The following is a 54,417-nucleotide window of genomic DNA, read 5'->3' as shown; positions in this document are numbered from 1 at the left end:
CTTGCCGATGACCGGGCTTGGCCAGCAACAGGTGCGCCACGCCGATCGAGCGTTCGCGAAAGCCACCCTCGCAGTACGCCAGGTAGAACTCCCACATGCGCACGAAACGCTCGTCGAAGCCCTGCGCGCGCACCTGCGGCAGCTGCGCCATGAAGCGCTCGCGCCAGGCCTTGAGGGTCAACGCATACGAGTGACCGAAGTCGTCCAGCTGGATCAGCGCCAGGTCGCTGCTGCGGGTCTTCGAAGCGAGCAGCGCACTGATCGAAGGGATGAAGCTGCCGGGGAACACGTGGCGCTTGATGAAGTCGACCGAATCCAGCGCCTGCTCGTAGCGATGATCCTCGATGGTGATGGCCTGCAGCAGGGCCAGCCCATCGGGTTCCAGCAGCGCGCCGAGCTGGCCGAAATAGACGTCCAGATAGGGTGCGCCGATCGCCTCGACCATCTCGATGGAGACCAGCTTGTCGTACCGCCCGCGCAGGTCGCGGTAATCCTCCAGCAACAGCTCGACGTGTTCGCTCATGCCGGCGGCGGCAACACGTTCGCTGGCCAGCGCATGCTGTTCTCGCGAGATCGTGGTGGTGGTGACATGGCAGCCGAAATGCTGCGCGGCGTACAGCGCGAAGCCGCCCCAGCCGGTGCCGATCTCGAGCACACGATCGGTCGGCTTCAGGTCGAGCGCACGGCAGATGCGCTCGAGCTTGCGCGTCGAGGCGGTTTCCAGCGTGTCTGCCGCGCCGGCCCAGATCGCCGAGGAATACATCAGGTCCGGCGACAGGAACAGGCCGAAGAAATCATTGCCGAGGTCGTAGTGCGCGGCGATGTTGCGGCGACTGCCATGGCGGGTATTGCGGCGCAGCGCATGCCAGCCGCGCATGGCGATGCCGCCGAGCCCGGCCAGCCCGCTTTCCATGCCGTCGAGCATGTCGCGGTTGCGCAGCAGCAACTGCACCAGACCGACCAGATCGTCGCAGCGCCACAGGCCGTCCATGTATGCCTCGCCGGCACCGACGCTGCCGTTCGTGGCGATCGCGCGATAAAACGCCGGGTCGAGGATATCCATGCGGATCTGCAGGTCGGGGCGGGCCGCGGATTCGCCGAAGGCGAGCTGCTCGCCGCCGTCGTCCACCAGCAGCAGCCGGCCATGCCGCAGCCGGGCCAGCTGGCTCAGCAATTGCCGACGCAGGAAGCGGTCGACGGCACCGGCGCGGGGACGATCGCTGTCGACGGCACCGGCGCGGGGACGATCGCTGTCGACGGCACCGGCGCGGGGACGATCGCTGTCGACGGTTTTGGCAAGATCATTCATGGCGAACCTCGGTGGCGCCGGTGTCGGCGCGGGGCGGGTGATCGTGGATGGGATTGCGCTTCAGCCACAGCAGCAGCGCCTGCCAGTGGATGGCGCCGACCACCTGCGCAGTCATCAGCGGGTAACGCCACAGCACGCGGGCGAGCAAAGCGCCGTTCAGCGGGCGACGTTGCAGGGTCAGGGTGGCGTCGAACTCGCGCTGGCCGTCGTGCAGCACATCCATGTGCACATGCAGGTGGTCGGCCGGCGCGGTGAAGCTCCAGTCGTACTCGCGCGCCATCGGCATGAACGGCGAGACATGGAAGGTCTTGGGGAAGCTCCAGTGCAGCGCACGTCCGCGTGCCTGGGCGGTTTCGATCGACAGCACGTAGGCGTGGCGTTCCTTCCACGGCGTGTTGGTGATCTCGGCCACGATGCATACCAGGCTCACGCCGTCCGCGGCGTAGCAATAGTAGAAGCTGACCGGGTTGAACACGAAGCCGCCGTAGCGCAGGTGGGTCAGCAGGCGGATCGGTCCGGGCGGGCGTTGTCCGGTGGCCATTTCGACGCGCTGGCGCACGGCCTCGGCCAGCGGCAGTTCGGCCGGACCGAGATAGTCGCTGCGTCGGAACTGCGCCACGTTGGCGCGTTCGGCGGACCACAGCCAGCGGTTCTCGAACACCTGCTCGACTTCGCCCAGATCGAGATAGAGCTGGGCCATCCGGTAGCTGAAGGCATGCGGATGCGGCGCGAGGCGGCGATGGCGAACCACGCCTTCGTACACCGCGCTGGCCAGCGGCGTCGTCGTGCTGGCACCGCCACCGCTCACGCCTGCATCTCCGCTGCGGCGGACGGCACGGCGTGGGCCGCAGCGCCGCCGATCGGCCAGGGCACGCCAAGCGCCGCGGCAACGTCCACCGCGCTGCGCATGCCGTCCTCGTGGAAGCCCCAACCCCAATAGGCACCGGCGAACCAGGTGCGGCGGCGGCCCTGGATTTCCGGCTTGCGCGCCTGCGCCGCCACCGAGGCGTGGCTGTAGACCGGATGGTGATACTGCATGCGCGCCAGCACCTTGTCCGGATCGATCGCGGCGCTGCGGTTGAGCGTGACCACGAAGGGCTCCGGCGCGTCGATGCCCTGCAGCAGGTTCATGCAATAGCTGACCGTGCACGCCTCGTTCGGGTCGCGCGGCAGCCACGCGTTCCATGCCGCCCACGCCTTGCGGCGCCGAGGCAGCACGCTGGCATCGGTGTGCAGTACGGTGTCGTTGGCCTGGTAAGGCATCGCGCCGAGGACCGCATGCTCGCGCTCGTCGGCATCGGTCAGCAGGGCCAGTGCCTGATCGCTATGGCAGGCCAGCACGATGTGTTCGAAATGCTCGAGCCCGTCGGCGCTGTCGATCACCACGCCGTTCGCATCGCGACGGATCGCACGCACCGGACTGTTGAGCCGTTCGTGCAGCGACCAGTGCGCGCGCAACGCCCTCACGTAGGTCGACGACCCGCCCTGCACGACACGCCACTGCGGCCGGCCGGCAACCTGCAGCATCTGGTGGTTGGCCATGAACTGCACCAGATAACGCGCGGGGAAGCCGAGTATCTGCGTAGCCGGCGACGACCACAGCGCCGACGCCATCGGCACCAGGTGCTCGTCGCGGAAGGCGCTGCCGTAGCCGTGTTCGGCGAGGTAGTCGCCCAGTGTCGGGCTGTTGCCCGGCGCGTCCAGCAGCGCCGGCGCCTCGCGATAGAAGCGCGTCAGGTCGCGCACCATGCCGATGAATCGTGGCGAGAGCAGGTTGCGACGCTGGCAGAACAGCGTATCGAGCGTCGCCGCGTTGTACTCCAGCCCGCTGGCTTGGCTGTGCACCGAGAAGCTCATCGTGGTGGGCTGCGAGGCTACGCCCAGTTCATCGAACATCCGCGTCAGCAGGGGATAGTGCGCCGGGTTGTGCACGATGAAACCGCTGTCGATGCGGTAGCGGCGGCCGTGCTGTTCCACGTCATGCGTTTGCGTGTGGCCACCGAAATAGCTGGCCGCCTCGAACAATGTCACCTCATGCTGGCGTGACAGCAGCCACGCCGACGCCAGCCCCGCGATGCCCGATCCGACCACGGCGATGCGCATGATTCAGCTCCGCGCCTTGGCCAGCACCCACGCCGGGACCGGTTTCAGCCCGCGGACCAGGCCCAGCGCCGACATCAGCTTGAGCCCGTACCAGGTCAGGTCGATCTCCCACCAGCGGAAGCCCTGCCGGCTCGATCCGGGAAAGAAATGATGGTTGTTGTGCCAGCCCTCGCCGAACGTGAGCAGGGCCAGCCACACGTTGTTGCGGCTGTCGTCCCTGGTGTCGAAGCGGCGCTTGCCGAAACGGTGCGCGAGCGAGTTGATCGTCACCGTGGCATGGAACAACACCACGGTCGAGACGAAGAAACCCCAGACCAGCATCTGCCCGCCGCTGGTGCCCCACTGCGGCGCGACATGCTGCAGCAGCACGCCGAGTCCGTACATGACCAGCGCCAGCACCACCGGGACCGCGATGTCGAACCGATCCAGCCAGCGCAGTTCCGGGTACTTCGCCAGATCCGGCACGCGCGACAGATCGGTGCGGAAATGGCGCGGCGTCAGAAACCAGCCGACATGGCTCCAGAGGAACCCGTGGATAGCTGGCGAATGCGGGTCGGCGGCCGTGTCGGTGACGCGATGATGGTGGCGGTGATGCGCCGCCCACCACAGCGGCCCGCGCTGCACGCAGGATGCGCCGATCAGTGCAAACACGAACTGCACTGCGCGCGAGGTCTGGAACGTGCGATGCGAAAAATAGCGGTGATAGAACCCGGTCAGCGCGAACATGCGCAGCGCATAAAGCGCGGCCGCCACCCCCAGCGCGACTGGCGACAGGCCGACCCAGAGCACGCCGAGACACGCCAGGTGCATGGCCACGAACGGCGCTGCGCGCAGCCAGTCGATGCGGTCCTCGCTCGACGCGTCCGATGCCACCCCTACGCCGGTATCGAACCAGCGCCTTACGGTGCGCACCAGCCAGCCGTGCCGGGGGCTGGCTGGGTCGGTCGCGTTGCCCGTGGAGGCTTCGGCCCGGGTGGGCGGCGCAATCGGGATGGGTTGGGGCGTGGCCATGCAAACGTACCTGTCAGCGGTTCAGCGACAGATACGGACGAACGCGGGCAGCGGATGCACACGCGGATGAAATGGCCGGGCTTCACGTCGCTTCCCCTTGTCGCATGCGAATAACCGCATCCGGAAGGCCACCGCATCCGTATCCTGCTGCATGACCGGGAGACACACATGTCGGGCTTGAAACAGACCATGGGACTGATCGGCTGGCTGCTGCTCAGTTTTGCCGCCGCCGCAATCGGTGCGGTCGCCTCGGCGCAGGCCGCCGCCTTCTACCAGCAGCTCGCGCAACCCTCGTGGGCGCCGCCCTCGTCGGTATTCGGCCCGGTGTGGTCGGCGCTGTACGCGCTGATGGGACTGGCCGCCTGGCTGGTCTGGCGCGACGGCGGCTGGCGCCGCCAGCGCAGCGTGCTCGCCCTGTTCGTGGTCCAGTTGGCGGTGAATGCGTTGTGGAGCTGGCTGTTCTTCGGCTGGCACCGCGGCGCACTGGCCTTCGCCGACATTGTGCTGCTGTGGCTGCTGATCGCCGCAACCCTGATCGGCTTCTGGCGCGTGCAACGGCTGGCCGGCGCGCTGTTGCTGCCGTATCTGTGCTGGGTCAGCTTTGCCTCGGCGCTGAATTTCGCCGTGTGGCATTTGAATCCCGCGACGCTGGGTTGAGCAGCATCGCTAAGTCGGGTGCCTTCTACCCACTCCGGGAGGTTTCCCGTGGCGGCGGACCATAGTGATGCGGCGACGATCTGCCGCCACCGCGCTGTCGATGTCTGCCTGGCCTCGCGCGGCCGCGCCGACAACCCGGCTCGACCGCCTGCCGGCCGCAGGCTCGAGCGGCCGGTAGTCAGGCCGGCCGATAGACCTGCGCTACCGCGCCGCCCGGAAAAGCCTTCGAGCTGACCAGCTTGAGCGGCCGCGGTGCGGGCAGGTCGGAGAAGATCGGCAGGCCCTTGCCCAATGCGATGGGATGGATCGTGAGGGCGTACTGATCGACCAGGTTCCGGGCGATGAGGCTTCGCGCGAAGCTGGCGCCTCCATGGGCGAGGATCGGCTTGCCGTCCATTGCCTTCAGCCGGGCTATTTCGTCGCCCAGGTCGCCGCTGGCTACGTAGGCCTCGGCCCAGCTTTCCCCACCGGGTTGAAGCTGCCCCGCCTGGGTAGGCCCGGCCTTGTCCAGTGCGTCCCTGACCCCCTGCAGGACCGCCAGTCCCTGCCGGGAGAAGACCGCCTTGGGGATCTGGTTCATCGGCGGCGCGAACGCCATGGTGGATGTTGGCCAGAAGGGCGCCATGGCCTGGAAGGAGCGGCTGCCCATGATGTGCAGGCTGGCGTTCCAGATGGTCTCCACGGCCCAGGCCTTGGCCTCCTGGTCGGCGCCGAAGACCCAATCGGCTTCGCCGTTGGGGCCGGCGACAAAGCCGTCGAGCGACATGGACATCTTCAGGATCAGTTCTCTCACCGCTTCTTCCTCACGCTGGTCCGACCCGCGACGGGCCAGATCTCCGGTTTCGACAACTCGCGTTGCCGGCCCGCCTTGTCACGTCGAACGACGGGAGCGGAATTCGACACACCATCCGGAGGAGCATTCTCGCATCGGTACGCATCGGGCCATTCGCGGGGATGGTCCCGCAAGCAGGCCATCTGTCCGAGGGCGTCGGCAAGGGTCTTCGACCTTGGGGGATTGAGCGAGCGGCGACCCCGGGGCAGGGGCCGGGGTCAGGCTTCCTCCCCGTCTTGTTGCGCACCCCCGCACGTCACGATGGGAGGGCGGCAGAACCAGCGCTTCACGGATTGCCCATAGGGGGACGCATACAGTCCGCGGAAAACCCGATGGATTCGACGCTCCGGCCTGGGGTGCTGCCGAACTGAAGGACGCCGTCCCATGCCTCGCAAGAGAACCCTGAAGCTCTCCACGTTCAACGTCAATGGAATCAACAGCCGGCTGCCCAACCTGCTTGAATGGCTGGAAAAGGAGAAGCCCGACATCGTGGCCCTTCAGGAACTGAAAGCTGCGGACCAGGCATTTCCCGCGGATGTCCTCGAGGCGGCGGGTTACGGATCGATCTGGCATGGTCAGCAGTCGTGGAACGGGGTGGCCTTGCTGGGCCGGCATACGGCACCCGTGGAGAGCGGCCGCGGACTGCCCGGCGACGCCACGGACAAGCAGAGCCGATACATCGAGGCGGCCATCCACGGCATCGTCGTCGCGGGAATCTATTCGCCCAATGGCAACCCGCAGCCAGGGCCCAAGTTCGATTACAAGCTCCGGTGGATGGAGCGGCTCGCGCACCGCGCCAGATCCTTGGTCGACTTGCCCCATCCCGTTGTCGTGATGGGGGACTTCAACGTCATCCCTGCCGACGAGGACGTCTACGATCCCCGGTCGTTTCGAAAGGACGCCCTGTTTCAGCCGGAATCAAGGCGCGCCTACGAGCGCCTGCTGAAGCAGGGATGGACGGATTCGTTGCGACACGTGTTTGGAGAGAAGCGGATCTACACGTTCTGGGACTACTTCCGCCAGCACGCCGAAAGAGATCGCGGCCTGCGGATTGATCACCTGCTGCTCAATCCCGTTTTGGCGAAAGGTCTCATCGAGGCGGGTGTCGACCGGTGGGTACGCCTGCAGGAAAAGCCCAGCGATCACGCCCCCGCCTGGGTCAGGGTGTCCATTCCCTAGTTGTCCGGTCGGGGGCATGGCCAAGGCTGCGCCGTGTCACTTCCGCAAAGGAAGGCTGCGTCGGTCATGAGGACGAGAAGAAACCCCGCGGCGCCGACGGTGATCGCACCAGGGAGCGACTTCCTTGCTTCATCCACGCGCGAGTGCACCATACGCATCCAATGCCAGTTGCCTCGACTCTCCCAGATCCACCATGGGCGCGGGATACCCACTGCGTCTGAGCAGATCGGCGTCCCTCCACGGCTCATGCAGCAACGCCAGCGGCGCAACCGCCAGCTCCGGTAACCAGCGCCGCAGATACTGGCCGTCCGGGTCGAAGCGCTTGGCTTGGGTAACCGGGTTGAATACGCGGAAATACGGTGCGGCGTCGGCGCCGCAGCCGGCGACCCATTGCCAGCCCAGCGTATTGTTGGCGAGATCGGCATCGACCAGGGTGTCCCAGAACCAGCGAGCACCGTGCTGCCAGTGCTGGCGCAGGTTCTTGGTCAGGAAGCTGCCCACGATCATGCGTACGCGGTTGTGCATCCAGCCGGTATGCCAAAGCTCGCGCATGCCGGCGTCGACCAGCGGGATGCCGGTGCGGCCGTGCTGCCAGCGCGCAAGCGAAGCCTGATCCGCAGGCGCCCACGAAAAATCATTGAAGCGCGGGTTGAAGTTGCCGGTCGGCGTATGCGGAAAGTGATACAGCAGGTGATGGGCGAACTCGCGCCAGCCCAGTTCGCGCAGGTAAGGCTCGACGTCGGGGCGTTGCCTGGTGTCGGTGGCGCGGGTGCGACGATCGAGTGCGAAATGGATCTGTCGCGGCGAGATTTCGCCGAAGTGCAGATGCGGCGACAGGCGCGAGGTGCCGTGGCGCGCGGGCAGGTCGCGCGCGTGCGCGTAGTTGCCGATGGCGTCGTCGCCGAAGATCTCCAGCAGCTCCTGCGCACCGGCCTCGCCCGGCTGCCAGCTGGCGGCCAGGCCATCGGCCCAGGCGATGCGCGGCAGCAGGTCGAGCGCCGCCAACGGCAGGCTGTCCGCCAGCTCGCGCCATCCCGGCACGCGTGGCGCCGGCAGCGGTTCCGTCGCCTGCAACTGCGGGCGCAGGTTGCGCCAGTACGGCGTGAACACCTTGTACGGCTGGCCTTGCTGCGTGGCGATCTGCCACGGCTCGCACCACAGCGCGGCATTGTGGCTGTGCACCGCGATGCCGTCTTGCTGCAGCGCGCTCTTGATCTGCGTGTCGCGGGCGACCGATGCCGGTTCGTACAGCCGGTTCCAGTACACCGCGCTGGCGCCGCTGCGCCGGATCAGTTCGCGCAACGTCGCCAGGGTGTCGCCCTGGAACAGCTGCAGTCCGGCATGCAGCGAGCCCAGGCGCGCGTGGAGCGCGGCGAGGGAGTGGTGCAGCCACCAGCGGCTGGCGGCGCCGGGCGCCCATTCGCCATCCTCGCCGGATGCATGGATGAACACCGGCAGCACCTGCGCGTGCGCCGCGCACGCGGCGCTCAACGCGGGGTTGTCGGCCACGCGCAGGTCGCGCCGGAACAGGACCAGGGCCGTGCTCATCGGCAACTCATGCCCGGCCTGCTCAGGCCCGGGTCCGGTCGGCCTGCAGGTTTCCGTTGACGGCCACCTTGCCGGCGACCTCCGGCGCGGCGCCGATGGCACCCTTGGCGATGACCGGGCCGGTCGGCTGGCCGGTCGGCGAACCGCCGATCGGCTCCACCGAAACGGCGAGCGCGGCGGTTGGCCCCAGTCGCGCCACCAGTGCCGGATCAAGCGTGAGGGTGGTCGGCTGATCGCGCGCGATCATGCCCACCGAGATCGGTTTTTCGCCGGCCGGAATCAGCCACAGCTCCGGCGCGCGGCCCGAGGCAAACGCCACCGGCGTCCCCGGCACCACCACCATGCGGGCGCGCTGCGGATCCATCGTGGCGGTCCAGCCGGTGCTGCCGTTGTCCTGCTGGATCGTGGCGGCCATGTAGCCGGCATAGGCGGCCGTCGGCGTGGGTGCCGGCCGCGGCAGCGACACCACCACCAGCAGCGCGACAGCCACCGCGCTGGCGCCGATGCCGAGCCAGTGCCACAACGCCAGGTTGTTCCACAGCCCCTTGCGCGGCCGATCCCGGGACGGCGCGTCCAGCTGCAGGGCGTCATGGATCCGCGCCCACACGTAAGGCGCCGGCGCGACCTCGCTGATGCCATCGGCCAGCGGCATCAGCCGGCGCTGCCACAGCGCGACCGCGGTGGCGGCCTCGTCCGAGGCCAGCACCTCGCGCGCCACTTCGGCGCGCGTGTCGGCGTCGAGCACGCCGAGCACGTACTCCGCGTAGCGCAAAGGGTTGTTGCCGTCTTCGATGGGTGTGTTCATTGATCGAGGCACGTGCGGAGTTGCATCAGGCTGCGGCGGATCCAGCTTTTCATCGTTCCGAGCGGCACCTTGCAGCGCATCGCCAATTCGTTATACGTGGCGCCGGTGAAAAAGGCTTCACGCACCGAGCTCTGCTGTTGCGGCTCCAGTTGATCGAGGCAATGCTGCAGGCGCTGATACTCCTGGCTGGTCTCAGCGTCCGCTGCGGGCGTGGGCTGCTCGTCGACGGTCTCGTCCAGCCTCGCCGGATCGTCCATCAACTCCTCGCGATGCTGGCGCAGCCGGTCGATCGCCTTGTTGCGCGACAACGTGACCAGCCAGGTGATCGCGCTGGCCTTGGCCGCGTCGAAGCTCGCCGCGCGACGCCACACCGTGGTGTAGGTTTCCTGCAGCACCTCCTCGGCCTCGCCGCGATCGCGCAGCATGCGAAGGCATATCCCGAACAGCTTGGATGAGGTGCGCCGGTACAGCTCGGCAAACGCCTGCTGATCGCCGCGACCGGCCCGCTGCAAAAGCTGGTTCAGCTCGTCACGCTCGGCGGGGCTGCTGACACTCATGGGCAAAGCATCCTGGGATCTGAAGACGTAGTCATCGATGCAGCGATTCGCCGGCTCCCGCATGGGCCCGCGTAAGGCGCTTCCCCAAGCATGAAGGCGGCGTTGCAAGATTGGCAAGCCAGCCGGTCCTTGCATCCCGTCGACGCGCCCTGCGTCCAAGTGGAAACAGGCGACGGGCGTGCCCTGCCGCTCATGCCATGGACGCTTCGGATATCCGCCGTGCCGCTTCTCGCGTTGGCCGCCAGCCCCAGTTCCGCACCGGCGACGAGATGGGCGCCGATGCGTTCATCACCCGGCAGAAATATGGAGAGGCTGCGCCGCCACCCCGGCATCGGTCGCGCCGCTTTCAACGCGTTGATGGAAGAGCTGCGGTTCGGCCACCCCGCCGTATGAGACAGCGCGCCCGGGCGCGCTCAGGAACCCGCCGGTATGAGCGTCAGCGTGTGCCCGGGGGCACCTGGCAGCAGGGGCGTGGGCCGACCTTCGGCCCAATCCGCGTGACCGGCGCCGAAGTACGGCGACAGCGGGTTGTCGCTTTGGCCGCCCGGCATGTCCAGGATGCCCTCGGCTTCGCGACCGGGTGACACGTCGAGGCGCTCGGAGGCGCCGAAGCCGGGGGCGGCGACGCGCGGCATGTTGTTGTCGCCGGCCTGCGGCTGATCGGGCATGTCGATGAAACGGCCGAGCCAGCCGGGCAGCGCGGCGGACAGCGGATGGCGGATCGCGCTGCGGTTGTAGCGGCCCCAGCGCTGGGCGCCGAGCCCGCCGGGTTGCCGGCCGAGTTCGCTCGCCACCTTTCGGGCAGCGTCCAGGAGCAGGGCGTTCCAGCTCGCATACTTCGGATTGAGCAGGTGCGCCGGCTTCGCGTGGATCAGCGTCCACACCGCCGATTCGGCACCGCTCTCGGCGGGCCAGCCGAAATCCCCATGGCGCTGCCTCACCGCGGCGGCGAAGGGCGCCAGCACCGCCTCGCTGACCCCGCTGCGGAATGCACGCACCAGCCGGTAGTCGACGCTGTCGACCGTGGCGCGCCCGCGCCATGCGAGGCTGAGTTCACGCAGCTGGTCCAGCGCCGGATCCTTGCTGTCGGCGAGCGTGTTCTGCAGCAACTGCTGCCAGCCGGTCAGCAGCAACGCGCGATCGTCCAGCTGGATGTCCAGCAGGCTGCCGGGCGTGAAGCTGGCGCGGGCGTGCAGGTCGTCGCGGATCTGCTGCGCGCGCGCGCCGAGGTCGTGGCCGCCGTTGCCGAGCAGGGCCAGCGCATCGCCGTCGACGGTACGGTTGTTCGCCGTCCACAGGCGTCCATCGGCGGGATTCTCGATGCGCGGGTAGCGCGCCGGCGCGGCCCAGCCCTGCCAGCCGCTGCCAGGTTTCGACCAGTCCGACGGCAGCAGCGGGTCGATGCCGGCGCGCAGCGGGATGCCGTTGCCGGCGATGGTCCAGCCGATGTGCCCGGCGCTGTCGGCGACCAGCAGGTTCTGCGGCGGCATGCCGAGCCGGGGCGCCAGGTCCAGCGCGCCGGCCACGTCGGTGGCGCGTTCCAGCTGCATCAGTTCGACGTTGTAGCCGCGCGCCCGGCCGCCGATCCACGCCAGCGCCAGCGGCGTGCCGTCGGCGTCCTCGCCCATGATCGGACCCCAGCGGGTGTCTTCGACCTTGAGGACGGTATCCGGCTGGCCCTTGACCCGGATGTGCTCGTCGTGGCTTTCGATGCGGGCCCAGCCATCGGGCACCTTGTAGCGCGTGGGGTCGGCGGGATCGCGCAGCACGCGCACCCAGTCCTGCCAGTCGCCGTAGCTGTTGGTGAAGCCCCAGGCGATCTGGCCGTTGGAGCCGACCACGATCGCCGGCGTGCCGGGCAGGCTGACGCCGTTGACGTCGCGCTGGCCGTGCGGGGCGCTGGCGTCGGGATAGCGCAGGCGGGTGCGGAACCAGATGTTCGGCACGCGCAGGCCCAGGTGCATGTCGTTCGCCAGCATCGCCGCACCGCTGCCGGTGAGTGTGCCGGCGACCGCGAAATTGTTGCTGCCGGGGCGTGGGGCGTCGAGCGCCGGGGCCAGCGCGGCGGCCAGCGTCGGCGAGTGCGGCGGCGACGCGAGCTGGCGCAGGTCGAACACGCTGGCGGGCGGAATCACCGACGGTCGCGACAGCCGGCCGCTCAGCGGGGCCTCCCAGTCGGGATCGGGCGCCAGCAGGAAATCCACCAGCGACCCGGGCAGCACCGTGCGCATCTGCGCGTAGCGCAATTCGCGCTCGTTGCGGCCGTCGCCGTTGAGGTCCAGGTACATCGCGGCGATCACCAGCGCGCTGTCTTCGGAGCGCCAGGGCTGCGGTCGGCTGCCCAGCAGCAGGTATTCCCACGGCCGCACGCGCAGGTCGGCGAGGCCGGCGTTGACGCCATCGCGGTAGCGGTCGAGTTCGCGCTTCTCCGCGGGCGGCAACTGCGCACAGGCGGCCTCGGCCACGGCGCGCAGGCGGTGGCGGCGATGGTCGAGGTCCACCTTCAGCGCGGCCGGCCCGACCAGCGCGGACAATTCGCCGGCGCTCACGCGGCGCATCAGGTCCATCTCGAAGTAGCGTTCCTGTGCGTGCACGTAGCCGAGTGCGTAACTGATGTCGGTGCGGTTTTTTCCCTCGATGGTGACCGTGCCCAGCGCATCGCGGTCGATGCTGACCGCGGCAGCGAGGCCCGCGGCCGGACGCTGGCCGTCCAGCCGCGCACGGCTGCCGGCGAGCAGCCACCAGCCCGCGGCCAACGCCAGCAACAGCAGCAACGGCAGGCCGATCAGCAGCGCACGCAGCACCCGCCTGCGCCGCGTCGCGACGGGAGCCGGCCTCACGGCTTGGCGAACACGGCGAAGATGCCGGCGTACGGTTTCACCATGAAGGCCGGGGCACCGGCGTAGCCTTCGCCATCGACGTACAGCTGCGAAATGCTGCCGTCCAGGTACAGCGCGTCGCGGCAGCCGAGCTTGTCGCGAAACAGCCGTCCAAACGTGTGGAAGTTCACCGGCGCCTCGCTCACTGCAAAGATCACTTCGGTGGGCGTTTTCACGCATACCCCGCTGCGCCATTTCAGGCTGGACGAATCGTCGATGAACTGGTCGTTGATCTTGCCGTCGATCAACAGCATCGGGCCGGACTGGGTAGCCCATTGCGCGCTCCGGCCTTCGGCCTTGAACGCGGCACTGGTGCGCACGGCGGCATGCCCATCCGGGTATACCGCGAAGACGCCGTTCGGCAGCAGCGAGAAGTTGCCCGAGGCCGGGTTGCCATGTGCCAGGTTCAGCGGCACCACCGTCTTGCCGTTCTCCACGTGCAGGCCCAACGGTGCGAATTGGCGATCGTAGATGCCCGCGTTGGCGGCAAACAGCAGCCGTTGCCCGCGCGCCTCGCCCCACTGCCGCAACGTCTCGATGCTGCCGAACGGCTGGCCGCTGCTCGGCTCGCGCCAGTGCAGGGTCAGGTGTTCGCGCTTGAGATCCAGATGTACCACGCGGTAGTGCTGGCCTTCGAATGCGAGCGTGCCGCTGTCCAGTGCGCGCGCGGTGGGCGCACAGCCGGGCATGCCCGTGAACAGCAACAGCGCCAGCAGCGCATGCCGTGGTATGCACAGGCGGCGGGCTCGGGATGCAAGTGATGCGAGTGGATGCATCCGTCGATGGTCGCCGCCCTGCCGCGCGCACGCAAGTCCGGCTGCGTCGGGCGTTCAGGCCGGCGCGGCGCGGAACGGCGGCTGCCGTTAAACTGGTCTTTTTCCGATGCGTGCGCCATGCCCTACACACCGATCGTCGCAACACTGGGTTACGTGCTGTCGCCCGACCGCAGCGAAGTGTTGATGATCCATCGCAACGCGCGTCCCGACGATCAGCACCTGGGCAAGTACAACGGCCTCGGCGGCAAGATGGAGGCGGGCGAAGACATTGCCGCGTGCATGCAGCGGGAAATCCTGGAGGAGGCCGGCATCAGCTGCGAATCGATGCAGCTGCGCGGCAGCTTGAACTGGCCGGGATTCGGCAAGCAGGGCGAGGATTGGCTGGGCTTCATCTTCGTGATCGATCGTTATGCCGGCACGCCATTTACGAGCAATCCCGAAGGCAGTCTCGAATGGGTCGCGCTGGAGCGCCTGCTGACCCTGCCGATGTGGGAAGGCGACCGCCACTTCCTGCCGCTGGTGTTCGATGCCGACCCGCGCCCGTTCCACGGCGTGATGCCATACAAGGACGGGCGCATGCAGTCGTGGTCGTACAGCCGGCTGTGACTGGCGGCGCCGGTATCGTCCGCATCGTCGCCGCGGTGATCCGCGAACCCATCCCGCCGCGGCTGTGAGCGTCGCCGGTGAAGGGCGGGCAGTGCCCGCCCTTCACCGGCATCGCGCTCAGGGCTTGAACACGGTGAACGCGCCGTAGGGTTTCAGCTGGGCGTCGATCGCCTTGGGGTCGCCGACGATCACGATGCTCTGGTCCTTCGCGGCGAAGTACTTGCGCCCCATCGCCTGCACCTGTTCCGTGGTGACCTTGTTGGCCTCGGCGACGTAGCTGGCCAGGAAGCTCGGCGGCAGGCCGTCGACCCAGTAGTTCGCCAGGGTGGCGGTCAACGCACCCTGGATCTGGTTGCGCAGCAGGTAGATGCCGCCGACCAGGCGCTTGGCGCCGGTGAGTTCTTCCGCACTGGCCGGCTGGCTGGCCATGCTGCCGTACAGTTTGGCCAGTTCGGCCAGGGTGGCGCCGGTGACCTCGTTGCGCACGTCGACCGTGGCCAGCGTGCTGCCGCCGACGCGGTTGGCGCTGAAGCGCGACCACGGGCTGTACGAGTAGCCCTTGTCCTCGCGGATGTCCTGGGTGATGCGGCTGGTGAAGCCGCCGCCGAGGATGGTGTTGGCCACGGTCAGCGGGATGTAGTCCGGGTCATTGGCGGGTACGGCGGGACGGCCATAGCGGATATTGCTCTGCACGGCGCCGGCGCGCGGCACGATCAGCCGTTGCGGTGCCGCCGTGCGCGGCGCCGGCGCGGTATCGGCCAGTGCCGTGCCGCTGGCCTTCCAGTTGCCGAACTGCTGCTCGGCCAGCTTGAAGGCCTCGTCTGCGCTGATCCGCCCGACGATCACCAGCAGGGCGCGATCAGGCCGGAAGCGGGCGTCGTGCAATGCCCGCAGCGTATCGGGCGAGGCCGTCTCCACGCTGGCCTCGGTGAGCGAGTCACGCGAGTACGGATGATCGCCGTAGGCGGCATGGCCGAAGGCGCGCTGCGCCTGCCAGTCCGGGTCGGACTCCTGCACCTTAAGGTTCTGCAGGGCGTTGGCCTTGGCCAGGGTGACTTCCTTGGCGGGAAAGGTCGGATGCAGCGCGGTGTCGGCGACCAGCGCCAGCAGTTGCGAGGCGTGCGAGGAAAGTGCGCTGGCGCGGATGCTGACCGCGTCGTCGCCGGCGCTGGCGCTGTAATCGCCGCCGATCGCCTGCAGCGCCTCGGCGATATCGCGCGAGCTGCGGGTGGCGGTGCCCTCGTTGAGCAGGGTCGCCATCAGCTGCGACTGCGCCGGCCTGGCCGCATCGTCGGCCGCGGTGCCGCCGAGCACGGACAGCGCCACGTTGACCTTGGGCAGGCCCTCGCGCGGCACTACCCACACGGTGAGTCCGTTCGGCAGGGTGCGCTGGGCGATCTGCGGGGTCGGCAGCGGCTTGTCCGGGCCGTAGGCGGGCAGGTCCTTCGGCAGCGCGGCGGTGGATGCCTGGGCGACGCCGGCCAGGGCCAGGCCAAGCGCGAGGGCGAGCGTCTTGAATGTCGTGTGTGTCTTCATGGCGGTCCTCACTTGGCGGGTGTCTTGGCGGCGGGAGTGGCAGCAGCGGCGACCGGGCGGCGCACGATCACGCTGCGGTTCGCATCGGTGAGATAGGCGCGGGCGACACGCTTGATGTCATCGGAATTCACCGCCTCGATCCAGCCGGGCATCCGGCTGGCGACGTTCGCATCGCCCCACAGCGTCTGCAGCTTGGCCAGCGTGTCGGCGCGGCCGAGGAAGGATTCCAGCCCGCCGTACCAGTCCGACAGCATCTTGGTTTTCACGCGGGCCAGAGTGGCGTCGTCGACGCCGTCGCTGGCGACCTTGCCGATCTCCTCGTCGATCGCTGCCAGCACCTGCTCCGGCGTGCCGTTGGGCTTGTACAGCGCGAACAGGCCCAGCAGGGTCGGACCGGCATAGTCGCTGCCGTCGCCGAGCGGGAAGTTCACGCCGCCATTGATGTTCAGCAGCAGCTCGCGGCCCTTGACCAGGCCCTGGTAAAACCGCGAGGCGTCGTCGCCGACCAGCAGCTGCGACAGCACCATCATCGGGATCTGGTCCTTGCTGCCGCGCGCGGGCATCTTCCAGCCGATCGCCAGCGCCGGCACCTTGGCCAGCGCATCGGTCTGCTCCTCGTGGCGCGTCTTGGTGTTCAGCGGTTCGGAGACGTCCGGCCGCGGCGGCAACGCGCGGGCGGGCAGGCTGCCGAAATATTTCTGCGCCAGCGCGAAGGCCTGCTCCGGGGTGACGTCGCCGGCGATGCCGAGCACCGCATTGGCCGGCTGGTAGAAGGTGTCGTGGAAGGTCTTCACGTCGGCGATGCTGGCGTGGTCCAGGTCCTTGAACGAGCCGTAGCCGTCGTGGTCGTTGGCCCACTTGTCGAACGCGAGGCGGTTGAGGTCGGTCCAGAAGAACAGGCCGTACGGCTGGTTCTTCACGTTGACGCGGATCTCCTCCTTCACCACGTTCTGCTGGTTGGCGAGGTTCTTCGCGCTGAAGTCGAGCGACTTCATGCGGTCCGCTTCCAGCCACAGGATCGGCGCCAGCGCGGACGACGGCGCGGAAGCGATGTAGTTGGTGTAGTCGGCGCGGGTGGAGCCGTTGAACACGCCGCCGCCGCCCTGGATCACGCGCTCGAAGGTGCCCTTGGGCGCGTCCGGCGTGCCTTCGAACATCAGGTGCTCGAACAGGTGGGCGAAGCCGGTGCGGTTCTGCGGTTCCAGCCGCATGCCGACGTGGTAGACCATGCTGATGCCGACGGTGGGCGAGCTGTGGTCTTCGGAGACCACCACGGTGAGGCCGTTGTCGAGTTTCTTCACCGCCACCGGCAGTTTCCAGGTATCGGTGTCGGCCGCGTGGGCGGCAAAGGCCAGGCACAGCCCGGCAACCAGTGCGGACAGTCGTACGGTGCGCATCCATCTCTCCTTGTCAACGCGAACGGAAGCCCGATCCTCCTGCGATCGGCCGGCGTCGACAAGTGACGAATGGGGGAGGGAACTGCCCTGTGCAAAAAGCCCCGGAAAGACGTTCCGGCGTGGGGATCACGTCACGTCGGCGATCCAGGCGGGGCTGCTGAACTTCGTCTGCCCGAGTGCTTCGGCCTGGAGCAGCTCGTCGGCGCGCAAGTCGTCGTCGGCGAGCCCGTGCAGGCGGCGGAAGGTGGCGACCATGCGCTCGATCACCGCCTCGCGCGGCAGGCCGGTCTGGCTGCGCAGCGGATCGACCCGCTTGGCCGCGCTGACGGTGCCCTTGTCGGACAGTTTCTCGCGACCGATGCGCAGCACGTCCAGCATCTTCGCCGCGTCGATGTCGTAGGCCATGGTGACGTGATGCAGCACCGCGCCGCCGCGGTGCACCTGCGCGGCGCCGGCGATCTTGCCGCCTTCGGAGGTGATGTCGTTGAGCGGCTGGTACCACGCCTTGATGCCCAGTTCGCCGAGCGCTTCGAGCACCCAGGCGTCGAAGAAGGCATAGGCTTCCTGGAACGACAGCCCCTTGACCAGCGACTGCGGCGCATAGATCGAATAGGTGATCGTGTTGCCCGGCTCGATGAACATCGCGCCGCCGCCGGAAACCCGGCGCACCACCTCGATGCCGTGGCGCCGGGCCGCCTCGCCGTCCACTTCGTTGCGCAGCGACTGGAAGCGGCCGATCACCACCGCCGGCGCGGCCCATTCCCAGATGCGCAGGGTCGGCGCGCGGCGGCCGGCGCCGACCTCGTGGGTCAGCACGTCGTCCAGCGCCATGTGCAGGGTGGGCGATTGCGGCGCGGTGTGGATCAGCTGCCAGTCGTGGTCGCGCCAGTCGGTGCGCATCATGCTTCGGCTTCCCCGTGCAAGGCGCGGCGCACGGCGACCGCGATGGCTTCAGGCGACAGACCATACATCATCACGTCCGGCGAGAGCTCCTGCTTCACGGCGGCGGCGAGTGCCGCTTCGTCGGCGAGCGCCGGCTGGCCTTCCAGCGCGCGGTTGATTGCCTCCAATGCACTGTCCGGCTCGAGGAAGAAGTCGCCGCTCAGCTGCACGTCGGCGAGACGGCCTTCGCGCACGGTGAGGTCGATCACCACCAGCTTGCCGCCTGGCATCTTGTATTCGCCGTGCATGTACGCGTTCCCGAATGACCTCGAATCCGCGTAAGTGTGCCTCGTGGCGCCCGCCATGCCAAAGATGGCGACATCAATGGTCTGGCGATCGACCACGCCTCCATTCATCGGCCACGTCCCCTTGTTGCACGCGTCAGCGCGCCGTCATGCCGCCGTCGACGCGGTAGTTCGCGCCGGTCAGGAACTTGCCGCGATCGGACACGAGCAACGCGACGACCTCGGCGATGTCCTCGGTGGCGCCGATGCGGCCCAGCGGCAGAAGCTGAAGCCAGGCCTCGGTGGAGAATCCAGGGGTCGTCCTGGCGAACTCGTCGGAGCCCGGCGTGGCGATGACGCCGGGCGACACGACGTTCACGCGGATTGCCGGCGCGACTTCCAGTGCGAGCGTGCGCGAGTAGTACTCGAGCGCCGCCTTGGCAGCGCCGTAGTGCGCAAAGGGGCCGAACGGCATCGTCGCCGCTGCCGACGAGATGTTCACGACGGCTGCAACCTTCGAGGCCCGGAGCGCGGGGAGGACGGCGTTGGTGAGGCGGATCGCGGCGAAAAGGTTGAGCTCGAAGCTGTCGTGCCATGCCTCGTCGGGAATCGTCGACGACCCTTCCAGAAACGCGCGCGCACCGCCCGCGTTGTTCACGAGGATGTCGAGGCCGCCGAGCGCCGCGAGCGCCTGTGTCGCGATCGCCTCCACGCCTTCGCTCGTGGCGACGTCGCCGGATACGAACGTTGCTCCGGCGGGCATGTCGTCGTCGGGCTTGCGTGCAGCAACCACGACCTTGGCGCCGGCATCGAGCAGGCGCTGCGCGACAGCCGCGCCGATGCCGCGCGTGCCTCCGGTGACCAGGGCACGGCGGCCGGCAAGTTCATTCGGGAAATGGGATTGGTTGGACATGGGATGTTCCTGGGTAAGGGGTCGATGTTCATGGCGCAGTGATCCGGCCTGCATGGCGATCGCGATCGTGTCGTGATCGCCATGCATCGCTCACGGCTCCTTCTTGAATTTGGATAGGTCGTGGAAGATCAGTGGGGCGGAGGGCTCGCCGTCAGCACTTCACGAACCGATAGGCGAAGCGATCGGTCTCGCCCTTGATCGACGGGTCGAATACCTTGAGGGAGTGTGGATCGTCCTTGTTCGCCAGCACGCTGCTTTCGGCGTCCAGCACGAAGCCCGCCGCTTCCACCTCTTCGCGAACGACGGCGGGTTCGATCCGATGCAGCGACCCGGCGTTGCTTGTGCCCGTCCCGGTGGCGGCGACGTGGTCGACGATGACGTAGAACCCGCCAGGCTTGAGCCGCTCATAAACGGCTCGATTGAAGTCGGCCGGGGTTGCGCCCCGGGTCTGGAGAAGCGCGGCGTGGAGATCGTGATAGAACAGGTGCAGCCACACGACATCCGCGGGTGGCGAACTCTCCGGCAGCACCACGAGGTCCGCCGAGATCGCCCGCACATTCTCTCGCCCCGGTTCCTCGGCCAGCGCCCGGATGCGGCCGACCGGATCGTTGCCGAGATGAGCGACCTCGGCCGGCACGAAGCTGTAGATCCTCCCCTCGGGCCCGACGATGTCGGAAAAGAGGCCGCTCCAGTCTCCGTCGCCTGGAAACACGTCGATCACGATAGAGCCCGCATCGACGCGTGCGAACCTCAACAACTCGGATCGTTTGGAGTGCTGGTACATGATGGCCTCCGAAGTGGCATGACTTCTGAAAAGCTCGTGGTGGATGCCGGCCGGGCCTGACGCGTCAGATTTGCGCCAGGCCGCCGTCGACGGCGACCTCGCTGGCGGTCATGAAGCTGCTGTCCGACGACGCGAGAAAGGCGGCAACCGCGCCGATCTCCGCCGGATCGCCCATGCGCTGGAGTGGATTCATCGAGGCGAAGGCCTTCAGGCCCTCCTCGCCCACCGCGGCCTTCGCCAGTTCGGTCGCCGTCGGACCGGGCGACAGTACGTTGACGCGGATGCCGGTGCCTTTCAGGTCCTCCGCCCAGGTCTTCGCGAGGTTGCGCACGGCTGCCTTGCTCGCGCTGTAGGCGCCGAATGCCGGGGCACCGGTGGTACCGGCGCTCGATCCGGTCAGGATGATCGAGCCGCCCGTGCCCATCAGCGGCAGTGCTTTCTGCACCGTGAAAATCGTGCCCTTCACGTTGGTGTCGAATGTTTCGTCGATGTGTTCGGCGGTGATCTCGCCGAGCGCAAGCAGGCTTCCCGTCCCGGCATTGGCGAAGACGATGTCGAGGGTGCCGCGCTCGGCCTTCACTGCCGCGTAGAGGCGGTCGAGATCGGCCTCGTCGGACACCGAGCCCTGCACCGCGCGGACGTTGGGCCCGAGGTCAGCCACGGCAGCGTCGAGCGCTTCCTGGCGGCGGCCGAAGATGAAGACGAAGGCGCCTTCCTCGATGAAACGCTTTGCCGCGGCGCGGCCGATGCCGGTGGCGCCGCCGGTGATCACGGCGGTCTTTCCATTCAGTCTGGTCATGTCTTTGATCCTTGGTCGGGATGGCACAGATAGGTGATTACGATGCGGCGCCGGCGGTCGCCGGTCGCTCGGGTTCGTTCTTGAACAGGTCCTGGAAGATCAGCGGCGCCCAGCTCTTGTCCCGCACCTGTACCAGCGCGCCGCCTTCTGCAAGCTTCCCGAGATTGACGGGTGCGAAACCCAGTTGTTCGGCGAGGTCCGCCACCTGCGCCGCGGCGGCCTGGTCGTCGCTCGACAGGAACACGACGCGGCGGCTGCCGTTGACGTTCGGGTCGGCGGCCAGCGTCCTTGCGGGCAGGTGATTGAAGCCCTTCACGAAGCGGGCGCCGGGGAAGGCCTTGGCGACGTCGGCAGAAGACAGGCCCTCGAAACCGTTCATCACGTCCACCACCGTCTTGCCCTGCCAGCTCGACAGGGCCTTGGCGACCTCGCGATGCCCCTCGAAGAGAACGGCCAGGAAAATCACGTCCGCCTTGAGCGCTTCCTGCAGCGTCCGGGGAATGACCTTGGATCCGATCGCCTGCGCCTGCGGCAGTAGCGCTTCGGGCGCGCGCCGGCTGGCGACGGAGACTTCGATGTTGTTGCGGGCGAAGGCGCGGGCGAGGGCCTGGCCGATGGCACCGAAACCGATGATGGCGTAGCTCATGGAGATGATCCTTTTCAGTACGGGGATGGAGTGGGCTGGCCCGTTCGGGCCGGTTGCCCCATCAATCTGGGTCGCTTGACGTATCAACACAATTGACGAAATATTGCTTAATACGATCTATTTTCTGGATGGCCCGTGCTCGACAACGTCACCATCAACCAGCTGCGTGCGTTCGTTGCGGTGTGCGACCAGGGCAGCTTCTCGGGTGCGGCGCGGAAACTCGCGCGCGCGCAGTCGGCCATCAGCCACGCGATCAAGGCGCTGGAAAGTGCGTTCGATGTGGAGTTGTTCGAGCGCAACACGCGCAAGGCGCAGCTCACCGCAGCGGGGCGCAGCCTCCTGCCGGATGCGCGTGCGGTGATCTCTCGCACCGAGGAAATGAAGAACCGCGCCGGCGCGATCGCCAAGGTGGGGGTGCCGCAGGTGTCGGTGGCGGTGGATGCCTACTTTCCACGCGCCCACCTGATCGACTGCTTGCGGACGCTGCAGCAGGAGTTTCCGACCGCCGCGATCAACCTGCGCATCACCACCATGCAGGGCGGCGAGCACCTGGTGCTCGAAAAGCTGTGCGCCCTGGCCGTCACGATCCAGAACGTGCCGGAGGTGAACCCGGGCGCCATCGAACGCCACTGGTTGCGCGAGGAGGGAATGGTGACGGTATGCGCGCCTTCCCATGCGCTCGCTTCGACACCCAAACCCATCCCCGTGGACGAGTTCGGTCGACACACCCAGATCGTCGTCACCGACAACCAGCCCGGCGCAGAAAAGACCCAGCAGGGCGTTGCCGGCAAGCGCCAGTGGCTGGTCAACGACCTCGGCGCCAAACGCGACCTGCTCAAGGCCGGCCTCGGCTGGGGACACTTGCCGCGGCACCTCGTCAGCGAGGATCTGGCCAGCGGAGAGCTCGTCGAACTCGAGCGTCGCGCATGGCACTTGGGGACGCTCACGTTCATGGTCTCGCAGCGTCGGGGCTACGATCTTTCAGCGTGCGAGTCGCGGCTGGTCGCGCTGCTAGGGGGACCTTAGCTTCATGCGGTCGCAGAGGCGCGCATGCGTTGCCGCTCATGGCCGCTCGCCGCCTGAAGCAGACAGTCAACGCTGGAGTTGAGCAGGCGACTTGGCGGTGCTGTCAGACACCATTGCGATCAACGACGAGCGAGCGCGACCTGGCCGTGGCCCGCACGACCTCTCCGGGATTTTCGGCGCGGTACTGGAAAACGCCGTGCGTTACGTGCGCCGCCAGGTTTGCTTCTGCGTCATGGCCGGCCCCGAGTCCGAGTGGACGCGGTTCCTGCTTCAGTGGTCGCGGCGGTCGTTGAAATGGCCGGTGCCGCCACCAATCGAAATGCTGACGCCGCCGCTGGGATGGTCGCAGCTGCCGAAGGCCTTGCTGAGGTTGACCGTGCCGGTCTGGTAGTTGCCGCTGAAATGGTTGCCGCCGACCACGCCCATCCCGACGCTGCCGTGCATCTGCGGCTGGTTGTAGCTGTAGTCGTCGCAATCGTCGGTGGTTGTCGCGGCGGCTGTGGTGTCGTTGTTGCCCATGCGTCCGCTGGTGTCGCCGTAATACACGCCGGGTGCGCTGGCAGCGGGCTTGGCGGCCGTGCTGCTGGCGGCGGGGATGTCGCTGGGAGGCAACTTGAGGTTCAACGGCTTGCCGGTGGTCTGCGCACACAGCGGGACGGCAAGCAGGGTGAGCAGCAGGGCGGGAAGAAGCCGTTGGATGTTCATGCACACTCCGGGGTTGTCACATAGTCGACGCACGATGGCACATCGGCGTGTACGTCCCTGTTGGAAATGCCGGACGTCGACAAGTTCCTCCGACCGAGTTCCTGCTCCCGCAAGTCATGGTCAGCCGGTGGTCTCGATCCGCTCCACCCGACGCAGGCCGCGCGGCAGCACGCCGCCGCGGGTGGCGCGGTTGCCGCCGTACTCGACCAGGTCCGCCCACTTCAGGGTGAGCTTGCGTTGGCCCGCATACATGGTGACCTCGCCCTTGCCCTCGCTGACCACGGCCACGCCAGCCACACGTTCGTCGCCGCTGACCAGCTTCGCCTTGGGGATCTCGATCAGCTTGTTGCCCTTGCCCTTGTCCAGCTCGGGCAGTTCGGCCACCGAGAACATCAACAGGTGGCCCTCGGTGGTGACCACCACGATGCGGTCGCGCGCCGGGTCGGCGCTGACCTGCGGCGCCAGCACGTGGGCGCCGTCGCTGAGGCTGATGATCTGCTTGCCGGCCTTGTTGCGGCCGGTGAGCGATTCGAAGCGCGTGACGAAGCCGTAGCCGAAGTCGGTGGCGAGGATCAACCGGGTGTCGTTGTCGCCGGCGATCACCGCATCGAAGCTGGCGCCGGCGACGGGGCTGAAGCGGCCGGTCAGCGGCTCGCCGTTGCCGCGCGCCGAGGGCAGGGTGTGTGCCGGGGTGGAATAGGCGCGGCCGGTGGAGTCGATGAACGCGACCTGCTGGGTGGTGCGCGCCTTCACCGCGGCGAGCAGGCCATCGCCTTCGCGATAGTTGAGGCCTTCGGCGTCGATGTCATGGCCTTTCGCCGCGCGTGCCCAGCCCTTCTGGCTCAGCACCACGGTGACCGGTTCGCTGGCGACCAGCGCGCTTTCGTCCAGCGCCTGGGCCGCTTCGCGCTGCACCAGCGGCGAACGGCGATCGTCACCGAACTTGGCCGCGTCGGCACGGAGTTCTTCCTTGATCAGGCCCTTCAGCTTGGCCGGCGATTTCAGCAGCACGGTGATCTTCGCGCGCTCCTCTTCGAGCTGGTCGCGTTCGGCATTGATCTTCATCTCTTCCAGCCGCGCCAGCTGGCGCAGGCGGGTTTCGAGAATGTAGTCGGCCTGTTCCTCGGACAGCTTGAAACGGGCGATCAGGACCGGCTTGGGCTCGTCCTCGCTGCGCACGATGCGGATCACCTCGTCGAGGTTGAGGTAGGCAATGCGCAACGCTTCCAGCAGGTGCAGCCGGCGTTCGACTTTCGCCAGGCGGTGCTCCAGGCGCTTGGTCACCGTGCTGGTGCGGAACGTCAGCCACTCGCTGAGGATGCGCTTGAGGTTCTTCACCTGCGGCCGGCCGTCCAGGCCGATCATGTTGAGATTGATGCGGAAGCTCTTTTCCAGATCGGTGGTGGCGAACAGGTGCGGCATCAGCTCGTCGGCATCGACGCGGCTGGAACGCGGCACCAGCACCAGCCGGATCGGATTCTCGTGGTCGGACTCGTCGCGCAGGTCCTCGATCATCGGCAGTTTCTTCGCGCGCATCTGCGCGGCGATCTGCTCGAGGATCTTCGACGGGCTGACCTGGTGCGGCAGCGCGGTGATCACGATGTTGCCTTCCTCGCGCTGGTACACCGCGCGGGCACGCACCGAACCCATGCCGCTCTCGTACATCGCCAGCAGGTCGGCGCGCGGGGTGATGATCTCCGCCTCGGTCGGGTAATCCGGTCCGCGGACATGCTCGAACAGATCGGCCACCGTAGCGTCCGGATCGTCAAGCAGGCGGATGCACGCGCTGGCCAGCTCGCGCAGGTTGTGCGGCGGGATGTCGGTGGCCATGCCCACCGCGATGCCCATCGAGCCGTTCAGCAGCACGTGCGGCACGCGCGCCGGCAACCAGCTCGGCTCGTCCATGGTGCCGTCGAAATTCGGCACCCAGTCCACCGTGCCCTGGCCCAGCTCGCCCAGCAGCGCCTCGGCGATCGGGCTGAGCTTGGATTCGGTGTAGCGCATCGCGGCGAAGCTCTTCGGGTCGTCCGGCGAGCCGAAGTTGCCCTGGCCGTCGACCAGCGGGTAGCGGTACGAGAACGGCTGCGCCATCAGCACCATCGCCTCGTAGCACGACGAATCGCCGTGCGGATGGAACTTGCCGATCACGTCGCCGATGGTGCGCGCGGACTTCTTCGGCTTGGCGGTGGCGGCCAGCCCCAGCTCGCTCATCGCGTAGATGATGCGCCGCTGCACCGGTTTCAGGCCGTCGCCGACGAACGGCAGGGCGCGGTCCAGCACCACGTACATCGAGTAGTCGAGGTAGGCCCGCTCGGCGTATTCCTTCAGCGGGATCTGTTCGTAATTGGCTTGCAGGTTCATGCGGGGATATCTGTCGAGTAGCGCGCAACGCGCGGATAACCGGTCGATGGTGCCAGAACGCGCTGGGCCGGGACAGCTTGCGGGAGCGTGGCCGTTGTGCCGCAGCGGTCGCCGGGCGTCACCGGGTTTTGCCCTTGATCGCGGGCAACGGCGGCGCGCGCAACGGTACCGGCGTGGATTGCACGATCGAGGTGGTGGTCTGGCCGTAGCGCAGGAAGCGGTCGAGGATCAGGTCGAGATTCTCCAGCGCGTCCAGGTGCACCTTGATGATGAAGCAATCCTCGCCGGTAACCCGGTGGCACTCGACGACCTGCGGCATCTTCTGCGCGAGCTCGGCGATCTTCGGCAACTGTCCGGGCACCGGGCGCACGCGCACATACGCCGTGATCGGCCAGCCCAGCGCCTTCGGATCCAGGTCGAGCCGGTAGCCGCGGATCACCCCGGTTTCCTCCAGCCGGCTCAGGCGTTCCTTCACCGCCGGCGCGGACATGCCGACGGTGGCGGCCAGCTTGCTGACGGGCTGGCGCGGGTCCTCCTGCAGCGCCTGCAGCAGGGCCATGTTGCGCGGATCGGACATGAGATTTGAAATCTGAGGCATTTTGAACGCTGGACCTGCAAGAAGTGAAATACTGATCGTCAAATCCTTTCTTTCAGCATGGATCATGCGCCGATACTTTGTAAAAGTGGAGCCATGAACGACGAGCAAGATACCCCGACCTTCCAACGGCTGGCGCCAACGCAGATCGCACTCGGCGTGCGGTTGCCGCCGCACCTGTACTTCGTCGTCAGTGCGGTCTTTCATTACCTCGGCCCGGCTTTCGCCGTCTTGCTGTTTGCGCGCGTCGAGCCACTCGGCGTCGCCTGGCTGCGGATCGCCAGCGCCGCGCTGATCTTTGCCGTGTGGCGACGACCATGGCGCTATTTTCTGCAGCAAAACGTCGCGGCGCGCTGGAACATCGTGGCTCTGGGCGTGGTGCTCGGCTGCATGAACATCTGTTTCTACCTGGCGATCGACCGCCTGCCGCTGGGCACCGTCGGCGCCATCGAGTTTCTCGGGCCGATCGCGCTGGCGCTGGCCGGCACGCGCACCCGGCGCAACGTGGTGGCGCTGGCCGTCGCGGTGGCCGGTGTATGGATGCTCACCCACGTCCGGCTCGCCGGTGCGCCGATAGGCTTCGTCTACGCCTTCGCCAACTGCGCACTGTTCATGCTGTACATCGTGCTCGGACATCGCGCGGCGAAGGACGGCGACAGCGAGGGCATCGATCGTCTCGCTGCGGCGATGCTGGTGGCCTTGCTGCTGGTGATGCCGTTGGGCCTGCACGACGCGGCGGCGGCGCTGGTCAGCCCCGGGCTGCTCGCGGCCGGTATCGGCATCGGTGTTTCGTCGTCGGTGATTCCGTATGTCTGCGATCAGCTTGCGATGGCACGCTTGCCGCGCGCCACGTTCGCGCTGCTGTTGGCGCTGTTGCCGGCCACGGCGAGCGTGATCGGCATCGTGGTGCTGCACCAGATGCCGGAAGCCATCGAGATGACCGGCATTGCGCTGGTCATCGCCGCGGTCACGCTGCACCGGGCCAGCCGCCGGTGAGTACCCTGCATGTTTTGAAAAGCCAACGGGAGGATTCGCGATGAACTACATCAATCTGGGCAAGTCGGGACTCAAGGTTTCGCGCATCTGCCTGGGCTGCATGAGCTACTCGGTGACACCCACCGACGAGAGGCCGTGGACGCTGGACGAGGAGCACAGCCGGCCCTTCATCCGGCGCGCGCTCGAACTGGGCATCAACTATTTCGACACGGCGAACATGTATTCGGGCGGCGGCAGCGAGCTGGTGCTGGGACGCGCGCTGCGCGATTTCGCGCGGCGCGAGGAGGTGGTGATCGCCACCAAGGTGTTCTATCCGATGCGCGGCGACGCGAACGGCGGCGGCCTCTCGCGCAAGGCGATCATGACCGAGATCGACGCCAGCCTGCGCCGCCTCGGCACCGACTACGTCGACCTCTACCAGATCCACCGCTGGGACGACGCCGCGCCGATCGAGGAGACGCTGGAGGCGCTGCATGACGTGGTGAAGGCGGGCAAGGCCCGTTACATCGGTGCCTCGTCGATGATGGCGTGGCAGTTCGCCAAGGCGCTGTACACCGCCGACCTGCATGGCTGGACGCGTTTCGTGTCGATGCAGCCGCACTACAACGTGCTGTACCGCGAGGAGGAGCGCGAGATGCTGGCGCTGTGCGCGGACCAGGGCGTCGGCGTGGTGCCGTGGAGCCCGTTGGCGCGCGGCCGGCTGGCGCGGGCGTGGGAGGACGAACCGAGCACCGTGCGCGGCGGCTCCGATCCGTGGGGCGACGGCGTGTATGCCGCGAGCAAGGCGGCGGACAAGGCCGTGGTGGATCGCGTCGGCGAGGTCGCCGCGCGGCTCGGCGTGCCGCGCGCGCAGGTGGCGCTGGCCTGGCTGCTGCACCAGCCGGTGGTCACCGCGCCGATCGTGGGCGCGACCCAACCGCATCATCTGGAAGAGGCGGTGGCGGCGCTGTCGGTCAGCTTGCCGCCGGCGGAAATCGCCGCGCTCGAAGCGCCGTACGCACCGCACGCCGTCGCCGGCATCGACTGATCAGGGCAGGCGCTCGACCGGGACGCCCAGCCATTCCAGTCGCGCCTGCACGCTGTCCGGTCCGGCCAGATGGGCGGCGCCCACGGCGATGAAGACGGTGCCGGGTTGCCGCAGCATCGCGGCGATCTTCGTCGCCCAGACCTGGTTGCGCTGTACCAGCAGCAGTTGGTAGAGCTTCGGTTCGTGCCGGCGCATGTCGTCGTTGCCGATGCGCGCGATGCTGTCCACGTCGCCGGCCTTCCAGGCGTCGATCAGTTCGGTGAGACGGAACGCGCCCTGGTCCGCTTCGCGCATGGTCGAGCGCAGCAAGGCCAGCTCGATCGCGCGCGGCATGTCGGCGAGAAAGCGGATCTGCTGTTCGGCGGTTTCCAGTCCCAGCACCGGCTTGCCCGCGGCGATCATCTGCGCCTTCAGCTGCTTGTCCACGCCATGCTCAGGGTCGAGCCCGGCCTTCAGCAGCGGCGTCACCGCCAGCGTCAGCGCGGCCAGCCACGGGCGCATCACGTTCAGGGTCTGCATTCCGCCGGGCACACCGACCTTGGTCGCCAGCAAGTCCAGCCGGTGTGCTTCCGCCGGGCTGAGCTGGCTGGACAGCGGGTGCGCGGCATCCATGCCGTGGCGCAGCACCAGCGCCGCCATGTTCGCCGGATCGTCGTCGGTCAGCTCGATGTACAGCGTGCGGCTGTCCGCCATCGCCCGATCCAGCTCGGGGGAATGCCAGCTGGCGTCGCTCGGCATCAGATGCACCGTGCCGAACAGGTAGATCGTGGTGTCGGCGTCCTTCACCACCCATAGCGCGGGTTTCGCCAGCGCGGGGGCGCAGGCGAGCAGCAGGGCAAGGCAGGCGAGCAGGCGCAGTGTGATCGAGTGCTTCATGCACGGAGTGTCGCGGCAGGCCGCGGCCAGTTCAATCTCGTTCGGCCCATGCTTGCCCGGGAGCTACAGGCCAAGCAGCTTCCAGGTCCAGTAGATGCCGATGGCCATCTGCACGGCAAAGGCGGCAAAGCGGGCATTCACGGCGATCACGCTGGTCGAAGCCAGGTGGATGCCGGACTGGACGATGCGCGCGCCCAGCAGCCAGGGGGCCAGTGCATTCGTGACGTCGGTCAGGCCCGTGACCAGCGCGACCACCAGCAGGCCGCCGAAGACGGGCAGGCTTTCGACGCAGTTCGCGTGGGCCCGGGCGAGCCGCTGCATGAGTGGCGAAAGGCCTGCGTTGTCCGGCGCGAACCTGTTCGAGCGAACGCGGCCGGTGACGACAAGGTAGCCGCGCAGCACCTCCATCACGACCAGCAGGAGCAGCGTCCAGGCAATGAAGAGCGTGAGTACCAGGGCAGAGGTGGTCATGGTGCCGCCTGCGATTCGCGAGGAGTGGAGAGGATGGGCGGTAGCCGCCGGCTATGTCGGGGTCTCGTTGGTCAGGGCATAGGCGCTGGCGCGAACCGGCTCGACCGGACGGATTTCGAACAGCAGGCCGTAGTCCAGGCAGGGGTTCTCCGCGGCGATGGCCGCCGCTTCGTCGAGGCTGCCGGCGAGGATCAGCCAGTAACCGCCCACCAGCTCCTTGGCCTCGGCGAACGGACCGTCCACGATCGCCTGCCGCGACACCATCTTGCCCGCGCGCGCCAGCCGCTGCCCGGCCCGCATCCGGCCCTCGCCGACCAGCCGCTCATGCCACACGTAGAAGCGGTCGATCGCCGCCTGGATGTCCTCGCGCGCGGCGCCCTTGTCCCACTGGCCGCGGGAGAGGACGAGGTACTCGGAGGGTGGGATTGGCTGGTTCACGCTTGGCCTCCGATGGCGTTGCGTAACACTTGCGGGCACGACGCAACAGAAAGGACACATGATGACCGGCGATAGCCTGCATGCTCAAGGCACGAGCATCAAGCACGTGCGTTGGCGCAAGTCTTCCAGGGGAGAGGCATGGGGGAATGGGTATCGCGTCAGGAACCATGGGGCACCCCGGCGAGCGCCTGCCCGGGTGCGCCAGCCGTCGTCCCTGGCGCCGTTTCCAGTTCGGCGGTGCGCGGCCAGTTCAATCCCGGCGCGGCGGCGATGGCGGGGCCGGCGGAACGGCGATGTCCGGGAGCCGACCCCGGGGCACGTCGCTGCGGGGGTTGCGCACCTCCCCGTCGATATCCGTAGCCTCGGCGCAGGGGCCGGTCAGTCGCCCGAGCGCCAACGGGGCGGTTCGCCCTTCAGCCAGCACACGGCCACCAGGCCGAGGGTAAGCAACACCAGGCTGATCGCGAACATGACGGGGACCTCAACGCCATGCGTCAGGGTCAGGTGAGCTTCGCGCGGAACTGGAAACACTCGATGCCAAAACCCTCGCGGAAATAAAACCGGTGAGCCTGCTCGCGCGTGACGCGCGAGATGAGCTGGATCTCGCTGCAGCCGAGCGCCCGAGCTTCGCTCTTCAGCCTGGCGATCAGTTGCGCGCCGTAACCGCGCGACCGCACACGCTCATCGCAGACAAGGTCGTCGACGTAGAGCAGGCGGCCGCAATACAGCATGTTCATGATCCGGTAGGCGGCGACTGCCCTGACCGTACCCGTGTCCAGCAGCGCCATCAGCCGTAGCCCTTCGCTGGCCATCAGGTCGCGGATCGCCGGCACATAGGAATCCTGGGTGAGATGAGGGCGCAGTTGTCGCATGACGTCGTACGTCATGGCGATCTGTTCGTCCGATTCCATGTGGTCAATCGAGATGGTCATCGCGTTGGTCGGGTGGGAGTGGCAGAAGGATTGGCCCGGACACCCGTGTCGCGGGAGCCGCTCAGGCACGCTCATGGCCGTTCGACACCATGCAGGAACCCGATCAAGCCGTCGAAATACACTTGCTGGTCGTCGTACATCGCCATATGGCTCCCCTTGGGACACAGCAGGAACTGCCCGCGCGGCAGCTTATTCGCCATGCCGGCCATGTACTTCGGATCCATCGTGTCGTGCTGCGCACCGATCACCAGCGTGGGAACGGCAATGCGGTGCAGGTCCTTGCTGCGGTCCCAGTTCAGCAGGCGGCCGCTGGCGCCCAGTTCGCTGGGGCCCTGCATCAGGGTGTAGATCTGCCGGTTGATGTGGCCGAACGAGCGGGTCACCGGCTCGGGCCATTGCGCCTCGGGCATGCGCAGCACGTGCTGCTCGTAATGCATCGGGGTGAGGATCTGCATGTAGCGCGGGTCGTCGGTGCGGTGTTCGGCTTCCAGCTTCCGCACTTCGGCGAGCTGCTTCTGATCCATGGCCGGCATCAGCACCTTGTGGGCGTAGTCGTTGTAGGCGGGAATCGAGTCGACCATGTTGGAGATCACCAGGCACTTGAGGTGCTGCTGGTATTTCAGCGCGTACTCGATGGCGAGCACGCCGCCCCAGGAGTGGCCGAGCAGGCAGAAGTTGTCCTTGTCCAGGTGCAGCGCCTGGCGCACCTGTTCCACTTCGTCGACGTAGCGGTCGATGGTCCATAAAGACCGATCTTTCGGCTGGTCGCTATAGGCCGAGCCGAGCTGGTCGTAGTAGTAGTACTCGATGCCGGCGCCGGGGAAGTAGCTGTCGAACGCCTCGAAGTATTCGTGGGTGGCGCCGGGGCCGCCGTGCAGCAGCAACACTTTCAGCTTCGGGTTGTTGCCCACGCGTTTGGTCCAGACGTGGAAGGTGCCCCGGGGCGTGGTGATCGGGATCATCCTGACGCCTCCGGCCAGCACGTCGTCGCGGCCGGTATGGTCGAAGTAGGTCGAGCCAGGTTGGCTGTGGGCGGGCGGCAGGGCTGCCGCGGCGGTGGCCGCCATGGCGAGCAGCCCGGACAGGAGGACAGCCATGCAGTGCTTCATCGGAGTTCCCCGCGCGACGACAACCCGCACTATGCGGCGGGGCGGCGCTGTCGGCAACTCCCCGCATGCATGTGGCTTCAGCGCGGCACGCGGTAGCCGCCGGGTACGCCGCGCGGGTTCAGCGTGATCTGCCACAGCTGGTCGCGGCGGCTGCGGAAGACCGCTGCGGAGACGGCCAGGTAATAGCGCCACATGCGTCGGAAGCGTTCGTCGTAGCTGCCCGGCAGCGTGTGCCATGCCGCTTCCACGTTCGCGCGCCAGGCGGTCAGGGTGCGATCGTAGTCGGCGCCGAAGTTGTGCCAGTCCTCGACCACGAACAGGTCTTCCAGCGCGGCGGCCAGCTGGCTGGCGGCGGGAATCATCGAGTTCGGGAAGATGTACTTCTCGATCCAGGGATCGGTCTGCGCCGGCCCGCTGTTGCTGCCGATGCAATGCAGCAGCGAAAGACCGTCGTCCTGCAGGCAGCGACGCACGGTCTCGAAGTAGGTGCGGTAGTTCTTGCCGCCCACATGCTCGAACATGCCGATGGAATACACCGCATCGAATTTGTCGTTGACGTCGCGATAGTCCTGCAGCCGGATCTCGATCGGCAGCCCGGCGCACAGTTCGCGCGCATAATCGGCCTGTTCCTGCGAAACCGTGATGCCGACGCCTTCGATGCCGTAGTGCTCGGCCGCGTATTTCAATGCCTCGCCCCAGCCGCAGCCGATGTCGAGCACGCGCTGGCCGGTCTTCAATTGCAGCTTGCGGCAGACCAGGTCGAGCTTGGCGGTCTGCGCATCGTCGAGGTTGTCGGCGCGGGCCCAGTAGCCGCAGGAGTACACCATGCGCTTGCCCAGCATGGCGTGGAACAGGTCGTTGCCGAGGTCGTAGTGGGCCTTGCCGATCTCGAACGCGCGCTCGCCGCGCTGCAGGTTGATGAAGCGCGCCTTGAGGTGGGCCAGCAGGGTATCGAGGGTTTTCAACTCCTGATCGAGCCCAGCCGTGAGCAGGCGGGTACACAGGCCGGGCAGGTCGTCGGCATCCCACCAGCCGTCCATGTACGCCTCGCCCAGGCCCAGCGAACCGTGCGCGAACACCCGGGTGTACAGGCGGTCGTCGTGCACGCGCAGGTCGGTCGGTGCGGTGCCGTCCAGGTGGATGCCGGCCTGTTCGAGCAGTGCGGTGGCGCGGTCCTTCAGATCGTCCTTGCTCATGCGATGCCTCGCTTGGGGTATGGCGTGGGGATCAGTGCTTGCCCAGTACCGCGAAGCTTGCCGGCGACCGTGCATAAGTCGCGTCGACGCCGGCACCGCGCACCCGCTGCAGCAGCAGCTCCGCTTGATCCTCGAGCAGCAGGAACTCGACCTTCACCGGCAGGTCGTCGGCCAGCTCGAAGAATTGCTCCTGGTGCAGTACGCCATGCCGGCCGAAGCCGGCGATCGCGCGGAACACCGAGCCACCGCCGAAGCCTAGGTGCTGGGCCTGTTCGAGCAGCCATTCGGACAGCAGCATGCCGTCGTGCTTGGCGCGCAGGTGGCAATAGAAATGCAGGTGCACGCCGTGCTGCAGATGTTCCTGGTTCATGCGGGTCACCGGTTCAATGGCGCAGCACGCTGCGGGTGAGGAGGATGCCGAGCACGGTCATCGCCAGTGAACCGGCCACATGCACGGCCACATGGCCGCTGAACCACAGGTACTGCTGCCGCAGCAACAGCGTGGCGGATTCGGCCGAGAAGGTGGAGAACGTGGTCAGCCCGCCGAGGAAGCCGGTGAGGACGAACAACCGCAGTTCCGGCGACAGGGTCTGGAAGTGGTCGAACAGGCCCATCACGCAACCCATCATCAGGCCGCCAGCGAGGTTCGCCGCCAGCGTGCCCAGCGGCAGCGTGGGAAACAACGGGTTGAGCAGCATGCCCAGGCCCCAGCGCAACCAGCAGCCGAGTGCGCCGCCGACGCCTATCGCAACAAGTCCGGTAAAGCCCACGAGCGCGTCTCCTGACAATGAAGGTGTCCGGTTGCCGCGGTGGCAGGCACGCCTGCGCCGCCGGAAGCCGGTGGTGCAGGCATCATCAACTTCAACGCGGGTTGCACGAGAAGCGGTTTTTTCCGGGGCGCGCCGCCGCCGGAACGGGAGGCATGCCATCTCCCGGGCCGCCATCCTAGTCGATCGGGCCGCCTTGTCGTCAAGCGCGAGGCATCGTGGCGGCCTCTATACTTCCCGGCCTTCCCCGCCGCAGTGGCATGGCCATGCATCCAACCCATCGCTCCGTGCGGCCCAGCCTGCCATGGCTGCTGGCGGCGTTGTCGATGATCGGACCGTTCTCGATCGATGCGGTGTTCCCGTCGTTTCCGCTGATCGGCGCCCGCTTTGCGGTGGACGACGCCGCGCTGCAGCAGTTGCTCAGCGTGTATCTGATCACCTATGCGGGGATGAGCCTGTTTCATGGCGCGATCTCCGACGCGATCGGGCGCAAGCCGGTGATGGTTGCCGGCATGCTGGTGTATGCCCTGGCCTCCGCGGGCGCCGCGCTGTCCACGTCGTTCGCGATGCTGCTGGCCTGCCGCGGCCTGCAGGGCATGTGCGCGGGAGCGGGCCTGGTGGTGGGGCGCGCAGTGATCCGCGACAGCCTCGAAGGCGCCGCCGCGCAGCGGCTGATGTCGCGGGTCACGATGATTTTTGGCGTGGCGCCGGTGGTCGCCCCGATGATCGGTGCGGTGCTGCTGCCGCTGGGTGGCTGGCATGGCATTTTCTGGGCGCTGGCCGCGTTCACCACCCTGCTGGCCCTGGCCCTGGCGCTGCAACTGGACGAGAGCCACCCACCGGAGCGACGCCGGTCGTTCGCCCCGCGACCGCTGCTGGCCAGCTACCGGTCCTTCAGCCGCGACCGGCTGTTCTGGCCGTTGTTGATTTCCAGTTCGGTCAATTTCGCCGGCCTGTTCCTCTACATCGCCTCGGCCCCGCGCATCGTGCGCGAGCTGCTGCATCTTTCGGCAAAAGGATTTCCATGGCTGTTCCTGCCGGTGGTGGCCGGCCTGGTGGGCGGCGCCTGGTTGTCCGGCCGGATGGCGGGTAAGCGCAGCGCGGGTTTCACGGTGAAGCTGGGCTATGCGGTGATGCTGCTGGCGTGTGTGATGCATCTGCTGCTGGCGCTGGTATTCCCGGCGCCGCGGTTGCCGTGGTCGATGCTGCCGCTGGTATTGCACGGCATCGGCGTGCAGCTGGCGTTCCCCACCCTGACGCTGCTGCTGCTGGATCGCTTTTCGCATCAGCGGGGCGGCATTTCCTCGGTGCAGGCGTTTGCCAGTCTGCTGCTCTGCAGCGCCGTGGCCGGCGTAATGTCCCCACTGCTTTCACGCAGCATGCTGTCGCTCGGACTGGGCGCGTCGGCGCTGACTGTCATCGGCGCGCTGGCATGGTGGCGGTTCCTCGCAGGCAGCCGTCGTGCGCCGGATCAGCCCCTGAGCGCTACGGTTCCGGCCACAGTGATGCAGGCGGAGATCGCCGAGCCCCGCTGAGCCTCGGACAGGAGCCGTCAGGCCGGCTATGAAGTGGCCGGGGCAGTCGGCGCGATCGCGTCGGCCGACATCAGCACTGTCGAGCGTGCCAGTGCCTGCACCAGGGAGGGCGAGCGATAACCCGCGTCGGCGAGCCAGCGTTGCCAGACGGAATCGTCCAACTTCTCGTTGACGCCGGAGCCCAGCAGGCGATCGAACGGGGGCTTGAATGCCTTGTAGATGCCGGACATGAACTCCGCATAGGAGTTGCGCGGCGCCCCCATGTCGGCATCGGTGGGCGGAACGAGCAGTTCGCGGCAGGCCAGTCCGGTGTCGATGGCTTTGCGCTGCAGCCATGCCAGCGGCAGGTCGGGCAACGGGTCGGGCTTGCGCCCGGCACCATCGCTGTCGTTGCCGCCGCCTACATCGGAATGCGAGCCGATGAACCAGCGCTGCTCGATCTCGATCTGCTCGAGCTTCTTGGACGTTGGCGTTTCGCCGGGCTTCAATGTGTACGGATTGCGCGTCCACACGGTCGGCGAAAAGTCGGCGCGATGTTCGTCCAGTGCGAGTGCCTGGTAGGCGTACTTGACGATCTTGCTCAGCTCGGTGTCGTGGAACTGGTAGCGTGAGCGGGCATACGGAAACCACGAGGCGGTATCCGGAATGCCGAGCGAGCCCACCGTGTCCCAGACGCCGATGAAGTGAATGCCGATCTCGACCGAGCGGCTGGCGCGGAAGGTCACGGCGGCCGGGTCATCGGGCCGGGTTTTGAGTTCGCGGTAGAAGTCGTAGGCGCTCGCAACGTCGGCTTTCGTCACGCCGCCGTCGGCGCCGGGCCGGAGCAGGCCGCATTTGCGGATCATTCCGCCGAGGCTGCGTGCGGTATAGGCGCCGCGACTGAATCCGAACAGGTAGACATCGTCGCCGGGCTGCCATGTCTCACATAGCCAGCGGTAGCCATCCAGCACGTTGCCTGAGAGACCGAAGCCGAACGCGCCGCCGAGCAGATGGGTCAATCCGGGCGATACGCCAACGCCGGGGATGTAGTTGACGCGCTGCTCGATGCCCGCGGGGTCGTGCGGTGCGATCAGCCGGCACAGGCGTTCCACATTGGTATTCGATTCGGGCTTGTTCCAGGTGCCATCGAACAACAGCACAAGCCTGCGTGTGGCCATGGTGGCCTCCGACCTGGTCGTGGTAGTCGTGCCCGACTCTAGGCCGCGCCGGCCGGAGCGGCCAGTGCCGCGAGGGAAGTCGCGCCCGTCGCGCCGCCATTTCCGCGCGGCGGCAACCAGCGTACGCTGCCTGCTTCGACATCCGCGCGGGCTGTAGACGAATGGACATCCAAACGCAGTCGGGCAGGGCACAGGCCTTTCGCAAGATGCACGATCGTTCCGCGATCCTGCTGCTGCCCAATGCGTGGGACGCCGGCAGCGCGCGGCTGTTCGCCCACCGCGGCTTCGCCGCCATCGCCACCACCAGCGCCGGCATGGCCTGGTCGCTTGGCCATGCCGACGGCGAACGGGCGCCACTGGCCGAGGTGCTGGCCGCCATCGAGCGAATCACCCGCATCGTCGACCTGCCCGTCACGGCGGACATCGAGACTGGCTACGGCGAGACGCCGGCGGAAGTGGCAGCGACCGTGCGTGCGGTGATCGCTGCCGGCGCGGTCGGCATCAACCTGGAGGACGGCGTGCCTGGCCATGGTGCGCTGCGACCGTGCGCTATCGCCGCCGCGCGCGTCCGCGCCGCTCGCGCCGCCGCCACCGAGGCCGGCGTGCCGATCGTGATCAACGCGCGGGTGGACAGCTGGTTGCAACAGGACGCGGCCAAGCCCGCCGAACGCTTCGACGATGCGGTGCAGCGCGCGCACGCCTACCTGGCGGCAGGCGCTGATGGCATCTATCCGATCGGCCTGAGCGACGGGGCCACGCTGGCGGCGCTGGTGCAGGCGATCGACGCGCCCATCAATGTCGCGGCCGGGCCGGGCGTGCCGGATCTGGCCGAGCTGGCCCGCCTCGGCATTGCCCGCGTGAGCACGGCGACGCGTTTCGCGGCCATGGCGCTGGCGGCGGTCGACCATGCGGCCGGCGTGCTGCTTGAAAGCGGACGCTTCGATTGCCTCGCCTCGGCGCTCACTTACGCGGACGCGCAGGGGCTGTTCGAACGGACGTGACACGCATGCCGTCGTCCAAGCGCATGGCGGAGGTCTTCGGGAGCGCCGCCAAGTCTTGACGGCCGTTTGACCAGGCACGGAGGAGGGTGGACGCGCGGCATCCTTCAGATCTGCGGAGCCTTGTCATGCCATACAAAACCATCAGCGACCTGCCCGATTCCGTGCGTGGTCACGTGCCGAAACACGCACAGGAGATCTACAAGGAGGCATTCAACAACGCGTGGGAGGAGTACGCCGACAAGGATGAGCGCCGCGGCGACGAATCACGCGAGGAAGCTGCGCACAAGGTCGCCTGGGCGGCGGTGAAGAAGAAATACCGCAAGGGGGACGACGGCGACTGGCACGCGAGCTAGGCGGGGAACATCAGGCCGCGCCGTGGGGCAGGCCGCGCTCCCGCAGAAATTCGCGCGCGTTGCCGGCGTCCCGCTCGAACCATGCGCGGGCCGAGCCGAGCCGGAATGAATAGCCCCATGCGTCCATGTCGGCCATCAACCGGTCGCGCCCCACGTCGGGCAATTGATCGGCCAGCACGATCTGCAGGTAGCAGGTGGCATCTTCTTCCTCGATCGAGTCGGTCGCGTCGGTATGGACGTCCATGCGTCTATCTGACGGCAACACGATCAGATGCCCGGCTTCATGCAGCAGTGAATGCACCGGAGTGTCGTCGCGGGCATAGACCGTGGTGCCGATGATGCCGGCTTCCTCATCGCCCCAGAAGCTGCCCGGGATCGGTTCGCCCGCGGCCACGCGCTGCAGTCTCAGGCCGAAGCGGGAAAGCAGGGCGGCGGGCGCGTCGAATCCGATCTGGCCCAGCCGCATCACGGTGCTGGCCGGGTCGCCGGATTCCATGGGGGCAGGGCTGTCGGGATGCATGGCTTGACGCCGGAGGCGGGGCGGGCACCGCCCCCGGGCGATGCGGAATCACCCGAGGGCAAAAGCCGGCGACTGGCGCCGGCAACCCAGGACCGGGACTCAGCCGGTCTTGGCTTCGTTCTTGGCCGTCTGCTTGCCTTCCGGCAGGGTGACCGAGAGCTCGAGGATCTCGTGACCGCTGTCGCGCTCGAAATTGATGTTGATGGCGTCCAGGTCGACGTGAACATATTTCTTGATCACCTCGAGCAGTTCGTTGCGCATCATCGGCAGGTAATCCGGAGCGCCGCGGCTGGAGCGTTCCTGCGCGACGATGATCCGAAGGCGTTCGCGGGCGACGGTGGCAGTTGCTTCCGGCTTGCGCTTCAGGAAATCGAGAATACCCATCGTGATCAACCTCCGAACACGCGCTGGAGAAAGCCCTTCTTGGGCACGTCGATGAAGCGCAGCGGGCGCTCTTCGCCGAGGATGCGAGCCACCGTGTCGCTGTAGGCCTGGCCGGCATGTGAATTGACATCGACGATGACCGGGATGCCGTTGTTGGACGCAGTCAGCACGTTCTCCGATTCCGGGATCACCCCGACCACTTCGATACCGAGGATTTCCTCGACATCCTTGACGCTGAGCATTTCGCCGATCGCCACGCGGGCCGGGTTGTAGCGGGTCAGCAGCAAATGCTGGGTGACCGGACCCTCGCCGCGCTCGGCACGTCGGGTCTTGCTGGCAAGCAGGCCGAGGATGCGATCGGAATCGCGCACCGAGGATACTTCCGGGTTGACCACCACGACCGCATGATCGGCGAAGTACATCGCCAGATGCGCACCTTTCTCGATGCCGGCCGGCGAGTCGCACACGACGTAGTCGAAGCCGTCCTCGGACAGGCCGTCCAGCACTTTCTCCACGCCTTCCTGGGTCAGCGCGTCCTTGTCCCGCGTCTGGCTGGCGGCCAGCACGTAGAGGTTGTCGTGGCGCTTGTCCTTGATCAGCGACTGTTTCAGGGTGGCTTCGCCATGAACGACGTTGACGAAGTCGTACACCACGCGACGCTCGCAGCCCATGATCAGGTCGAGGTTGCGCAGGCCGACGTCGAAGTCGATGACGGCGGTTTTCTTGCCGGCCATGGCCAGGCCGGTGGCGAGCGAGGCGCTGGTCGTCGTCTTGCCGACGCCGCCTTTGCCGGAAGTGACAACGATAATCTCAGCAGTCAAGGGCCCATCTCCGCATGATTGTTCTTGTTGTGATGATCACAGCTTGGCGATCAATAGCTTTTCGCCTTCCAGCCAGCATTGCACGGACTGGCCCTGGAGGTCGTCAGGAATCTGTTCGAATACGCGATATTGCCCGGCGATCGCCACCAGCTCGGCGCGGAAGTCGGACACGAAGATGCGCGCCTTGGCGTCGCCCTGTGCGCCGGCCATGGCACGCCCGCGCAGGCCGCCGTAGATATGGATGTTGCCATCGGCGATCACCTCGGCGCCGTTGGCGACGGCGCCGGTGACGATCAGGTCGCGCTCGCGCGCGTAGACCTGCTGACCCGAACGCACCGAGCCGGTGTGGTGCTGCGCACCCTGCATGCTGCCGGGTGCTGGCGCGGAGAGGATCGGCTCGCGCTGGACCTGCGCGACAGGCGCGGCGCGGGCGGGCGTTTCGACCGCCGCCGGGCCGCTGGCCGGTTCATAGGCAGCGCGGAACTTGGCGATCAGCGGCAGGCCCATGCGCTTGGCCAGCGCCTCGGTCTCGCTGGTGCCGTAGGCCAGGCCCACCGGCAGCATGCCGGCACTGCGCACCGCTTCGAGCAAGGCGTCCACCGCACCGTCGTCGGGCAGGTTGAGCAGGTGGCTCAGGTCCAGCACCACCGCGGCGCGGGCAAACATCTGCGGTGCGGCGCGCACGCGGCGCTCGAGTTCGTCGCACAGCGCGGCGGCGTCGACCCGGCGCACGCGCACGCAGGCAATCCCGACCTGGCCGAAACGCAGGTCGCAGGCATCCGAGGTATCCATTTTTGCATTCATGGGTGCCGCTCTCCGGCGAGGCGGCGCGGCGCGGAATCGTGCAGGGCAGGGCGCTCGCGCTCGGCCAGCCAGGGCACGTCGGGCAGGCCGCCATGATCGAGCCAGGTGTCGCGCACATAGGCATAGCTGGGCAGGTCGCGGGCCAGCAGGCTGACTTGCGGCCCGTGTTCGCCCATGCGCTGCTGACCCACTTCCTGAAAACCATAAGTGCCGTGGAACAGCACTACCACGTCGTCGCGCGGTTCCAGGAATACCTCGCAGGCGAGCAGCGGCACGCGTACTTCGGCGTAGCTGTGCACGTCGCAATAGAAGATGCGGCCCAGGCCGTGGCGGCGGTAGGCGTTCGCGATCACGATGCGGTCGATATAGAGAAACTGCGGGTAATGCTCGGCGAACCAGCGGTAGTTCGGACTTTCATAGTCACCGCCTTCGCGCAAGGCGACCAGGAAACCGGCCAGGTGGCCGTCGATCTCGGCAACACGGAAATAGTCGGCGTGCTCGTAGAAGTAGCGCAACTGGGTGGCGTCGAGGGCGAGGATGGAGCGACCGGCAGCATTGTTGAGTGCCAGTACGGCATCCAGGTCGTGCTCGCGCACGTCGCGGATGGCAAGGGCCATTCGTTGCTCCGCAATGATGGATTCGGGGACAAGACCGGCAACGGTCTTGCGCAATGGCCCATTATGACATGCGCCCGGAAGCCTTACATCCGCCAGCCGCTGATGTAAAAGGTTCGTAAAACGATAGGGGGCAGCGTCGGCCATGACTTCTCGCGCATTGCGCGAAACCGTCGCACGCCCAATGATGCGGCGCATGCGCTGGCCATTCCTCAATCATATCCGCCTGCTTCGCTATGCAGGCTTCTTCACCTACCTGTCGGCGGGCACGCCGCTGGTGACGAACTGGGCCACCGAACGCCTCGACCAACTGCATCGTCCGAACTTCTCCCTGTTGCTGTGGACGCTGTGCTACCTGATTTTCGGCCTGATGTACTGGATGCTGACCAGCAACCTGGGCTCACGCCGTTATCCGGTGCTGAAGTTGCTCGGACTCACCCTGATGACGGCCGCCGCGGTGGCGGTGGGTTGGTACAGCCATAGCGGCCTGTCGGCCATGCTGATGGTGGTGGCGTCGCTGGTGCTGCCGTGGTTGCTGCCGTTCTGGTTGGCGGTGTTCTGGCTGGTGCTGCAGCACCTGAGCCTGGTGGCGATCTTTGCCACCTTCCCCGAGTACGACCACAGCATTGCGGTCGGTTTTATCCAGGCCAGCATCTACCTGGGCATTTCGGTGCTGGTGTTCATTACCTCGATGGTGGCCAGCCAGCAGGCCGAGCAACGCGAAGCGCAACGTCGCCTGAACTCGGAGTTGCGCGCCACCCGTGCATTGCTGGCCGAATCCAGCCGCATTGCCGAGCGCATGCGCATCGCGCGCGATCTGCATGATCTGATCGGCCACCACCTGACCGCGCTGAGCCTGAATCTCGAGGTGGCCAGCCATCTCACCAACGAGGCGGCCGGCGCGCATGTGCGCAAGGCGCAGAGCACGGCCAAGCTGCTGCTGGCCGACGTGCGCGAAGTGGTCAGTGAGCTGCGCCAGGACGATGCCATCGATCTCACCCAGGCGCTGCGCAGCCTGACCGAAGGTGTGCCCGGCTTGAATGTCCACGTGGTGATGCCGCCACGCTTCAGCGTGGAAGATCCGCGCCGCGCGCAGGTGCTCCTGCGCTGCGCGCAGGAGATCATCACCAACACGGCCAAGCATGCCGGCGCGCGCAACCTGTGGCTCAATTTCGCGTATGCCGGGGAAAGCCTGCTCGGGCTTCATGCGCGCGACGATGGCCGCGGTGCCGAAAAGGTCGAGCCGGGCAACGGCCTGTCCGGCATGCGCGAACGGCTGGCCGAGTTCGGTGGCAGCGTGACGCTGGATACCGGCCTGAGCCAGGGCTTCGCGTTGACCGTGCGGTTGCCGTTGGGCGAACACAAGGCACTGGCCCATGCACCGTCGCGATTTGAACCGCCCGCGTTGAATGTGTCGTAATCTTGGTGATTCGCGCGTGCAAGAATTCACCATCGTCGAAAACGGCCCATTCCGCCGGTTTCCACCGTCACAGCCTGAGTCATGTTTGTTCGAGGATTCGCGATGATTTCCGTTTGTCTCGTCGACGACCAGAATCTGGTGCGCCAAGGGGTTCGTTCGCTGCTGGATCTGGCCGAGGACATCCGCGTGGTGGCCGAGTGTGCCGATGGTGCGCAAGCGGTGCAGGACATTCCGCGGATCAAGCCCGACGTCGTGCTGCTGGACCTGCGCATGCCGAACATGAGCGGGCTGGAAGTGCTGCAGGCACTGTCCGCGCGCAACGAGCTGCCGCCCACCATCATCCTGACCACGTTCGACGACGATCAGCTGGTGTTGCAGGGCCTCAAGGCCGGTGCACGCGGCTATCTGCTGAAGGACGTCTCGCTGGAGCAGTTGGTGGAAGCCGTGCGCACAGTCGCCGCCGGCGGCTCCCTGGTCGCACCGATGGTCACCCAGCGCCTGATGGCCGGCGTGGCACGGATGCAGAATCATTTCACCAGCCTCGAGCAGCCCGATCCGCTGACCGAGCGCGAAACCGAAATCCTGCGGTTGCTGTCGGGCGGGTACTCCAACAAGGAGATCGCCAATTCGCTGAAAGTGGCCGAAGGCACGGTGAAGAATCACGTCTCCAACATCCTGTCCAAGCTCGGTGTGCGCGACCGCACCCGCGCGGTGCTGAAGGCGCTGGAAATGGGCATCGTCTGAGTTCCCGCGGCACCTGATCGGGGTGCCCGTTCCGGGGCGTGGGGCAGGCGCCGCTGGTGGCTTTCCAGCGGGATGGGAGGGGCGGTTGCAGCGGATAGCGTTCCTGCCCGCGAGCAAGTAACATCCGTAGCTTCGGCGTTTGCCGACCCCCTGCCATGGCCCTCGGGTTCCCCCTCGGGCAGGCCCGCGCGGTGGCGGGGGCGACATTATCGTTAGGTATGGCGTAAAGACGCTTCGGAGAACTCTGGAATGATGCGTGTCTTTGAATTTCTTGTTGCGCTGGTCATCGTGGCTGCAATCGGTGTCCTGGCGGCTGTGGTCATGCCCGGCAGCGGCCATGTGGAGCGCCAGCTGGTCATCGGCAAGGACATGCGTCAGGTCTATGACGTGCTCGACAATTTCCGGCGGCTGCCCGATTACTCGGTGCTGCGCTCGCTCGACAAGGACGTGCAGTTCAATTTTTCCGGCAAGGCCTATGGCCCGGGCGCGGAGATCAGCTGGGTCAGTGCCGATCCCAAGCTCGGCAACGGTGGCCTGACCATCGCCAGCGCCACGCCGGAGTTCGACAAGATCGACAGCACCACCAAGGGCGCCAGCATCGTCTGGAACCTGGACAACAGCTGGCGCGGACTCGACAAGCATTTCACGCTGGACCTCGAGCGCAAGGGCAGCCGCGGCCAGCTGACCCAGGTGACCTGGTCGTATGACGTGTCCTACGGCTGGAACCTGATCAATCGCTTCGCGAACCTGTATATCCATGGCGATCCCGACGCGTTCATCCAGTTCAGCCTGAACAACCTGCAGAACGTGCTGGCCGGCGTGCCGAACATCGACTACAGCCAGCTGATCCCGTACATCGAGCAGACCCAGCCCACGCCGGTGCTGCTGGTGTCGACCTCGATCGAGCGCAAGGAGGGCCTGGACGGGCTGGACGACGCCGTCGGCAAGGCGATCACCGAGATTCAGGCGGCTGCCAAGAAGCTTGGCGTCAACGTCACCGGTCCGCGGATCCTGATCACCACCAACTATGGTGACCAGACCTACAGCTTCGATGTGGCGCTGCCGATCGACTCCAGCACCCTGACCGTCAACGGCCAGAGCGAACAGCTCACTGCCGCCACGCCCCCCTCGATGGATGCCTCCGCGGCGCCGGCGGAAGCCAGCACCGCTCCGGCTGCCGCCAGCGCGGAGAACATCGCCGTGGGTAGCCGCGACCGTTACGGCCGCCTGGCGGTGGGCGGCGATGTGCGCGCCACCCTCGCGTTTGGCGGCGCCGCGTTGAAGGGTGTCTGGAACGGCACCTTCGCCGGCGTGCCGCAGACCCGCGACATGCTGAAAGCCTACGCGCAGACCCACGGCTACAAGTTCGATGACGTGGTCAACCGCTCGTACGACATCCTGGCGACGCCTGAGGTGAAGGATGCTGGGGGCAACATCACCACGTACGCGAAGTACGACGTGTTCCTGCCGATCACCAACGCTCCGGAAAAGACCCCGGAGCAGGAAGCCGGGCTCCAGCCGCCCTCGCTCGACAGCGCGCCGGCAGCCGCCGGGTCGGCCCCGGCCCCGGCAAGCAGCAGTGCTGCCCCGGCCGCCAGCAGTGCCGCTCCGGCCGAAGCAGCCAGCGCCGGCGAGTAAGCCCAAGACGACATGAGATCGGAAGGCCCTTCGAAAGAAGGGCCTTTTCGTTTGTGTCGGCGGCGCGCGTCGTTGTCGCCGGCCTCGGCCAGGCCGAACTTTGCCCGTGTCTTGCGGTACATTGCTTGCGGTCCGCGGCGCCTTCTCCGACGCTCGACGTTCCGCTCACCACCCCTGCCGGACATGATCGAAACCGACCAGCTCACCCGATGCTATGGCAACCTGACTGCGGTGGACGCACTGAGCATCCGTGTCGAACCCGGCCAGGTGCTTGGCCTGCTTGGCCCCAACGGCGCCGGCAAATCCACCGCGATGCGCATGATTGCCGGCTTCCTCGTGCCCACCTCGGGCGTGGCCCGGGTCTGCGGCCACGACGTCTGCCGCGAGCCGCTCAAGGCGAAGCGTGCGCTCGGATATCTGCCTGAGGGTGCCCCCAGCTACGGCGAGATGACGGTGCGCGAGTTTCTGCAGTTCATCGTCCGCATGCGCGGGTTCAGATCGGATACCGGCTACCGCCGCTTCGATGCAGTCGTCCAGCAGTTGCAGCTGGAAGAAGTGCTAGGGCTGTGCATTGATACGTTGTCCAAGGGCCTGCGCCGGCGCGTGGGGCTGGCCCAGGCGATCCTGCACGATCCGCCGGTGCTCATGCTGGACGAACCCACCGATGGTCTCGACCCGAACCAGAAGCATGCGGTACGTCGGCTGATCGACATGATGGCACGCGACCGCACCATCCTCATCTCCACCCATTTGCTGGAAGAGGTGCATGCGCTGTGCAACCGCGTGGTGATCATCGCTCGCGGCAAGCTGCTCGCCGACGCCACGCCGGCCGAACTGGAGGCGCGCTCGCGCTATCACGGCGCGGTGTCGTTCAGCGCACCGGGCAGCGGCATGTCGCAGGAAATGCTGGGCCGACTGCCGCAGGTGGCTGCGATCGAGGTGGATCCGCTGGACGGCCGCATCACCGTGTTTCCCAAGCTCGGCGAGCGCATTCTGGAACCGGTGGAAACCCTGCTGCGTGAGCAGGGGCTGGAGGTGTCGGAAATCCAGCTGGAACGCGGTCGCCTCGACGAGGTGTTCCGGCATATCACCACGGCAGACAGCGACGCCGCGGGGAGTTGCGCGTGAGGCCGGTCAACGCCGTCATGCGGCGCGAATTGCGCAGCTATTTCGTGACACCTGTGGCGTACGTGTTCCTGGTCATCTTCCTCGTGCTGGCCGGCATCCTCACGTTCTACGCCGGCGATTTCTACGAGCGCGGCCAGGCCGACCTGCAGCCGTTCTTCGTGATGCATCCCTGGTTGTACCTGATCCTGGTGCCCGCCATCACCATGCGCATGTGGGCGGAGGAAGCCAAGGGCGGCACGCTGGAACTGCTGCTGACCCTGCCCCTGACCTTGTGGCAGGCGATGCTGGGCAAGTTTTTCGCGGCGTGGCTGTTCATCGGGCTGGCGCTGGTGCTGACCTTTCCAATCTGGATCACCGTCAACTACCTGGGCTCGCCGGACAATGGCGTGATCCTGGCCGGCTATCTCGGCAGCTGGATGATGGCCGGCACGTTCATTGCGATAGGTGCATGCCTGTCGGCACTGACGCGCAGCCAGGTGGTGGCCTTCATCCTCACGGCTCTGGTGTGCGTGTTGCTGATCCTGATCGGGCAGCCGCAGGTGCTGGATTTCTTTTCCGGCGCGCTGCCACGCAGATCGATCAACGCGGTGGCGCACCTGTCGATGTTGCGCCATTTCGAGGCGATCGCGCGCGGCGTGCTGGATGTCCGCGACCTGCTGTATTTTCTGCTCAGCACGGTCAGTTGGCTGGTGGCCGGCGTGCTGCTGCTCGACCTGAAACGGATTCGTTGAGGCGATGTTCCGGCTGCGTCTCCCCCCCGTATTCTCCACGCCGTTGCGGCTGAGCCGGCGCCCCATCCTGTACGGTGCGCTGGTGCTGCTGGTGCTGGTGACCGTGCCCTTGATCGTGGCCAGCAGCCGCTGGTTGCGCGCGTCGCGCATCGATCTCACCACCGACCACCTGTACACGCTGACGTCGGGCACGCTGCACATCGTCGACACCTTGAAGCGGCCGCTGCGGCTGACCCTGTACTTTTCCGACCACGCCACGCGTGACCTGCCGCAGCTGCGCAGCTACGAACAGCGCGTGCGCGAAATGCTGCAGGAAGTGGTGGCCCGCTCGCGTGGGCACGTGCGCCTGCAGATCATCGACCCGGTGCCGTACTCCGACGACGAGGCCAGCGCCGAGGGCAGCGGCCTCACTGCGGCAAATGGCGGCAGCAACGGCGAGCGCGTTTTCTTCGGCCTGTCCGGCAGTGCGCTGTCCGGAGGCATCGACAGCGAGGCCACCGATGACCGCGTGCCGGAGAAGACATTGGCGATACCGTTCTTCGATCCGGCCCGCGAAGCGTTTCTGGAATACGACATCGCCAAACTGCTGTACGAGTTGAACCAGGCCAGCAAGCCGCCGATCGGTGTGATCAGTTCGCTTCGCCTCGATGGCAATCCGGTGCTCAGCGAGCAGTCATGGACGGTGATGCAGCAGCTCAGTCAGTTGTTCGATGTACGAACGATGGATCCGGCCACGCTGCACCACGTCGACGACAAGATGCAGGTGCTGCTGCTGATCCATCCACGACGATTGCCGCCCGCTGCGCAATACGCCATCGACCAGTACGTGTTGCGGGGCGGTCACCTGGTGGTGTTTGTCGACCCGGATGCGGAGCTCGACAACAGTCCCTACGGCCCGGACAGCGCCACGTACCCCGATCACGGCTCGGACCTGCCGCGATTGTTCGCCGCCTGGGGCGTGCGCTACGACCCGCACCAGATCGTGCTGGACCGCGCCCGCGCGCTGCAGATCGAGCTGGGCGGCAGCAGCCTCAATCATCCGGCCATGCTCGACCTCGGGCCGCAGGAGCTCAACCGCAACGACGTCATCACGGCCAGCCTGCAGCGCATCAATGTCTCCACCGCCGGCTATTTTGATCTGGCGGCGGATGCGAGGACGCGACTGATCCCCCTGCTGCAGAGTAGCGCCGAAGCCGAGGCGGTACCGACCCAGCGGGTGCTGGATGCCAGCAGTGACCCCACCGCGTTGCTGCAGGATTACAAGGCCGACAACGCGCACTATGTGCTGGCGGCGCGCCTGCGCGGAGTCTTCGACAGCGCATTTCCCGAGCGTGCGGGCGAGCACGGCCACCTGGCGCATTCCGCGGCCAACGCCGAGGTGATCCTGGTTGGCGATACCGATCTGCTCAGCGACCGGCTCTGGGTCGAACCGCAGACCATTCTGGGCCAGACGATGATGCGGGTCTTCGCCAACAACGGCGACTTCGTCACCAACCTGGTGGACAACCTCAGCGGGTCGTCGGCTTTGCTGTCCATCCGCGGCCGTTCCACCTCGCAGCGGCCATTTACCCGAGTGCAGGCGCTGCGCAACGTGGCCGACCAGAAATTCCTGCAGAAGGAGCGCGAACTGGAGCAGGAACTGGCCGACACCCGACGCCGGCTGGACGAGCTGCAACCGGCCAAGGGCAGCGCCGGCAGCACGGCCACCACCGAGCAGCGCCGCGAGATCGAGCAGTTCCGCCAGCGCCAGCTGGCGATCAACAAGGAATTGCGCGACGTGCAGCATCAGCTCAACGCGGAGATCGACGCGCTGGGTCTGCGCGTGAAGGTCATCAACATCGTGCTGGTTCCCGCGCTGGTGGTGCTGATCGGCCTGATCTACGGCTGGCGCCGCACCCGACACAGCCGCCGACGGCGGTGAGCGGCAATCTGCCGCAACCGCGCGCTGCCATGCCGGCAGACGTCGCCGACGCCCGGCATTATGCTGCGAGGTCGCCGGCGTCGCCGGGGCGGATGAATGCGCTGGTGCAGCTGTCGTGATGGCAATTTTTCTCAAGTGGATCGTGCCGTGGGAGTTCTCGTGGATCTTTCTCGCGAGTTTCCTGCTGACCTGCGCGTTGTACGTACGCGGCAGTCGCCGGTTGCCGGTGAGCTTCAGCCGCAAGCTGGCGTTCTGGACCGGCATGGCGATCATTTACCTGTCGCTGCATACCTACCTGGACTTCTACGCCGAGCATGAGTTCTTCATGCACCGGATCCAGCAACTGCTGCTGCACCATCTGGCGCCGCTGCTGATCGTCACCGCGTTTCCCTCCACAGTGCTGCGCGCGGGCATGCCGCTGGCGTGGCGCGTGCGCTTGCTGCGGCCACTGCGTCGCTGGTGGCCCTGGCGCGTGGTCAGCGGGGTGCTGCTGAATCCCACGGTGGCGACGCTGCTGTTCATCGCCTTCATCCTGATCTGGCTGATCCCGTCCATGCAGACGCTGGCCATGCTGGACTGGCGCATCTATCGCTTCATGAACTGGAGCATGTTGATCAGCGGTTTCGCCTACTGGTCGCTGGTGCTGGACCATCGGCCGCACCCGCCGGGCCGGATGACCGCGGGCCTGCGCGTGTTGTCGCCGGCCATCACGATGACGCCGCAGATTCTCGCCGGCGCGATCATCACCTTCTCCAAGACCGACCTGTATCCGATCTTCGAGATCTGCGGACGCGCATTCACCTTCAACGTGCTCACCGGCCAGCTGATCGGCGGCGTGATCATCTGGGTACCGTCGGCCTTGCTGGAATCGATCGGCGGCCTGATGGCGCTGCGCCAGTGGCTAGGCCTGTCACGCAACGGCCGGTTGCCAGGCAGGGCGCTGCATCGACATTCGACAGCGGCAGCTGCCAGGGCTGGCGCAGGCCGCTCCCCATAGCCTACCTGTGAGGCGAGGTTTTCCCAGGCCTTCTGGCTACCGGCTTCGCCCATCCGCCGGGCTCCTGCCGATGGCCCGTAGTCCGGACAACTTCAGTGTCCGGCGTGTTCCCCGCCAGCGTCGATGGCGTTCGCCGGGCGCGCGATGAACCTGGCGACCAGCGTGCTGCCATCCGAGAACTTGAGCGTCAGCGGGATGGAGTCGCCGGGCTTCACGGGTTTGGTCGCCCGCATCAGCATGAAGTGATAACCCGCCGGTGCCAACACCGCCTGGCCGTGAGCGGGCACGGTCACCGTGTCGACCATCGTCATGCGGCTCATGCCGCCAGCGGTGGAACTATGGTGCAGCATCACATCGGTATATCGCGTGCTGCTGGCGCCGCTCAGCGCGGCGGGCTGGTCGCCGTCGTTCTGCAGCGTGACATAGGCGCCAGCGGGCAGGTCGCCAGGCAGCACGCGGATCCACGCGTGGCTGACGCGCACGTGTTCGGCCGCGGTGGCATGGGCTCCGCCCGCGCACAGCAGGCTGCCGAGCAGCAGGGACAAGGTAATGGATTTCATCATTTGGTTCCGGTGTCGAGCAAGAGATGCAGATCGTGCACGAGATCGTCCTGCGAGGCGGATGGCGTAGCGAGCACCCGTGCCTTGCCCGCGCCGTCAAACACGTAGATCGCCGAACTGTGGGTGACCTCGTAATTGCCGTCGGCCGAGCCCGGCTCGCGGGAAAACGCCGAGCGGTAACGCTTGCTCAGCGCCTCGATCGCGCGCGCGTCGCCGGTGAGGCCGACGGCGCGCGGATCGAAGGCATGGACGTAGGCGTGCATGACATCTGGCGTATCGCGTGCCGGGTCGACACTGACGAACAATATCCGCGCGCCATCGGCCAGCGGGCCCAATCGCTGCATCACCACGTGCAGCTGTGCCAGGGTGAGCGGGCAGACGTCCGGGCAGTGCGTGTATCCGAAATACAGCAGCGCCACCTTGCCGCGGTAGTCCGCGCCGGTCACCGATTTGCCGAGATCGTCGGTGAGCTTGAAATCGAGGTCGGGCATGTGGCCGCTGATGTTGGTCAGCCGCAACGGCAACGGTTCATTCCGATGGCAGCCGGCGAGCAACAGGCCAGCGATCAGCAGCAGGGCGGGGAGAAAGATGCGGCAAGGCTTCATGCGAGAATCCGGACGATCAACCGGCCAAGCATACGACAGGGGTCGGCATGCACGGCCCGGCAACCAGGATATTCGGCAATGATGCGACAACCTGTCACCACGCGAATGGGCGTATTGGTCGGCGTGGCCGGCGCCAGTGCGGTGCTGCTCGGCGCGTTCGGCGCGCATGGCTTGCGCAGCGTGCTCGATGCGCCAAGGCTGGAACTTTGGCACACCGCGGTGAACTACCACGTCTGGCACGCGCTGGCACTGGCGTTGGCCGCGACCCTCGGACGTGGCCGCAGCGGGCGGCTCGCGATCACCGCGTTCGGCCTCGGCATCGTGCTCTTCAGCGGGAGCCTGTATGCGCTCGCACTGGGGGCGCCACGCTGGACGGGCGTCGTCACGCCGCTCGGCGGGCTCGCTTTGATCGCTGGATGGATCGCACTGGGCTGGTCGCTGAGTCGCGGTAACGATTAGTTCTTGCGCGCGTCACCGGCTTGTCATCGCGCGATGGGAGGCTGTCGGCATGAACACGCCGATGACCCTTCGTCGCAGCGCGCACCCGCGGCCACATGCACCATGGTCCTGGCGTTTGCTGCCGTGGCTGGCGCTCGCTGCGCTGATCGCCTGGGCGGCGCATCTTTACCGGCCGCATACGACAACCGGTGACGACACGGCCGACACGGCGGCGACCGTCTCGCCCCTGGTGCATTGGAAGGACGCAGGGCACGACTGGTTGCTGGTCGTCGACCCCGCCACGCGTGAACTGGTGGTCTATGACGCCAATGACGGTCGCCTGTTGCGTCGTCTGGGAGCCGCCAATGGCGCGGGAGCCATCGACTCGATCGTCGGCGAGGGGAACTGGCTCATTGCGACGAGCCGGCGTGACCCGCGCCCCCAGATTCTCGGCCTGCCCGATTTGCGGCCGGTCGCGCTGGCTGCGCGCTGATACCGCGCAGGCCGCATCTCAGCCGAGCGTCAGCGGCACTCCGACATGCAGCACCAGATCGGCGCAGAAGTGCGCCAGCATCGCGTGTTCCAGTCCGTACTTCCAGAACAGGCCGCCGGTCACCACGCCCACCAGCGCGTTGAGCACCACGATGCGGGTGATCAGTGCCGGGGTGTGCGCCATCCCGATGGCGAACGCCGCGGGCAGATGGCCTGCGCCGAACAGCAGTGCAGCGAGCACGATGGCCAGCACGAACATCCACGGCCGGGCCACGCGCCGGTTGCATCGCGCCAGCAGCCACACCATGACAGCGACGAGGAAGAGGCGACATTCCACCTCCTCCACGATGCCGCCGTAGAACGAGGCCAGGAATCCGCGCCAGGCCCAGCCTGTTGCGGTGGCGGCCTGTTCGACGGCCTCCTTCGGGCCGAGCAACGACAGTCCGGCCACCACCACGGCGGCCAGCACGCCAAGCAGCGCCGCCAGCCCCCAGTGTGGATGCCCCGCTGGATCGCGCGGACGCCGGTAGATCCATGCGCGCAGCCACGGCGCGTCCAGGCCATACGGCGTGCCCAGGCAGAGTCCCAGCCAGGCGAGCAACCAGCACAGCAAACCCGCCTGGGCGATTTGCGCGCCTGCCACGACGGGCAGCGGCAATGGCATTGCCGCAAATTTCTGCGGCATCAACGCGAGCAGGTAAGGCAGCAGGGCCAGCGTCGCCAGCGCGCCGGCGGCGCCGAACAGCAGGGCGAGCTTCAGATGGGGAGTGCGGCTCGGCAGTGTCGCAGGGGTGGCGCTCATTGCGGTTTCCTGGAGTGGGACAGCTCAGCGCAGTCGCTTGAAATACAGCAGGGTAGGCTGGGCAAGGCCGGGGCAGATCGCGGTGACCAGTTCCCAACCCAGGGCGCCTTCGCGATTGAGCGCGGCGATGCTTTCTTCGTCTGTCGGCGTCAGCGTGAGATGCAGGCCGCCGCCGCCGTGCTTGAGGGTCATGACTTTGTACTCCCACGTTGCAGACATCGTTGCGCTCCTCGATGGAATCAGCATGGATTGGAGCCGGCCTTGGTCGGCTCAGTTGTCGTCGTCCGTCATCGGCTCGCTCTTGCCGGGTTTGAGCCGGCCCGCCTTGCGCAGCGCCTCGCGCAGCACGTACTCGATCTGCGCATTGACACTGCGCAACTCGTCGTCGGACCAGCGTTGCATCGCATCCAGCACGGTCGCGCTGATGCGCAAGGGATAAGCTTTTTTCTCGGCCGCCATGCCGCTCAGTGCCGCAGGCGTCCACGCCTTGCGGCGTGGCTCGCAATGAATACGATCAGGAGAATTGCGATCGGGCTGCCCATGGCCGTCTCCTAGTACAACGTGCCGGTGTTCAGCACTGGCTGGGTGCCGCGCTCGCCGCACAGCACCACCAGCAGATTGCTGACCATGGCCGCCTTGCGCTCTTCGTCCAGCTGCACCACGCCACGCTGGCTGAGCTGTTCCAGCGCCATCTCGACCATGCTCACCGCGCCCTCGACGATCCGGGTGCGCGCGGCAATGATCGCGCCGGCCTGCTGCCGCTGCAGCATGGCCTGGGCGATCTCCTGGGCATAGGCGAGGTGGCTGATGCGCGCCTCGACCACCTGCACGCCGGCCTTGCCGAGGCGGTTCTGGATCTCGTCGCGCAGATGCGAATTGATCACCTCGCCATGGCTGCGCAGCGATGGTTGGCCGCTGTCGTGCGCATCGTAGGGGTAGCTCTGCGCCATCTGCCGCAGCGCCGATTCGCTCTGGATGTGCACGTAGTTCTCGTAGTCGTCGACGCAGAACACGGCTTCGGCGGTGTCCAGCACCTGCCACACCACCACCGCGCCGATCTCGATAGGGTTGCCGTCGCTGTCGTTGACCTTGAGCTTGCCGCTCTCGAAGTTGCGCACGCGCAGGGAGATGCGCCGCCTGGCGTAGAACGGATTGGTCCAGCGCAGGCCTTCCTGGCGCACCGTGCCGGCGTACTTGCCGAACAGCTGCAGCACCTGGCCCTCATTCGGTGCGACCTGGAAAAAGCCCTTGAGCAAAAACCCGTCGATCACCAGCAAGGCGACACCGGTCAGCATGGGCGCCGGCGCCGGGGCATCGGGACGGCCGTGAATGGTGGAGAACAGCAGTGCGACGCCGATGCCGGCCAGCACGAGGCACAGCCCGATGAAGGGTATGCCTGCGACGGAAAAACCATTGCGTTCGTTCATGAGTCTTCTCCCTGAGGTGCCGAGATTAGATATCAAATTGATATCAGTTACAAGTCCTCGCCGGTGCCCGCCCAGGGAGGCGGAAAATGGCGGCCCCATGCGCGCCCGCGCGGCCGCATACAATGCCGTTTTGCCTGCACCGGAGAACCCGATGAAGCCATTCGGCACGCCCCATTCCGACCATGCGCTGCGCGTGCTGCTGCTTGGGTCCGGCGAACTGGGCAAAGAGGTGGCGATCGAGTTGCAGCGCTACGCCGTGGAAGTGATCGCGGTGGATCGCTATGCGAATGCGCCGGCCATGCAGATCGCCCATCGCAGCCATG

At 66.9% G+C, this 54,417-nt stretch carries 60 protein-coding genes (2 of these 60 running past the window's edge); 19 read left to right on the top strand and 41 right to left on the bottom strand.

Annotated elements, in window-relative coordinates; genetic code table 11:
* The 4 genes in view from ACFPME_RS03580 to ACFPME_RS03565 are tightly spaced (at most 3 nt apart) and all read right to left on the bottom strand, a layout consistent with a single transcriptional unit that may run on beyond the window.
* A protein-coding gene (locus tag ACFPME_RS03580; protein WP_377302092.1) for a class I SAM-dependent methyltransferase crosses the window boundary here: on the bottom strand, window positions 1–1,309 show its 5' portion. The gene continues 47 nt to the left of window position 1, outside the view; only the first 1,309 of its 1,356 coding nucleotides appear in the window; its start codon is at window positions 1,307–1,309; the stop codon falls past the left edge of the window.
* A complete protein-coding gene (locus ACFPME_RS03575) occupies window positions 1,302–2,117 on the bottom strand; it encodes a DUF1365 domain-containing protein (protein WP_377302090.1) in 816 nt (271 codons plus the stop codon). The genes ACFPME_RS03580 and ACFPME_RS03575 overlap by 8 nt, the downstream gene beginning before the upstream one ends.
* Window positions 2,114–3,412: an NAD(P)/FAD-dependent oxidoreductase gene (locus tag ACFPME_RS03570; protein WP_377302088.1), complete on the bottom strand. Its 1,299-nt coding sequence runs from the start codon at window positions 3,410–3,412 to the stop codon at window positions 2,114–2,116. Before ACFPME_RS03570 ends, ACFPME_RS03575 begins: the two co-directional genes overlap by 4 nt.
* Before the next feature lie 3 nt (window positions 3,413–3,415).
* Window positions 3,416–4,423 carry an acyl-CoA desaturase gene (locus ACFPME_RS03565; protein WP_377302086.1) on the bottom strand — a complete coding sequence of 336 codons (1,008 nt, stop codon included), beginning with the start codon at window positions 4,421–4,423 and terminating at the stop codon, window positions 3,416–3,418.
* A 168-nt stretch (window positions 4,424–4,591) separates the two neighbouring features.
* On the opposite strand from ACFPME_RS03565, the gene ACFPME_RS03560 reads away from it, so the two are divergent.
* Window positions 4,592–5,080 carry a TspO/MBR family protein gene (locus ACFPME_RS03560; RefSeq protein WP_377302084.1) on the top strand — a complete coding sequence of 163 codons (489 nt, stop codon included), beginning with the start codon at window positions 4,592–4,594 and terminating at the stop codon, window positions 5,078–5,080.
* Between the two features lie 178 nt (window positions 5,081–5,258).
* Here the strand turns inward: ACFPME_RS03560 and ACFPME_RS03555 are convergent, their stop codons facing one another.
* Window positions 5,259–5,873 (bottom strand): dihydrofolate reductase family protein, encoded by a 615-nt coding sequence (locus ACFPME_RS03555; RefSeq protein ID WP_377302082.1) that lies wholly within the window; start codon window positions 5,871–5,873, stop codon window positions 5,259–5,261.
* Between the two features lie 423 nt (window positions 5,874–6,296).
* On the opposite strand from ACFPME_RS03555, the gene xth reads away from it, so the two are divergent.
* Window positions 6,297–7,091, top strand: coding sequence for an exodeoxyribonuclease III (xth, locus tag ACFPME_RS03550; RefSeq protein WP_377302080.1), 795 nt, complete (start codon window positions 6,297–6,299; stop codon window positions 7,089–7,091).
* A gap of 129 nt (window positions 7,092–7,220) precedes the next feature.
* On the opposite strand, the gene ACFPME_RS03545 is transcribed toward xth, so the two are convergent.
* From ACFPME_RS03545 to ACFPME_RS03525, 5 genes are all read right to left on the bottom strand, one after another.
* Window positions 7,221–8,639: a cryptochrome/photolyase family protein gene (locus ACFPME_RS03545; protein ID WP_377302077.1), complete on the bottom strand. Its 1,419-nt coding sequence runs from the start codon at window positions 8,637–8,639 to the stop codon at window positions 7,221–7,223.
* 22 nt (window positions 8,640–8,661) lie between these two features.
* On the bottom strand, window positions 8,662–9,444 hold the full coding sequence (locus ACFPME_RS03540; protein WP_377302075.1) for an anti-sigma factor: 783 nt from the start codon (window positions 9,442–9,444) through the stop codon (window positions 8,662–8,664).
* Window positions 9,441–10,109 (bottom strand): sigma-70 family RNA polymerase sigma factor, encoded by a 669-nt coding sequence (locus ACFPME_RS03535; RefSeq protein ID WP_377302073.1) that lies wholly within the window; start codon window positions 10,107–10,109, stop codon window positions 9,441–9,443. The genes ACFPME_RS03540 and ACFPME_RS03535 overlap by 4 nt, the downstream gene beginning before the upstream one ends.
* 305 nt (window positions 10,110–10,414) lie before the next feature.
* Window positions 10,415–12,805, bottom strand: a complete 2,391-nt coding sequence (locus ACFPME_RS03530) for a penicillin acylase family protein (RefSeq protein WP_377302071.1) — start codon at window positions 12,803–12,805, stop codon at window positions 10,415–10,417.
* Between the two features lie 32 nt (window positions 12,806–12,837).
* Complete coding sequence (locus ACFPME_RS03525) at window positions 12,838–13,656, bottom strand: phosphodiester glycosidase family protein (RefSeq protein WP_377302069.1); 819 nt, start codon at window positions 13,654–13,656, stop codon at window positions 12,838–12,840.
* 117 nt (window positions 13,657–13,773) lie between these two features.
* On the opposite strand from ACFPME_RS03525, the gene ACFPME_RS03520 reads away from it, so the two are divergent.
* The gene (locus ACFPME_RS03520) at window positions 13,774–14,262 is read left to right on the top strand and encodes an NUDIX hydrolase (RefSeq protein WP_377302067.1); all 489 of its coding nucleotides are present in this window, start codon (window positions 13,774–13,776) and stop codon (window positions 14,260–14,262) included.
* A gap of 117 nt (window positions 14,263–14,379) precedes the next feature.
* Here ACFPME_RS03520 and ACFPME_RS03515 read toward each other — a convergent pair whose 3' ends face one another.
* The 8 genes from ACFPME_RS03515 to ACFPME_RS03480 form a co-directional block, all read right to left on the bottom strand.
* Window positions 14,380–15,798 carry a M16 family metallopeptidase gene (locus tag ACFPME_RS03515; protein WP_377302065.1) on the bottom strand — a complete coding sequence of 473 codons (1,419 nt, stop codon included), beginning with the start codon at window positions 15,796–15,798 and terminating at the stop codon, window positions 14,380–14,382.
* Window positions 15,799–15,806: 8 nt separating this feature from the next.
* Window positions 15,807–17,195 (bottom strand): M16 family metallopeptidase, encoded by a 1,389-nt coding sequence (locus tag ACFPME_RS03510; RefSeq protein WP_377302063.1) that lies wholly within the window; start codon window positions 17,193–17,195, stop codon window positions 15,807–15,809.
* Between the two features lie 126 nt (window positions 17,196–17,321).
* Window positions 17,322–18,098 (bottom strand): lipoate--protein ligase family protein, encoded by a 777-nt coding sequence (locus ACFPME_RS03505; protein ID WP_377302061.1) that lies wholly within the window; start codon window positions 18,096–18,098, stop codon window positions 17,322–17,324.
* Entirely contained in the window at window positions 18,095–18,385 is a 291-nt protein-coding gene (locus tag ACFPME_RS03500; RefSeq protein WP_377302059.1) for a biotin--protein ligase, read from the bottom strand. The genes ACFPME_RS03505 and ACFPME_RS03500 overlap by 4 nt, the downstream gene beginning before the upstream one ends.
* Window positions 18,386–18,518: 133 nt before the next feature.
* Window positions 18,519–19,361, bottom strand: coding sequence for an oxidoreductase (locus ACFPME_RS03495; protein ID WP_377302057.1), 843 nt, complete (start codon window positions 19,359–19,361; stop codon window positions 18,519–18,521).
* Between the two features lie 64 nt (window positions 19,362–19,425).
* Window positions 19,426–20,058, bottom strand: coding sequence for a methyltransferase (locus ACFPME_RS03490; protein WP_377302055.1), 633 nt, complete (start codon window positions 20,056–20,058; stop codon window positions 19,426–19,428).
* A 64-nt stretch (window positions 20,059–20,122) separates the two neighbouring features.
* Window positions 20,123–20,857 (bottom strand): SDR family NAD(P)-dependent oxidoreductase, encoded by a 735-nt coding sequence (locus tag ACFPME_RS03485; protein WP_377302843.1) that lies wholly within the window; start codon window positions 20,855–20,857, stop codon window positions 20,123–20,125.
* Window positions 20,858–20,894: 37 nt separating this feature from the next.
* Complete coding sequence (locus ACFPME_RS03480; RefSeq protein WP_377302053.1) at window positions 20,895–21,503, bottom strand: NADPH-dependent F420 reductase; 609 nt, start codon at window positions 21,501–21,503, stop codon at window positions 20,895–20,897.
* A gap of 135 nt (window positions 21,504–21,638) precedes the next feature.
* Here ACFPME_RS03480 and ACFPME_RS03475 point away from each other — a divergent pair, with 135 nt between their 5' ends.
* Window positions 21,639–22,529 carry a LysR family transcriptional regulator gene (locus tag ACFPME_RS03475; protein WP_377302051.1) on the top strand — a complete coding sequence of 297 codons (891 nt, stop codon included), beginning with the start codon at window positions 21,639–21,641 and terminating at the stop codon, window positions 22,527–22,529.
* Window positions 22,530–22,799: 270 nt separating this feature from the next.
* Here the strand turns inward: ACFPME_RS03475 and ACFPME_RS03470 are convergent, their stop codons facing one another.
* The 3 genes from ACFPME_RS03470 to ACFPME_RS03460 form a co-directional block, all read right to left on the bottom strand.
* Entirely contained in the window at window positions 22,800–23,234 is a 435-nt protein-coding gene (locus ACFPME_RS03470) for a hypothetical protein (RefSeq protein WP_377302049.1), read from the bottom strand.
* Between the two features lie 120 nt (window positions 23,235–23,354).
* On the bottom strand, window positions 23,355–25,595 hold the full coding sequence (gene parC, locus ACFPME_RS03465; RefSeq protein ID WP_377302047.1) for a DNA topoisomerase IV subunit A: 2,241 nt from the start codon (window positions 25,593–25,595) through the stop codon (window positions 23,355–23,357).
* A 118-nt stretch (window positions 25,596–25,713) separates the two neighbouring features.
* Complete coding sequence (locus ACFPME_RS03460; RefSeq protein WP_377302045.1) at window positions 25,714–26,172, bottom strand: Lrp/AsnC family transcriptional regulator; 459 nt, start codon at window positions 26,170–26,172, stop codon at window positions 25,714–25,716.
* 114 nt (window positions 26,173–26,286) lie between these two features.
* Here ACFPME_RS03460 and ACFPME_RS03455 point away from each other — a divergent pair, with 114 nt between their 5' ends.
* Window positions 26,287–27,186 (top strand): EamA family transporter, encoded by a 900-nt coding sequence (locus ACFPME_RS03455; RefSeq protein ID WP_377302042.1) that lies wholly within the window; start codon window positions 26,287–26,289, stop codon window positions 27,184–27,186.
* Window positions 27,187–27,226: 40 nt separating this feature from the next.
* Window positions 27,227–28,213 (top strand): aldo/keto reductase, encoded by a 987-nt coding sequence (locus ACFPME_RS03450; protein WP_377302040.1) that lies wholly within the window; start codon window positions 27,227–27,229, stop codon window positions 28,211–28,213.
* On the opposite strand, the gene ACFPME_RS03445 is transcribed toward ACFPME_RS03450, so the two are convergent.
* From ACFPME_RS03445 to crcB, 8 genes are all read right to left on the bottom strand, one after another.
* On the bottom strand, window positions 28,214–29,089 hold the full coding sequence (locus ACFPME_RS03445) for a TraB/GumN family protein (RefSeq protein WP_377302038.1): 876 nt from the start codon (window positions 29,087–29,089) through the stop codon (window positions 28,214–28,216).
* A gap of 63 nt (window positions 29,090–29,152) precedes the next feature.
* Window positions 29,153–29,560 (bottom strand): MAPEG family protein, encoded by a 408-nt coding sequence (locus ACFPME_RS03440; protein WP_377302036.1) that lies wholly within the window; start codon window positions 29,558–29,560, stop codon window positions 29,153–29,155.
* A gap of 51 nt (window positions 29,561–29,611) precedes the next feature.
* Complete coding sequence (locus ACFPME_RS03435) at window positions 29,612–29,998, bottom strand: YciI family protein (RefSeq protein WP_377302034.1); 387 nt, start codon at window positions 29,996–29,998, stop codon at window positions 29,612–29,614.
* Between the two features lie 500 nt (window positions 29,999–30,498).
* On the bottom strand, window positions 30,499–31,005 hold the full coding sequence (locus ACFPME_RS03430; RefSeq protein ID WP_377302032.1) for a GNAT family N-acetyltransferase: 507 nt from the start codon (window positions 31,003–31,005) through the stop codon (window positions 30,499–30,501).
* Window positions 31,002–32,027: a proline iminopeptidase-family hydrolase gene (locus tag ACFPME_RS03425; RefSeq protein WP_377302030.1), complete on the bottom strand. Its 1,026-nt coding sequence runs from the start codon at window positions 32,025–32,027 to the stop codon at window positions 31,002–31,004. Before ACFPME_RS03425 ends, ACFPME_RS03430 begins: the two co-directional genes overlap by 4 nt.
* Before the next feature lie 89 nt (window positions 32,028–32,116).
* Entirely contained in the window at window positions 32,117–33,235 is a 1,119-nt protein-coding gene (gene cfa / locus ACFPME_RS03420) for a cyclopropane fatty acyl phospholipid synthase (protein ID WP_377302028.1), read from the bottom strand.
* A gap of 31 nt (window positions 33,236–33,266) precedes the next feature.
* Window positions 33,267–33,605, bottom strand: coding sequence for a DUF190 domain-containing protein (locus ACFPME_RS03415; RefSeq protein WP_377302026.1), 339 nt, complete (start codon window positions 33,603–33,605; stop codon window positions 33,267–33,269).
* 13 nt (window positions 33,606–33,618) lie between these two features.
* Window positions 33,619–34,005, bottom strand: a complete 387-nt coding sequence (crcB, locus tag ACFPME_RS03410; protein WP_377302024.1) for a fluoride efflux transporter CrcB — start codon at window positions 34,003–34,005, stop codon at window positions 33,619–33,621.
* 263 nt (window positions 34,006–34,268) lie between these two features.
* Between crcB and ACFPME_RS03405 the strand changes: the two genes are divergently transcribed.
* A complete protein-coding gene (locus ACFPME_RS03405; protein ID WP_377302022.1) occupies window positions 34,269–35,537 on the top strand; it encodes a multidrug effflux MFS transporter in 1,269 nt (422 codons plus the stop codon).
* Window positions 35,538–35,563: 26 nt separating this feature from the next.
* Here the strand turns inward: ACFPME_RS03405 and ACFPME_RS03400 are convergent, their stop codons facing one another.
* Window positions 35,564–36,694 (bottom strand): DUF2235 domain-containing protein, encoded by a 1,131-nt coding sequence (locus ACFPME_RS03400; RefSeq protein ID WP_377302020.1) that lies wholly within the window; start codon window positions 36,692–36,694, stop codon window positions 35,564–35,566.
* Between the two features lie 206 nt (window positions 36,695–36,900).
* Here ACFPME_RS03400 and ACFPME_RS03395 point away from each other — a divergent pair, with 206 nt between their 5' ends.
* Both ACFPME_RS03395 and chaB read left to right on the top strand, forming a co-directional pair.
* On the top strand, window positions 36,901–37,695 hold the full coding sequence (locus tag ACFPME_RS03395; protein ID WP_377302018.1) for an isocitrate lyase/PEP mutase family protein: 795 nt from the start codon (window positions 36,901–36,903) through the stop codon (window positions 37,693–37,695).
* Window positions 37,696–37,820: 125 nt separating this feature from the next.
* The gene (gene chaB, locus ACFPME_RS03390) at window positions 37,821–38,048 is read left to right on the top strand and encodes a putative cation transport regulator ChaB (protein WP_377302016.1); all 228 of its coding nucleotides are present in this window, start codon (window positions 37,821–37,823) and stop codon (window positions 38,046–38,048) included.
* A gap of 10 nt (window positions 38,049–38,058) precedes the next feature.
* Here the strand turns inward: chaB and ACFPME_RS03385 are convergent, their stop codons facing one another.
* The 5 genes from ACFPME_RS03385 to ACFPME_RS03365 all read right to left on the bottom strand — a co-directional run bounded on the left by ACFPME_RS03385 (window position 38,059) and on the right by ACFPME_RS03365 (window position 41,194).
* Window positions 38,059–38,568 (bottom strand): hypothetical protein, encoded by a 510-nt coding sequence (locus ACFPME_RS03385; RefSeq protein ID WP_377302014.1) that lies wholly within the window; start codon window positions 38,566–38,568, stop codon window positions 38,059–38,061.
* 99 nt (window positions 38,569–38,667) lie between these two features.
* Window positions 38,668–38,952: a cell division topological specificity factor MinE gene (gene minE / locus ACFPME_RS03380; RefSeq protein WP_140654568.1), complete on the bottom strand. Its 285-nt coding sequence runs from the start codon at window positions 38,950–38,952 to the stop codon at window positions 38,668–38,670.
* Between the two features lie 5 nt (window positions 38,953–38,957).
* On the bottom strand, window positions 38,958–39,773 hold the full coding sequence (gene minD, locus ACFPME_RS03375) for a septum site-determining protein MinD (protein ID WP_377302011.1): 816 nt from the start codon (window positions 39,771–39,773) through the stop codon (window positions 38,958–38,960).
* A 36-nt stretch (window positions 39,774–39,809) separates the two neighbouring features.
* Window positions 39,810–40,577, bottom strand: coding sequence for a septum site-determining protein MinC (gene minC, locus ACFPME_RS03370; protein ID WP_377302009.1), 768 nt, complete (start codon window positions 40,575–40,577; stop codon window positions 39,810–39,812).
* Entirely contained in the window at window positions 40,574–41,194 is a 621-nt protein-coding gene (locus tag ACFPME_RS03365; RefSeq protein ID WP_377302007.1) for a GNAT family N-acetyltransferase, read from the bottom strand. The genes minC and ACFPME_RS03365 overlap by 4 nt, the downstream gene beginning before the upstream one ends.
* Window positions 41,195–41,387: 193 nt before the next feature.
* On the opposite strand from ACFPME_RS03365, the gene ACFPME_RS03360 reads away from it, so the two are divergent.
* The 7 genes from ACFPME_RS03360 (at window position 41,388) to ACFPME_RS03330 (ending at window position 49,770) form a co-directional block, all read left to right on the top strand.
* Window positions 41,388–42,611, top strand: coding sequence for a sensor histidine kinase (locus ACFPME_RS03360; protein WP_377302005.1), 1,224 nt, complete (start codon window positions 41,388–41,390; stop codon window positions 42,609–42,611).
* A gap of 102 nt (window positions 42,612–42,713) precedes the next feature.
* Window positions 42,714–43,355, top strand: a complete 642-nt coding sequence (locus ACFPME_RS03355; protein ID WP_377302003.1) for a response regulator — start codon at window positions 42,714–42,716, stop codon at window positions 43,353–43,355.
* Between the two features lie 249 nt (window positions 43,356–43,604).
* Window positions 43,605–44,993, top strand: a complete 1,389-nt coding sequence (locus tag ACFPME_RS03350) for a polyketide cyclase (protein WP_377302000.1) — start codon at window positions 43,605–43,607, stop codon at window positions 44,991–44,993.
* Between the two features lie 183 nt (window positions 44,994–45,176).
* Window positions 45,177–46,121, top strand: coding sequence for an ABC transporter ATP-binding protein (locus ACFPME_RS03345; protein WP_377301998.1), 945 nt, complete (start codon window positions 45,177–45,179; stop codon window positions 46,119–46,121).
* Complete coding sequence (locus ACFPME_RS03340) at window positions 46,118–46,852, top strand: ABC transporter permease subunit (protein WP_377301996.1); 735 nt, start codon at window positions 46,118–46,120, stop codon at window positions 46,850–46,852. Before ACFPME_RS03345 ends, ACFPME_RS03340 begins: the two co-directional genes overlap by 4 nt.
* A 4-nt stretch (window positions 46,853–46,856) precedes the next feature.
* Complete coding sequence (locus ACFPME_RS03335; protein WP_377301994.1) at window positions 46,857–48,773, top strand: GldG family protein; 1,917 nt, start codon at window positions 46,857–46,859, stop codon at window positions 48,771–48,773.
* Between the two features lie 115 nt (window positions 48,774–48,888).
* On the top strand, window positions 48,889–49,770 hold the full coding sequence (locus ACFPME_RS03330) for a cytochrome c oxidase assembly protein (protein ID WP_377301992.1): 882 nt from the start codon (window positions 48,889–48,891) through the stop codon (window positions 49,768–49,770).
* A gap of 92 nt (window positions 49,771–49,862) precedes the next feature.
* On the opposite strand, the gene ACFPME_RS03325 is transcribed toward ACFPME_RS03330, so the two are convergent.
* On the bottom strand, window positions 49,863–50,330 hold the full coding sequence (locus ACFPME_RS03325; RefSeq protein WP_377301990.1) for a copper chaperone PCu(A)C: 468 nt from the start codon (window positions 50,328–50,330) through the stop codon (window positions 49,863–49,865).
* On the bottom strand, window positions 50,330–50,935 hold the full coding sequence (locus tag ACFPME_RS03320; protein ID WP_377301988.1) for an SCO family protein: 606 nt from the start codon (window positions 50,933–50,935) through the stop codon (window positions 50,330–50,332). The genes ACFPME_RS03325 and ACFPME_RS03320 overlap by 1 nt, the downstream gene beginning before the upstream one ends.
* A gap of 81 nt (window positions 50,936–51,016) precedes the next feature.
* Here ACFPME_RS03320 and ACFPME_RS03315 point away from each other — a divergent pair, with 81 nt between their 5' ends.
* Both ACFPME_RS03315 and ACFPME_RS03310 read left to right on the top strand, forming a co-directional pair.
* A complete protein-coding gene (locus ACFPME_RS03315; RefSeq protein ID WP_377302841.1) occupies window positions 51,017–51,394 on the top strand; it encodes a DUF423 domain-containing protein in 378 nt (125 codons plus the stop codon).
* Between the two features lie 49 nt (window positions 51,395–51,443).
* Window positions 51,444–51,866: a hypothetical protein gene (locus ACFPME_RS03310; RefSeq protein WP_377301986.1), complete on the top strand. Its 423-nt coding sequence runs from the start codon at window positions 51,444–51,446 to the stop codon at window positions 51,864–51,866.
* Between the two features lie 18 nt (window positions 51,867–51,884).
* On the opposite strand, the gene ACFPME_RS03305 is transcribed toward ACFPME_RS03310, so the two are convergent.
* From ACFPME_RS03305 to ACFPME_RS03290, 4 genes are all read right to left on the bottom strand, one after another.
* Entirely contained in the window at window positions 51,885–52,667 is a 783-nt protein-coding gene (locus tag ACFPME_RS03305; RefSeq protein ID WP_377301984.1) for a CPBP family intramembrane glutamic endopeptidase, read from the bottom strand.
* A gap of 24 nt (window positions 52,668–52,691) precedes the next feature.
* Window positions 52,692–52,886, bottom strand: a complete 195-nt coding sequence (locus tag ACFPME_RS03300) for a DUF4177 domain-containing protein (RefSeq protein WP_377301982.1) — start codon at window positions 52,884–52,886, stop codon at window positions 52,692–52,694.
* Between the two features lie 51 nt (window positions 52,887–52,937).
* Window positions 52,938–53,126 (bottom strand): type II toxin-antitoxin system antitoxin, encoded by a 189-nt coding sequence (locus ACFPME_RS03295; RefSeq protein WP_377301980.1) that lies wholly within the window; start codon window positions 53,124–53,126, stop codon window positions 52,938–52,940.
* A gap of 92 nt (window positions 53,127–53,218) precedes the next feature.
* A complete protein-coding gene (locus ACFPME_RS03290; RefSeq protein WP_377301978.1) occupies window positions 53,219–54,094 on the bottom strand; it encodes an SPFH domain-containing protein in 876 nt (291 codons plus the stop codon).
* Between the two features lie 151 nt (window positions 54,095–54,245).
* Between ACFPME_RS03290 and purT the strand changes: the two genes are divergently transcribed.
* Window positions 54,246–54,417: the start of a formate-dependent phosphoribosylglycinamide formyltransferase gene (purT, locus tag ACFPME_RS03285; protein WP_377301976.1), read on the top strand. Its footprint extends 1,010 nt past the window's final position; the window shows 172 of its 1,182 coding nt (coding positions 1–172); it begins with the start codon at window positions 54,246–54,248; the stop codon falls past the right edge of the window.

The organism is Rhodanobacter umsongensis, assembly GCF_042654965.1.
Lineage (GTDB): Bacteria > Pseudomonadota > Gammaproteobacteria > Xanthomonadales > Rhodanobacteraceae > Rhodanobacter > Rhodanobacter umsongensis.
Note: the sequence above shows the minus strand (reverse complement) of the source record. Positions and strands in the feature narration are given on the sequence as shown.

Bases quoted from the DNA above. Each gene is read 5' to 3' on its own strand.
- ACFPME_RS03300 (WP_377301982.1), bottom strand. From the start codon at position 52,886: ATGTCTGCAACGTGGGAGTACAAAGTCATGACCCTCAAGCACGGCGGC.
- ACFPME_RS03395 (WP_377302018.1), top strand. From the start codon at position 36,901: ATGCACGATCGTTCCGCGATCCTGCTGCTGCCCAATGCGTGGGACGCC.
- ACFPME_RS03305 (WP_377301984.1), bottom strand. From the start codon at position 52,667: ATGAGCGCCACCCCTGCGACACTGCCGAGCCGCACTCCCCATCTGAAG.
- ACFPME_RS03510 (WP_377302063.1), bottom strand. From the start codon at position 17,195: ATGCGCACCGTACGACTGTCCGCACTGGTTGCCGGGCTGTGCCTGGCC.
- ACFPME_RS03480 (WP_377302053.1), bottom strand. From the start codon at position 21,503: ATGAGCTACGCCATCATCGGTTTCGGTGCCATCGGCCAGGCCCTCGCC.
- ACFPME_RS03570 (WP_377302088.1), bottom strand. From the start codon at position 3,412: ATGCGCATCGCCGTGGTCGGATCGGGCATCGCGGGGCTGGCGTCGGCG.
- ACFPME_RS03320 (WP_377301988.1), bottom strand. From the start codon at position 50,935: ATGAAGCCTTGCCGCATCTTTCTCCCCGCCCTGCTGCTGATCGCTGGC.
- ACFPME_RS03470 (WP_377302049.1), bottom strand. From the start codon at position 23,234: ATGAACATCCAACGGCTTCTTCCCGCCCTGCTGCTCACCCTGCTTGCC.
- ACFPME_RS03440 (WP_377302036.1), bottom strand. From the start codon at position 29,560: ATGACCACCTCTGCCCTGGTACTCACGCTCTTCATTGCCTGGACGCTG.
- ACFPME_RS03500 (WP_377302059.1), bottom strand. From the start codon at position 18,385: ATGCACGGCGAATACAAGATGCCAGGCGGCAAGCTGGTGGTGATCGAC.
- ACFPME_RS03350 (WP_377302000.1), top strand. From the start codon at position 43,605: ATGATGCGTGTCTTTGAATTTCTTGTTGCGCTGGTCATCGTGGCTGCA.
- ACFPME_RS03400 (WP_377302020.1), bottom strand. From the start codon at position 36,694: ATGGCCACACGCAGGCTTGTGCTGTTGTTCGATGGCACCTGGAACAAG.
- ACFPME_RS03360 (WP_377302005.1), top strand. From the start codon at position 41,388: ATGCGCTGGCCATTCCTCAATCATATCCGCCTGCTTCGCTATGCAGGC.
- ACFPME_RS03290 (WP_377301978.1), bottom strand. From the start codon at position 54,094: ATGAACGAACGCAATGGTTTTTCCGTCGCAGGCATACCCTTCATCGGG.
- ACFPME_RS03460 (WP_377302045.1), bottom strand. From the start codon at position 26,172: ATGTCCGATCCGCGCAACATGGCCCTGCTGCAGGCGCTGCAGGAGGAC.
- ACFPME_RS03505 (WP_377302061.1), bottom strand. From the start codon at position 18,098: ATGATGCGCACCGACTGGCGCGACCACGACTGGCAGCTGATCCACACC.
- ACFPME_RS03525 (WP_377302069.1), bottom strand. From the start codon at position 13,656: ATGCATCCACTCGCATCACTTGCATCCCGAGCCCGCCGCCTGTGCATA.
- ACFPME_RS03450 (WP_377302040.1), top strand. From the start codon at position 27,227: ATGAACTACATCAATCTGGGCAAGTCGGGACTCAAGGTTTCGCGCATC.
- chaB (WP_377302016.1), top strand. From the start codon at position 37,821: ATGCCATACAAAACCATCAGCGACCTGCCCGATTCCGTGCGTGGTCAC.
- ACFPME_RS03490 (WP_377302055.1), bottom strand. From the start codon at position 20,058: ATGTACCAGCACTCCAAACGATCCGAGTTGTTGAGGTTCGCACGCGTC.
- parC (WP_377302047.1), bottom strand. From the start codon at position 25,595: ATGAACCTGCAAGCCAATTACGAACAGATCCCGCTGAAGGAATACGCC.
- ACFPME_RS03385 (WP_377302014.1), bottom strand. From the start codon at position 38,568: ATGCATCCCGACAGCCCTGCCCCCATGGAATCCGGCGACCCGGCCAGC.
- xth (WP_377302080.1), top strand. From the start codon at position 6,297: ATGCCTCGCAAGAGAACCCTGAAGCTCTCCACGTTCAACGTCAATGGA.
- ACFPME_RS03455 (WP_377302042.1), top strand. From the start codon at position 26,287: ATGAACGACGAGCAAGATACCCCGACCTTCCAACGGCTGGCGCCAACG.
- ACFPME_RS03365 (WP_377302007.1), bottom strand. From the start codon at position 41,194: ATGGCCCTTGCCATCCGCGACGTGCGCGAGCACGACCTGGATGCCGTA.
- ACFPME_RS03485 (WP_377302843.1), bottom strand. From the start codon at position 20,857: ATGACCAGACTGAATGGAAAGACCGCCGTGATCACCGGCGGCGCCACC.
- ACFPME_RS03560 (WP_377302084.1), top strand. From the start codon at position 4,592: ATGTCGGGCTTGAAACAGACCATGGGACTGATCGGCTGGCTGCTGCTC.
- ACFPME_RS03425 (WP_377302030.1), bottom strand. From the start codon at position 32,027: ATGGCTGTCCTCCTGTCCGGGCTGCTCGCCATGGCGGCCACCGCCGCG.
- ACFPME_RS03545 (WP_377302077.1), bottom strand. From the start codon at position 8,639: ATGAGCACGGCCCTGGTCCTGTTCCGGCGCGACCTGCGCGTGGCCGAC.
- ACFPME_RS03345 (WP_377301998.1), top strand. From the start codon at position 45,177: ATGATCGAAACCGACCAGCTCACCCGATGCTATGGCAACCTGACTGCG.
- ACFPME_RS03405 (WP_377302022.1), top strand. From the start codon at position 34,269: ATGCATCCAACCCATCGCTCCGTGCGGCCCAGCCTGCCATGGCTGCTG.
- ACFPME_RS03520 (WP_377302067.1), top strand. From the start codon at position 13,774: ATGCCCTACACACCGATCGTCGCAACACTGGGTTACGTGCTGTCGCCC.
- ACFPME_RS03445 (WP_377302038.1), bottom strand. From the start codon at position 29,089: ATGAAGCACTCGATCACACTGCGCCTGCTCGCCTGCCTTGCCCTGCTG.
- ACFPME_RS03540 (WP_377302075.1), bottom strand. From the start codon at position 9,444: ATGAACACACCCATCGAAGACGGCAACAACCCTTTGCGCTACGCGGAG.
- ACFPME_RS03495 (WP_377302057.1), bottom strand. From the start codon at position 19,361: ATGCATGGCGATCACGACACGATCGCGATCGCCATGCAGGCCGGATCA.
- ACFPME_RS03295 (WP_377301980.1), bottom strand. From the start codon at position 53,126: ATGGCGGCCGAGAAAAAAGCTTATCCCTTGCGCATCAGCGCGACCGTG.
- minC (WP_377302009.1), bottom strand. From the start codon at position 40,577: ATGAATGCAAAAATGGATACCTCGGATGCCTGCGACCTGCGTTTCGGC.
- ACFPME_RS03335 (WP_377301994.1), top strand. From the start codon at position 46,857: ATGTTCCGGCTGCGTCTCCCCCCCGTATTCTCCACGCCGTTGCGGCTG.
- ACFPME_RS03355 (WP_377302003.1), top strand. From the start codon at position 42,714: ATGATTTCCGTTTGTCTCGTCGACGACCAGAATCTGGTGCGCCAAGGG.
- cfa (WP_377302028.1), bottom strand. From the start codon at position 33,235: ATGAGCAAGGACGATCTGAAGGACCGCGCCACCGCACTGCTCGAACAG.
- minE (WP_140654568.1), bottom strand. From the start codon at position 38,952: ATGGGTATTCTCGATTTCCTGAAGCGCAAGCCGGAAGCAACTGCCACC.
- ACFPME_RS03310 (WP_377301986.1), top strand. From the start codon at position 51,444: ATGAACACGCCGATGACCCTTCGTCGCAGCGCGCACCCGCGGCCACAT.
- ACFPME_RS03565 (WP_377302086.1), bottom strand. From the start codon at position 4,423: ATGGCCACGCCCCAACCCATCCCGATTGCGCCGCCCACCCGGGCCGAA.
- ACFPME_RS03325 (WP_377301990.1), bottom strand. From the start codon at position 50,330: ATGAAATCCATTACCTTGTCCCTGCTGCTCGGCAGCCTGCTGTGCGCG.
- ACFPME_RS03430 (WP_377302032.1), bottom strand. From the start codon at position 31,005: ATGAGCGTGCCTGAGCGGCTCCCGCGACACGGGTGTCCGGGCCAATCC.
- ACFPME_RS03315 (WP_377302841.1), top strand. From the start codon at position 51,017: ATGCGACAACCTGTCACCACGCGAATGGGCGTATTGGTCGGCGTGGCC.
- ACFPME_RS03515 (WP_377302065.1), bottom strand. From the start codon at position 15,798: ATGAAGACACACACGACATTCAAGACGCTCGCCCTCGCGCTTGGCCTG.
- ACFPME_RS03415 (WP_377302026.1), bottom strand. From the start codon at position 33,605: ATGAACCAGGAACATCTGCAGCACGGCGTGCACCTGCATTTCTATTGC.